This window comes from Phyllobacterium sp. RCAM01083 (assembly GCF_055685835.1).
Window position 1 is genome coordinate 1,752,084 of sequence record NZ_JBVFZN010000005.1, and the last position, 56,333, is coordinate 1,808,416.

A 56,333-nucleotide genomic window follows, 5' to 3' on the forward strand; every position below is an offset into this window, starting at 1 on the left:
CTGGCGCACGCGCTGCCGATGCAGTTGTCGTCGCCGAACCGGAAGCTGTCGAATATGTTCGCGTTTGCGACGCATACGGCAAGGGCTTCTTCTACATCCCCGGAACCGAGACATGCCTGAAAGTCAGCGGTCATGTGCGGTTTGATGCCAAGGGCGGCGATGATGTCTCCAAGGGCGGCAAACTCGGTACCTGGAAACTTCTATCCCGCGCCACCATCCGCTTCGATGCCCGTTCGGACACCGAACTTGGTACATTGCGTTCCTTTGCCGAAACACAGTTCAATTATACGAACGGTGACAACAGCGCGTCGCTTCCCCACGCCTATATCTCGCTCGGCGGTTTCCGCATCGGCCTGACCGATTCGCTCTTTGACACATGGACCGGTTCGGCCGGCAGCGTGCTCAGAGACGGCGTGATCTCCTATGCCGGCGATGGCGACAATCAGGTCAGCTACACCTTCACCGGCGGCAACGGTTTCTCGGCCCTCATCGGCCTGGAACAGGGTGACAAGGATCACGTGATCGTGGACTACGTGCCGCACATCATTGGCGGTGTGAAGTTCGAACAGGCCTGGGGCGGCATCTCCGCTGTTGCCGGCTACGATTCCGTCGTGGAAGAGTTTGGCGGCAAGCTGCGCCTGGATGTAAAGTTCACCGACACTGTCTCCGCCTTCGTTCTGGGCGGCTATCAGTCCGGTTACGGTGACCACGCCAAGGAAAAACGCACCACGTCCTATTACGGCCCGTGGAATGGCGACTGGGCCATCTGGGGCGGTCTGTCCGCCAAGGCTTCGGACAAGGCCACGTTCAACGCGCAGTTGGCCTACGAATCCGAAGGGACCTATGCCGGCGCAATCAACGTCGCCTACGAACTGGTTCCCGGCTTCACCATCACGCCCGAACTCAACTACACCAAGTTCGATGGTGCCCGTAAGGCCAAATCCCTGGCCAGCAATGGAAGCGATGACGCGTTTGGCGGGTTCCTTCGCTTCCAGCGCAACTTCTGATGCCATGACACGCATGACCAGCGCCGGAATTTACCGGCGCTGGATTTTTCCAAATTCATTTTCACCACTCCATTTTCAGCGCCCGTCAACACGGCGCACAGACATTTAGCAGGAAAGGATAGCAAAGCGGTCGCGGACCGAGGAGATTTGGAAATGTCGAGGCAATATCGCTGGGAACGGACTGTTGAGGGTGCTGTGCAAGGCTTCCTCGAACGGGATGGTATTATCCTAAAGTGCTATTCCCCACCCGATTGTGCTTTTCAGAAAGACGATTACAACTCGTTGCATATTTCACTTATGCATATTTTTCTGATTTAGAGCGTGATCCCTATGACAATTTCATCGATGGGTGCCAAACAGGCAGACACGGACTTCCCGGTTCGGTTTCAGTACAACGTCACCTACGCAGCAGCGGACCGTACCGGCAATCGCGTGGTCAGGGATCATTCTCTGGATGAGCTGACAGCGCGCTATATCGGGATTCTCTGGGACGACGGTTCGCACAAGGGCAATGTCAAATCCTTCCTGGGCGAGACCGGTGAGATTCTGGCCGGCAACCGGTTCAGTGTCTTCACCCAGGACATGCTCGATTCGGTGATCGGCACGCTGCGCGAGCGCGGCAACAGCAATGCAACCATCAACCGCAAAATGGCTGCTTTGAGCAAATTGCTTCGGAAAGCTTACAAGATGGGCGATATTTACAGCCTGCCCGAGTTTCGGCGGCAAAAGGAAAGACAGGGCCGGATTCGCTTTCTCGAACTGGAGGAAGAGGCCCGCCTGTTCTCGGCCATTCGCGCCAAATGCGAAGACAGCTACCGCCTGAGCATCTTTCTCGTCGATACGGGGTGCCGGCTCGGCGAGGCGATCGGGTTGAACTGGAACGATCTGCAGGGAAACCGCTCGACCTTCTGGCTGACAAAATCTGGGCGCAGCCGGACGGTGCCTTTGACCCGGCGCGCCCATGACGTCACCCAGATTCCACGCGGGCGCTTGAAGGGTCCGTTTGCCATGCACGATCAGCCGCGCTTCCGTGCCATCTGGAATGAAGCCAAGGCCGAGGTCGGATTGGGGACGGACGATCAGGTCGTGCCGCATATTTTGCGCCATACCTGTGCATCGCGGCTGGTGCGCGGCGGCATCGATATCAGGCGCGTGCAGATCTGGCTCGGCCACCAGACGTTGCAGATGACCATGCGGTACGCGCATCTGGCAACGCATGATCTCGATCCCTGCGTTGTCGTGCTGGAGCAGAATTGACGACCGGCCCGGAAAAGCCGGATATTCGCGGCGGTCCCATGCGGTGGAAAGCTGGAGTGTTCGCAGCCTGCGCCGTGTCCGATCGGCAAACGGCCTCAGAAGCGATAACGGATACCGATCGTATTGGCGTTTGAACCTTCCCCCATATTGCCGAAGGTTTCACCGGCACCGGAGCGGTGATGCAATTGCCACGTCACTTCAAGGTTGGGCGCCCCGCCCCAGCGGAATGAAAGTTCCGGCCCGAGAAAGCCAAGGAAGGAAGCATCGCCATTATAGCGCAGTTCGCGTTCCTTCTCGATCTGGGTCTCGCCGGTCACCGCGCTGAAGCCAGCCGTGAATGCCGGGGAGATCACGACATTGCCGATAACGAGGCCCTGGTGGCGCAGCCGGACGCCGGTCCAGATCTCGCCCGATGTGTCGTCGTCCTCACCGAACCGCAACGCGACGCCGACGACGCCGCCAAGTTGAAATCCTGATCCGAGATTGTAGACATCGCGCCCATAGGTGACGCCGACCAGATAATTCTTGGTGTAATCCACATTGAAAAGATGGATGGCGCTGCCCGCGGTATCGCGTGCAAATGGTCCGCCCAGCAGCGTGACATCATTGCGCGTCGGCGCCTCTCCGGGCTGCAGGAAAGGATCCGTGGTGGCAAAATATATGAAGGGATGAGCCTTGCTGGCGGCCATTGCCTGACCGGAAGAAAACCCGAGCACTGCGGCGCTGACCAGCGCTCCAACACCAACCGAACGCCAAGATTTCATCTCTGCCCTCATGGTTCCTGAATAAGACAAGTCTGGCGCACACGATACAAAAAACGCGGGAAGAAGAAACACAAAATTAAACATAGGCATTTTGTTCTTGAAAATGCGTGGGGCTTGAATGGTTTGGCAGTGTCTGCCGCCCCGGAAAAAGCCTGGACCCCGCGCATGGCGCCGGGTCCAGGCCTTTTTGACTCATCGCTGTGATTCCCTCAGTTTCGCTTCAGGTTGGGATAATCTCCCCCTCAGCTTCTGATGGTATCAAGCGCACGTTGTCACCTTCGGGCAACGTGAGGCTCGGCAATTCATCCCCCGATGATCCCCCCCTGCCGGGCCTCATTTCCGGCTTTGCAACAGCGTCGGTCAAGTATACCCAACCTCGACATGTTCAAAATCACCGTGAATCAGCGCATATATTACGTCTCTCAAAAAAAATCACAAGACAAGAGGGCAAAACAAGATACAGGCAAGAATTGCGTCCCTGTGTCAGTAAAACTGCCAAGAAAAAAATATTCCACACGTCCGATAATACATGGGCTGTGCTGCGCCGCACTGTACCCCTCGGGCATCGGAACGATGCGCAGGCACTGACGCAGCCAGCGGCGGGCCGTCAACGGACAAAGCGGTTTCCGCCGGCGCATCGGCCGAGTGACGGTGCGGCCGCCGGCAGCAAGGCTCCAGGTCTTGATTTCGCCATATCACGTAACATATAAAGTGTCATGAAATCTGTAAACCGGTTATCGGGCACAGTCCCTGTCCGGCGGATGTTCAAACCGATGCCATACCCGCTGGAGGCGCAAGCGCAATGACCCCATTTTCCGATCCGCAGGCCGTGGCGCGCTATGCCGACGGACCGACCCGTTTCGTGCCCGGCTTTGATGCCATGCAGCGCATGACCACGCTTCTGCTGGCCGAACGTGCCCCTGACGATGCCCGGGTGCTGGTTCTTGGCGCTGGTGGCGGGCTGGAATTGAAGATGTTCGCGCAGGCCCATCCGGGCTGGATCTTCGACGGCATCGATCCGTCCGCCGAGATGCTCCATCTGGCCGAACGGACATTGGGGCCGCTGGCCGCGCGGGCGCGGCTGCAGCAGGGCTATATCGGCGATGCGCCTGACGGCCCCTACGATGCGGCGACGTGCCTGCTGACCCAGCATTTCATGGATATGGATGAGCGGCGGCGTACGGCGGCCGAAGTCAGGCGCCGCCTCAAGCCCGGCGCGCCGTTCGTCACCGCCCATCTCAGCTTCCCGCAAGGCGACGGCGCGCGTGCAACCTGGCTATCGCGCTACGCCGCCTTTGCGGTCGCGGCCGGGCTTGATGCTGAAAAGGCTGCGAACATGCAGCGGGCTGTCGACACGAAAACCCACATTCTTGCGCCCGAGCAGGACGAAGCGATCCTGATCGAGGCGGGTTTCGCGCGTGTCGAGCTGTTTTATGCGGCTTTCAGCTTTCGGGGCTGGGTCGCCCAAGCCTGATGCCCGATCCGTATCGTGCATGGCGCGCCAGTCCCGGATCGGATAGGCTGCACCGGGATGCGGGAGAACAAAGGGCGAGGAATGAAGTATCTGACTATAGCTGTTTGTATCGTGCTTGTCGCAGGCGGTGCCTTTTATGCGGCAACGTACAACGCCGTACACAGGGAGCAGAAAGAACAAACGCAGCCAATGCGGGATGCCGAGAACGCATTTTATGACGCCGCCGGAGCAAAAGAGGGAGAAACCGAGAAGGTTCGCACCGTCTGCGAGAATTTTGCACGTGACCCGGCAATGAACGCCGAGCCGGTGAAAAGCTTTCTCAGCAAGTGCCGGCAGTTTGGTTTTCTGTAAAAACCTTCCAGACCTTCTTGTTGCCCCCGCTCCGGCGAAAGCCCGCGGCGTGTCTTCCAAGGTCCCATCCGCATGGAAGAAATGCTTTAGAGAATGAGAAAAACTTTGACGCTCCCCGGACCCAGAACATAAATGAGCGACGGTTAAATTCTCAATGAAGATCAACAGAAACTGGAAACGCCATATTGAGAATTCTACTATTCCTAGCTCTTCTGTTGCTGGCTGGTTGTGATGATCGCCCTGCCGGGTGGTCTGCCATTGTTTACCCGGATCGAACCGACCGAACAAAATTTGTCGTAACGCCGCATTTCACGTCTGTGTCGTACTGCCTGGATTCTGCGAAAGAGAAGATGAACGAAATCCAGGTCAATGGCCGCGGCGATTATCAGTGCGGCTATAATTGCGAGGAATACGGAGATCCTCATAGGAAGAATATCTGCGAGAAATACAGCAGGTAGGTGGCGGTCCTGTCTGGTTACGAGACCGCTGAGCCGCATTCGATGGCCGATCTTGCCAGCATCAGTGATCGACATCCGCGTCTCATGTTTGGGTATGCCAGCAGGCATTCGATTGCGAAGCCGCTTAACAAAGCCATCAAGGATTCGGGCCGCTAAAACTGACCAGCCACGCATTTGGTCGGCTCCAAAAGCCGGAGGCTGCTGCTCGACACCCAGGTCCACGGCGATGCCGGCCGGGAGGTGGTAAACCGGGTGTTTTCCGGCAAAACCCGCAAGAACAAACGGTGATTTGCTTGTGCCAATTTTGTGCCGTTTGTGTCTCACCGTTACCGCTTGGTTCCGTTTTCCACGGCTCGGAACTGCAAAATAGAAAAATCAGAAAACTTACACAAAGGCCTTGCCAACAAAGGGTTTCCTCTTTAGTCAGCGTCCTTGGAGAGGTGGCCGAGTGGTCGAAGGCGCTCCCCTGCTAAGGGAGTAGGCCCGTTAAACGGTCTCGAGGGTTCGAATCCCTTCCTCTCCGCCATTTTCCACCCTTGCCCTCAAAGACCGCCGCTCCGCAGTACAAGCGCTCAGACACCGCCGGTTGCCGCGCATGTCCCGGTCTGTCTGGCACGCCCCTTTCCGTCAGAGCGTTACCGCCCCGATCTGCTGCAAGACACCCAGGCGATCGACCTGCAGCCATGCCCGCGTCAGCTTGCCATCCTGCGCCTGATAGATGGCGATTCCCTGCTGAACCGCGGTCTTGCCGGTGGGCGCGATACCCGACAGCGGCCCCAGATGCGCCGCCTCGAAGCGCCAGCGCACGCATACCCTGTCTCCCGCCGCAAACAGGTCTTCCAGCTCAAACCGCAGGCCAGGAAACGCCGTGATCATCCGTTCGACGGTCTGCCGGAAGCCTTGCGGCCCCTGCTCGCCGCCGGCGCCGACGAAGCCCTCCGACAGATACTCCGGAAGCCGCTCGAGCAGGCGCGGATTGAGACAATCCTCATACAGGCCTTTGACAAGTTCAGACGGGGTCATGCTATACCTCAAATTGACAATGTGTTGTCAATTTTGCATTTTGACAACATGCTGTCAATATGTCGCTGGAAACTCGGGAGATCCGCATGCGCACCCCTCAGGGCGAAGAATTGAGCCGGCTCGTCTGGGACATCTTGCAAACCGCCGCCCGCCTGACTGAGGCCGGCAACCGGCTGAGCGCGCCGTTCGGATTGACCGCCGCGCGCTGGCAGGTCATGGGCGCGATTGTTCAGGAGGCCGCAACCGTGGCGGATGTCGCCCGCCACCTTGCCCAGACGCGCCAGAGCGTGCAGCGCCTGGCCGATGAGCTGGTGCATGACGGGCTTGCCGCCTATGGCCCGAACCCGCGGCACCGCCGCGCCAGCCTGCTCAGCCCGACATCTCAGGGGACTGCGTCCTATGCGGCGCTGATGCAGCGCCAGGCCGAATGGGTGAATGCGCTGTCCGCCGGGATGCGACTTGAGGACATCGCCGCGTCGAGGGATCTGCTGGCCACTCTCGGCGCGGCGCTGGAGAACAGCCGGCCATAGAAAAAGGCGGCTCTCGCGAGCCGCCCTTTCTGCATTCCAATGCTCTGACGGGAATCAGAGACGGAAAACACCCAGCGGATACCAGTAGCCATCGCTGTGACGGCGGTAGCCGCGGCGATATTCACGGTAGCCGCGATGATTCTTCCAGTAACCGGGACGGTAACCGCGGTTGTCGTAGTGCGGGCGGCGGCGATCATCACGGCGATCCCAGCGACGGTCATCGCGGCGATCCCAACGGCGATTGTCGTGGCGGCGGCGCTCAACGTACTGCACCTGCTCGACATTGGATACGACCGGCGCCTTCTGGGCCGATACCGGTGCCGCGTTCGAAGAAACGACCGAAGTCAATCCAACGAGAACCGCCAGCAAGCCAGCGGTAAACAGCGAAACAAGATTTTTCATTAGTCACTCCTATCGATTCATACCGGGGATAGGTGCGCCTTCAAGGATGAACAGAGTATGAACGGTATTGCGTTCACCTCGCCCGCAGCGCGCCTTATCCGGACATCGCCGCAGGCCGGGGACCCCGCAAACCGATGCAGTTGCCCCAGGGATCGCGAACCTGGCACATGGCAAGGCCATCCTGTATCGCCAGCGGCCCGCGATAGAGCGTGGCGCCCAGTTTTTCCACATGCGCCAGAGCCGCGTCAAAATCGTCCACCGCCCAATAGACGACGGAGCCGAAGGGCCCCGACCCCACCTGCGCGTCCGCAGGCACGATTTCAAGGCAGACGGAGCCGACTTGCAGAAACTCGAAATCAAATTCGTCGAGCCGCGTGCGGACAGCTTCAGGAAACGCGCTCTGATACCATGCGAGCCCCGCTTCGACATCGCCGACATGAACCAGAACCGCGGCAATGGGATGGGATGTCGCGTGCATGGGGACCGGTCTCTTCTGCGGGATAGGTTTTCATCGGGATATCCGAGGCGGAATGCTGTGGCAACGGTCCAGCTTCCACTTTAAGCAGCGTTCGTGTTCGCCCCGTCGAGCAAAGCTTTGATGACAACCAGACGTTCGTCGGCGATGTCGCAGACATATTGGATCGCCGATTGCTGCCGCTCATTGCCGATATCGGCGGCGGCGATGTTCCCTTATATTCCGGGCATAGCTTCGATAATTTCCAGGCAGACGGATTCTAAATTCATACCGTTTAAAACCATCTATTTTCGACAGTTCTGGTAAGAATAATCAGGATTTATTATAGGAAAGCATGATCACATCTGCACAATGCCGGGCGGCACGCGCCCTCATCCAATGGTCTCAGCAGCAACTTGCCGATGCGGCGCATGTTGGCATTGTGACGGTGCGGCAATTTGAAGGCGGCGTATGCGAGCCGCGCCACGCAACACTCGATGTCATCAAGCGCGCGCTGGAAGCTCAAGGGGTCATCTTTCAGGCCGAGGGAGAAATGACGCCGGGCGGTCCGGGGGTGAGACTGCCTGCGAAATGATGTACACTGCCTTGTGCCGAACCACCTCTCCTGATTAGTGATCATTACCAAAAATATTGCGACTGAACCCATACCCGCTGAGCTCATTTACGGTCAATTGAACTTAGGTATAATACCAAAGATATTTACTCTGGAAACAACATGGCTATTATCGGAAATCAGATCAGAGCAGCCCGTTCGCTGATTGGCATGGAGCAGATCACCCTCGCCGAGAAGGCGGGCGTGAGCGCCAACACCATACGCAACATGGAGGCCTTCGGAAGCGAAAGAGTGAAAGTCCGCACCGATACCCTGGACGCGGTAACCGATGCGCTCAAGGCCGAGGGCGTGGTGTTCCAGCAGGATGGTGAGACGACCAGCGGTGGGCCGGGTGTCCGGTTACGTTGAAACTGAAGCAACTGCGCAGACTGTAGATTGACGTGGTTGTTGCACAAGCGATAATGCGGCGTAAGAGCATGGTGAGCAATCATGTTTGGGAAGGAATGGAAACGCAGTGATGGATGGTTACGCAACTCCAGTTGTCGGGATCGGCTTTTATACCGCGAGCGACGCTGCACGGCTGTTGAACATTCCTGTACGAAACATTCGGCGATGGCTCGGCGGGTACCACTACTCTTATAATGGTGAGACCTTTCACATGGAGCCATTGTGGAAACCTCAACTGCCGCAATTCGAAGGTCAGATCGAACTGGGATTTCGGGATCTCATCGAGTTAAAATTCGTAAAGGCATTTACCGATGCCGGGCTTGGTTTGAAGACGATTCGTCATTGTTTGGACTATGCAAGAGAATGCGCCCACGCCGAACATCCATTCTCAACGCGCCGATTTCAAACGGACGGTAAAACAATCTTTTTAGACAGTGCAAATCTGGCTGGAGACGGCAGTTTACTTGATCTCAAGAAAAAGCAATACACGATCAAAGCTGTGATCGAGCGTACCTTTAAGGACCTGGATATTGACAACAATGCCGTGCGCAGATGGCGTCCATTCAAAGGCAAACAGTCAATCATCGTAGATCCCGAACTTGTATTTGGACAACCTACAACGGCTGTGTACAACATTCCTACGATTGCGTTGGCCCAAGCTGTTCAAGCGGAGGGCTCCGAGAGAGCCGTGGCAGAACTATACGAAGTACCTCTAACAGTTGTACGAGATGCAGTAGCCTTTGAGGAATCTCTCGCAGCGTGAGGGTCCTGTTTGACCACAATATGTCTCCCCGCCTTCCAAGGAGCCTTCAGGCGTTGTTCGGTGAACAGTATGAGATCGTCGCTTTGCGCGATAAATTTCCACCGAATATCAAGGACTTGGAATTGATAAGAGCTTTGAGTGCGCAGGGCGGATGGGTCCTGATATCGGGTGATCGCAGAATTACCCGCAACAAAGCTGAAAAATCGGTCTTTCAATCATCTCGCATCATCGGAATGTTCTTGTCTCCGGGGCTTTATAAAGCTCCAGTCATAAAACAAGCCGAACGGTTGATTGTGCTCTGGCCGGCGATTGAAACGACTGCGTCGACCATGAAAGGTGGCTCAATGTTTGAACTGCCAATGAAATCGCACAAACTTTCACCGTTGAAGTAACGCTTTAGTTCAACGCTGCCCCCGCCTCCCTTTTAATCTCCGCCGCTGTTGCCTCCAATCCCGCCAGGGCAAAGCGCTGGAAATGGGCGATAATGGCTTCCTGCGCACCGGGCGCCGGTGCGAAGAGATCTGGCAGAACCTGTGACAGCAATTGGCGGTTGCCGAGCAGCAGCATGGCAAAGGGCGAGACCATATTGAGCAAACACCGCCCCACTGCCGGATGGTCGGCGGGCACCCCCAGAATATCGGCAACCAGCCCGGTTACCACCTGCTTCTTCGGCAGCACCTCCTGATTCAACAGCACGGGAAAGGCCTGGGATGGCGCGAGAATCTCGCGGCTCAACACCCGCAACACCCATGTGGATGACGCCGGGGCGGTGATTGCCGCGGCAATCAGTCCGATGAGGATTTTCAGCTTGTCGATGGAAGCCCCCGGTCCGTGCGCCAGCGCCACCAGCCGGTCGTAGGTCAGGAGCCGCCGGTGCGCCTCGACCAGCACCGCCGCATAGAGCCCTTCAATACCGCCATAATAATAATTCACCGCGGCCGAATTGCTCCCGGCCCGCTCGGCGATCTCCTTGCCCGTGGCGCGGTCAAAGCCCTTTTCGGCAAAGATTTCGCCCGCCGCTTCCAGAATCTGGGCCTTGGTCGAAGCGCCATCCTCGCGCCGTCCGGGAAGTTTTCGAGGTGTTTTGCGTATCATGCCCGTACAGTAACCCAGATTTGAAAGGATTAAAAGTTCAAATTGAAATTCAAATTTGACATAATACACACGCGGCCTGTATGATGGCGCATGAGCAAAATTCTTCGCATTCTCATTCCACTGATCCTCATCGCCGCCCTCGCCGGCGGAGCCTGGTGGTACTATCGCCCGTCATCGGCGAACGATGCGCTGACGCTGTACGGCAATATCGACCTGCGGCAGGCATCGCTTGCCTTCAACGGGTCAGAGAGGATTGCCGAGGTGCTGGCGGAAGAAGGCGATGTGGTGGGCAAGGGCCAGGTGCTGGCGCGGCTCGATACCAGCCGCCTCGCCCCGCAGGTGCAGCAGGCGGAGGCAACGGTCGCCGCCCAGCAGGCCGCCCTGCTCCAGCTGAAAAACGGCAGCCGCCCTGAGGAAATCGCCCAGGCGCGCGCCAATCTGGTGTCGGCGCAGGCCGATGCGCTGAACGCCAAGGCGCAATTCGAGCGGCAAAGCGTACTGACCGCCAATGCCACCGCCAGCAAGCAGGACCTTGATACGGCGCGCGCGGCGGCGGCGGTTGCCGATGCCAAGGTGGACGTGGCGCAAAGTGCGCTGGCGCTTGCCATCGCCGGTCCGCGTGTCGAGGAAATCAGCCAGAGCGAAGCGCAGTTGCGCGGCAGCGAGGCGCAACTGGCGCTCATGCGCCAGCAGCTTGCCGATTCGCAGCTTTTTGCGCCGTTTGATGGCGTCGTGCGCTCGCGGCTGATGGAACCGGGCGAGATTGCAGCGCCCAGCAAACCGGTATTTTCGCTGGCAACGCGCGGCATGAAATGGGTGCGCGCCTATGTCTCCGAAACCAATCTCGGCCATCTGCGCCCCGGCATGCGGGCCAGGATCACCACGGACAGTTTTCCCGATCAGCCGCTGGACGGCTGGGTCGGCTTCATCTCGCCGGTGGCGGAGTTCACCCCGAAAACCGTGGAGACGACCGACCTGCGCACCAGCCTCGTCTATGAGGTGCGCGTTTTTGTCGAGGACCACAAGGATGTGCTGCGGCTCGGCATGCCAGCCACCGTCACGTTGCTGCCGGATGGCGCGCCGCATGCGATTGCGCCAATGGCGGACACAAAACCATGACCGGCGCCGCGCCAGCCTCCCCCGTCACGGCGCGGTCCATCCACAAGACGTTCCACCGCGATACCGGCGAAACGGTCAAGGCGCTCGACGATGTCTCGTTTGAGGCGCGCCACGGGACGGTGACCGCCCTTGTCGGGCCCGACGGCGCGGGCAAGACGACAATCCTGCGGCTGATGGCCGGGCTGATGGCGGCCGAGAGCGGCGAACTCAAGGTGCTCGGCATCGATGTCGCGGCCGATCCGCAGGCGGTGCAGAACCGCATCGGCTACATGCCGCAGAAATTCGGCCTCTATGAGGATCTGAGCGTTCAGCAAAATCTCGATCTTTATGCGGACCTGCATGGCATCACCCCGGACCAGCGCCGCGAGATTTATCCGCGGCTGATGGACATGACCAATCTTGGCCGATTTACCGAACGGCTGGCGGGAAAACTGTCCGGCGGCATGAAGCAGAAGCTGGGTCTTGCCTGCACGCTGGTGCGCTCGCCGGAATTGCTGCTGCTCGATGAGCCGACCGTCGGCGTCGATCCGCTGTCGCGGCGGGAATTGTGGCAGATCGTGCTGAAACTGGTGCGCGAAGACGGCCTGACGGTCGTCGTCAGCACCTCCTATCTCGACGAGGCCGAGTTCTGCGACCATGCGGTCGTCATGCATCTGGGCAAGGTGCTGGCGCAGGGCAAGCCCGACGAGATCACCGCCCGCGCGAAAGGCAATGTGTTCATCGCCGCGCCGCAGGACGGCATGAATGCCCGCTCGCTGCAGGCGCGGCTGTTCCGCCATGACGGCGTGGTGGATGCGGTGCCTGAAGCAGGCAAGGTGCGCATCGTCCGGCAACCGGGTTTCAAGGGTAAACTCAGCGTCGACGGAAGGCCGGTGGCGCTGACCGCAACGCCGCCGCGTTTCGAGGACGGCTTCATGGTGCTGTTCAGCGCCGTGGCGGGCGAAGGCCATTCCAGCAGCCTGGAGCTGCAGCGCGCGGCAGACTCGACACGCAAGGACGAGATTTCCGTTGAGGTGCATGACCTCGTGCGCATGTTCGGGGATTTCGCCGCGGTGAACCATGTCAGTTTCCGCGTGAAGCGCGGCGAGATTTATGGGCTGCTCGGCCCGAACGGCGCGGGCAAGAGCACCACATTCCGCATGCTGTGCGGGCTGATTCCCGCAACCAGCGGAACATTGCGGGTTGCCGGTGCGGATTTGCGCACGGCGCGGGCGGAAGCGCGGCAGAATCTGGGCTATGTCGCGCAGAAATTCTCGCTCTACGGTGATCTCTCGGTGGACGAGAACCTGGATTTCTTCGCCAGCGCCTATGGCCTGCGCGGCGCGAAAAAGCGCGAACGCATCGACTGGTCGAAGCAGCAGTTTGAACTCGGTGAACTGGCGACGCTGCCGAGCGGCCAGTTGCCCGGCGGGTTCAAGCAGCGCCTGGCCATGGCCGCCGCGCTGTTGCACGAACCGGACATCCTGTTCCTCGACGAGGCGACGAGCGGCGCCGATCCCCTCGCCCGGCGCGAATTCTGGGGGCGCATTACCGCGCTGTCGGAACAGGGCGTAACGGTCATCGTCACCACGCATTTCATGGAGGAAGCGGAATATTGCGACCGGATCATGATCATGGATGCCGGGCGCAATCTCGCCGAGGGAACGCCCGCCGACATCCGTGGCCATGCCAAACCGCAGGACGGGCGCGAGCCGAACATGGAGGATGCGTTCATCGCCATTGTCGAGGAATCGCGCAGCGCCGCTGAAACAAGGGGCAAGGCCGCATGAGCACACCCGCCCCGATCCAGTATCATGGCAGCCTGCGGCGCATCCTGGCGCTGGTGCGCAAGGAATCCTGGCAGGTGATCCGCGATCCCAGCAGCATCGCCGTCGGCATCGTCATGCCGATGATGCTGCTGATCCTGTTCGGCTACGGCCTGTCCTTCGATCTGAAGAACCTGCCGGTCGCCCTCGTGATGGAAGAGAATTCCGCCGAAGCGCGCGGCGCGGTGTCGGGTTTCGAGCTTTCGGACTATTTCCAGACCCATCCGGTCAAGACCATGGCGGAGGCCGAGCGGCTGCTCAAGGACAAGACCGTCAGCGGCATCGTGCGCATTCCGCCGCAATTTGCCCGAAACGTTGCGCTGGGCAATGGCGATATCCAGATCGTCGTCAACGGCACCGATGCCAATACGGCACGCATTTCGCTGGCCTATGCGCAAGGCGCCGTTGCCACGTGGCTGGCGCGGCAGGCGGCCGAAGGCAGAATCGCCAGCAGCGGTGCTTCGGTCAATATGCAGACGCGGCTCTGGTTCAACGAGGCCAATGAAAGCAGCTATTTCCTCGTGCCGGGGCTGATCGTGCTGGTCATGACACTGATCGGCGCACTCCTGACCGCGCTCGTCATGGCGCGGGAATGGGAGCGCGGCACCTTCGAGGCGCTGTTCGTCACGCCGGTGCGGCCGGTTGAAATCCTGCTCGGCAAGATCATTCCCTATTTCGTTCTCGGCATGCTCGGGCTGGCATTGTCCGTTGTCGGCAGCCAGATCCTGTTCCATGTGCCGCTGCGCGGCTCGCTGTGGATACTCGTCATCGTCTCGATGCTCTATCTGATCGTGGCGCTCGGCATCGGCCTGCTGATTTCATCGGTGACCAAGAGCCAGTTCGTTGCCAGTCAGGTCACCCTCGTCGTCACCTTCCTGCCCGCAATGATGCTGTCCGGCTTCATGTTCGACATCCGCAGCATGCCGCTCGTCATCCAGTTCATCACCTATATTTTCCCCGGCCGCTATTTCGTCAGCGTGCTGCAGACCCTGTTTCTGGCCGGCGATATCTGGGGGGTGATCCTGCCCAACGCCGCGGTGCTTGCGGTGATGGCAACGGTGCTGATGGCCGCTTCCGTGCGGGCAACGCGCAAGAAACTCGGGTGAGGCAGCCATGATCCAGTCGCTCTTCCGCATCATCGCCCTTATCCGCAAGGAATTGCTGGCCATGCTGAAAGACCCCAAGAGCCGCATCGTGCTGGTGGTGCCGCCGATCATGCAATGTCTGGTCTTCGGCTATGCCGCGAGCTACGACCTCAACAACGTGCCCTACGCGCTTCTCGATCACGATCACAGCGCCGCCTCCATGGCGCTGGCCGCACGGTTCGACGGTTCCGCCACGTTTACCCGCATCGCCACGCTGCAGCGGACAGGCGATATCGCCGGTTATATCAACAACGGGCGCGTTCTGCTGGTGCTGGTCATCGACCAGGACTTTGAAAAGAACCTGATGGCCGGAAAGCCTGCCCAATTGCAGGTTATCGCCGACGGGCGCAATTCCAATACGGCCGGCACGGCGCAGGGCTATGTCAGCGCCATCGTGACGGATTTCACCCATCGCTGGCGTGCCGAGAACGGCCAGGCCGCCAATACCGGAATCACGGTGACGACGCGCGCCTGGTACAATCCGAGCCTCGAGACGCGCTGGAACATGATCCCCTCGCTGATCGGCACCATCACCATGATGATGACGATGATGCTAACCGCCATGTCCGTGGCGCGCGAGCGGGAGGCGGGAACGCTCGACCAGTTGCTGGTCACACCCTTCCGCCCCTCCGAAATCATGGTGGGCAAGGCCCTGCCGTCGATGATGGTGGGCACCACGCAGGCAACGCTCATCCTGCTCGTCGCGCAGCTGTGGTTCCAGATCCCCTTCGCCGGGTCCTACCTCATTCTTTATATGGGATTGATCCTGTTTCTGGCAGCAGCGGTCGGCATCGGGCTTTTCCTGTCGTCGCTGGCCGCGAACATGCAGCAGGCGATGATCTTCTCCTTCGTGCTTTTGATGCCGTTCATGCTTCTGTCGGGCCTGACGGCGCCCATCGGCAACATGCCGGATATCCTGCAATATTTCACGCTGATCAATCCGCTGCGCTATGCCATCAGCATCACGCACCAGGTCTATCTGGAAGGCGCGGGGATTCGCCAGCTCCTGCCGGAAATGCTGGCGCTCATCGGCATTTCGGTGGTGACACTGCCGGTTTCATCCTGGCTGTTCCGTCACCGGCTGGTGTGAAAATCCTGCACGACCTGATTGCGTGGTGCGTGGTTCGACAAGCTCACCATGAGGGATGTTGTTGATGACAAAGCCAATCGGATATGTCGCAGAATATGGCTCCTTGCAATCTACTCCCTCCCTCATGGTGAGCTTGTCGAACCACGCACTGAAGGGAATGCAAGTCGTCCGCGATCAGCCCGGCCAGCAGCGCATGGCGATATCAATCAGCCTGTAGAGCTCTTCCCGCGCGGTTCCGCTCGATGCCTGTACCGCGGTACCCTGGGATATGGTCATGATAAACCGGGCGATATCTTCCGCATCGCACTCGGTTTTCAGGTCACCCTCGCGTTTCGCCCGGGCAAAACGCCGCGCCAGCGCCTTCTGGCCCATATTGCGCTTTTCGATGATGGTTTTCTGGATGGCGGCGGCGGCATCGCTGCAGCCCATGGCCGCATTGATTCCCAGACACCCCGAAGGATTGCAGTCGCAGGTCTGCGCATCGGCAAAGCCGTGCAGAATATCCATGGCGACGGTGCGTGCGTCCGGCTGCTCCAGCGCTTTCCAGAAAAACGCCATGTAATTCTGCTCATAGCGCTCGAGCGCCATGCGGAACAGTTCTTCCTTGTTGCCGAAGGCGCCGTAAAGGCTTGGCTTGGTGATACCCATGCCGTCCGTCAGGTCAGTGATGGATGTGCCCTCGTAGCCCTTGCGCCAAAAAAGTTCGAGCGCAGTCTGCAGTGCCTCATCGGCATCAAATTCCCTCGGCCGTCCCATGGACAAGACTCCCTAGAAGAAATATACCGTTCGGTATAAAATCCAATTGACAGCCACCGTACCGCAGCCTTATATCTCGTTTTATACCGATCGGTATCGATCGTCAACGATCCAATTTCGTTTAGCCACTCCCAATGGCGATACAACTTTCAAAGCAGGATGACCACGATGTCAATCAGCACTTACAAAAGATCACTCTATGTCGGCGGCTTTATTGTGGCGCTGGCAGCCGTGGGTTCGACCCAACTGTTCGATCTTGGCAAGAGCCATGCCGAAACCAGCAAGCAGGCCGCGCCCGTGGCAACGCCCGTTTCCGTCGCTGTCGTCCAGCCAAAACTCATCACCCGGTGGAGCGAGTTCTCCGGCCGCCTCGAAGCCATCGACCATGTCGACCTTCGTTCGCGCGTCGCCGGGGCCATCCAGTCCGTCGCCTTCAAGGAAGGTGCACTGGTCAAGCAGGGCGACCTTCTCGTCAAGATCGATCCGGCTCCCTATGAAGCCGAGGTCGCACGGGCAAAGGCCGCCGTCAGCGCCGCCGAATCGAAACTGTCCCTCGCCAAGAACGAACTGGAACGCGGCAAGCGCCTGATCGATTCGCGCACGGTGTCCCAGAGCGACTACGACCAGCGCTTCAATGTGCAGAGCGGCGCACAGGCCGATCTTGAAGCGGCACAGGCCGGGCTCAAGACCGCCATGCTCAACCTCGATTACACGGAAATCCGTGCGCCCATCAGCGGCCGCGTCGGCCGCATCGAAATCACAGCCGGCAATCTGATCGCCTCCGGTCCCAGCTCGCCGCTGCTGACCACCATCGTCTCGATCAGCCCGATCTATGCCAGCTTCGAGGCCAATGAAAACACCGTGGCCCAGGCCCTCGCCGACCTGCCGCAGGGTCTCAACAGCCGCGATTTCTCCGACCGCATCCCCGTCGTGATGGACGTTTACGGCCAGAGCGACGTGAAGGGCAAGCTGCAGCTGATCAACAACAGCGTCGATGTCGCCAGCGGCACGGTCAAGGTGCGGGCGGTGTTCGACAATACGGACGGCAAGTTCATGCCGGGCCAGTTTGCCAAGCTGCGCATGGGCACGGCCAACGAAAAGCAGGAACTGCTTGTCGATGAAAAGGCCGTCGGCACCGACCAGAGCAAGAAATTCGTCATGGTGGTCAACGACAAGAACATCGTCGAATACCGCGAGATTTCGCTCGGGGCACCGGCGGAAGGCCTGCGTATCGTCACCAGCGGCCTGCAGCCGGAGGAAAAGATCGTCGTCAACGGCCTGCAGCGCATTCGTCCCGGTTCGCTCGTCGCTCCTGAAATGGTCGCCATGGGCGCTGCAGCACACAATTTGCAGGCCTTGGCCACCGATCCAGCCAAGACACAACAGTAATCGCATCAAAGCCCCGCAACGGGCAGGCGGATAGTGATATGAATATCTCCAATTTCTTCATCGACCGCCCGGTCTTCGCGGGCGTTCTGTCTTTCGTGATTTTCCTTGGCGGTCTGATCGCCCTGACGGCCATGCCCGTTTCGGAATATCCGGATGTCGTGCCGCCATCCATCGTGGTGCGCGCGCAATATCCGGGTGCCAACCCGAAGGTCATTGCCGAAACCGTGGCAACGCCGATCGAGGAACAGATCAACGGCGTCGAAGGCATGCTCTACATGGGCAGCCAGGCAACCACCGACGGCCAGATGACCCTGACCGTGACCTTCGCCATCGGCACCGACCCCGACAAGGCGCAGCAGCTGGTACAGAACCGTGTGTCGCAGGCGGAACCCCGCCTGCCGCAGGAGGTGCGCAGCCTCGGCATCACCACGGTGAAGAGTTCGCCTGATCTGATGCTGGTAGTCAATCTCATTTCGCCCAACAACCGCTATGACATCACCTATCTGCGCAACTACGCGCTGATCAACATCAAGGACCGGCTCGCCCGCATCAACGGTGTCGGCGACGTGCAGCTGTTCGGTTCGGGCGATTATTCCATGCGCGTGTGGCTCGATCCGCAGAAGACGGCGGAGCTCGGCCTTTCGGCAACGGATGTTCTCAATGAAATCCGCGCGCAGAACGTCCAGGCCGCCGCCGGCGTCATCGGCGCCTCGCCCAGCCCCAACGGCGTTGACCTGCAATTGTCGGTGAACGCGCAGGGCCGCCTGCAGACCGAGGAAGAATTCGGCCAGATCATCGTCAAGACCGCCGCCAACGGCGCGATCACGCATCTGCGCGATATCGCCCGCATCGAGCTTGGCGCTGCCCAGTATTCGCTGCGCTCCCTGCTCGACAACAAGCCGGCCGTCGCCATCCCCGTTTTCCAGGCACCGGGCTCCAACGCCATCCAGATCGCCGATCAGGTGCGTGCCGTCATGGACGAGATGAAGCTGACCATGCCGGAAGGCGTCAGCTACGAGATCGTTTATGATACGACGCAGTTCGTTCGTGCCTCCATTGAAGCCGTCGTGCACACGCTGTTGGAAGCCGTGGTGCTCGTCGTTCTCGTGGTCATTCTGTTCCTGCAGACATGGCGCGCCTCGATCATCCCGCTGATTGCGGTTCCGATCTCGATCATCGGTACGTTCGCCGTCATGCACCTCTTCGGCTTCTCGGTGAATGCGCTGAGCCTGTTCGGCCTCGTGCTCGCCATCGGCATCGTGGTGGACGACGCGATCGTGGTGGTGGAAAACGTCGAACGCAACATCGAAAACGGTCTGGCGCCACGTGCGGCAACCGTTCAGGCGATGCGCGAAGTGTCGGGTCCGATTATCGCCATTGCATTGGTGCTGGTGGCGGTTTTCGTGCCGCTTGCCTTCATCAGCGGCCTGACCGGGCAGTTCTACCGCCAGTTCGCGCTGACCATTGCCATCTCGACCGTCATCTCCGCCTTCAACTCGCTGACCCTGTCCCCGGCCCTCGCCGCCCTGCTCCTCAAGGGCCATGACGAGCCGAAGGATGCGTTGACGCGGTTCATGGACAAGACGCTGGGCTGGCTGTTCCGCGGCTTCAACGCCGTGTTCACCCGCGGCGCCAATGGCTACAGCCGGGGCGTCACCGCCGTCATTTCGCGCAAGACCGTGATGATGGGCATCTATATTCTGCTGATCGGTGCGACGGCCTTCATGTTCAAAAGTGTTCCCGGCGGGTTCGTGCCGCCGCAGGACAAGCAGTATCTCGTCGGCTTCACCCAGCTGCCGGATGGTGCAACGCTTGACCGCACGGAGGCCGTCGTTCGCCGCATCGGTGACATCGCCCTGAAGATTCCGGGCGTGCAGAGCACCATTGCGTTCCCCGGCCTGTCGATCAACGGTTTCACCAACAGCTCCAATGCCGGCATCGTCTTCGTCTCGCTCAAGCCATTCGAGGAGCGCAAGACGCCTGACTTAAGTGCCGGAGCGATTGCCAAGGCGCTGAACATGCAGTTGTTCGGCATCAAGGAATCGTTCAGCGCCGTGTTCCCGCCGCCGCCCGTGCAGGGCCTCGGCGCCATCGGCGGCTTCAAGTTCCAGATCGAGGACCGCAACGGTCTTGGTTATCAGGCGCTGAACGATGCCACCAAGGCATTCCTTGCCAAGGCGGCAGCTGCTCCGGAACTCATCGGCCTGTTCTCCAGCTATCAGATCAACGTGCCCCAGCTCTACGCCGATGTGGACCGTGCCAAGGCACGCCAGCTCAATGTCTCGCTGCCGGAAATCTTCAACACGCTGCAGATCTATCTGGGCTCTGTCTATGTCAACGACTTCAACAAGTTCGGCCGTACCTATTCGGTCCGCATGCAGGCTGATTCCGGCTTCCGGGCGAAGGCGGAAGACATTGGCGACCTGAAGGTCCGCTCGGGTTCGGGTGAAATGATCCCGCTATCGGCCCTGCTCAAGGTGGAATCGAGTGCCGGACCCGACCGCGCCATGCGTTACAACGGCTTCCTTGCTGCCGATGTGAACGGCAACGCGGCGCCGGGCTTCTCCTCGGGGCAGGCGCGTGCTGCCGTCGAACGCATCGCCGCCGAGACCTTCCCGGCCGGCATCGGCTATGAATGGACGGAGCTTACCTATCAGGAGATCATCGCCGGCAATTCCGCCTACCTGATCTTCCCGCTGTCGATCCTGCTGGTGTTCCTGGTGCTGTCGGCCCAGTACGAAAGCCTGTCCCTGCCGCTATCGATCATCATGATCGTTCCGCTCGGTTTGCTCGCCGCCCTCTTCGGCGTCTGGCTGACCGCCGGTGACAACAACGTCTTCACGCAGATCGGGCTGATCGTGCTTGTCGGTCTCTCCGCCAAGAATGCCATCCTGATCGTGGAGTTCGCACGGGAACTGGAGTTTGCGGGATCAACGCCGTTCAAGGCGGTGATCGAAGCCAGCCGCCTGCGGCTGCGCCCGATCCTGATGACCTCGCTTGCCTTCATCATGGGCGTGGTTCCGCTCGTCACTTCGACGGGCGCCGGTTCGGAAATGCGCAGCGCCATGGGCGTGGCCGTGTTCTCAGGCATGATCGGCGTGACGCTGTTCGGCCTGTTCATGACACCGGTCTTCTACGTGCTCGTTCGCGCCATGACCGGCAACCGCCCGCTCAAGCATGCGAGTCAGGGAAGCCACTTCGACGGCGAATCAAGCCACAATTCGGCCACGGTTCATCCCGCTCCGGCTCCGGCCGAGTAGAAAAAACACGCGCGGTGCGCAGGTTTTCCCGCCTGTGCACCGCGCGAATCAAGTCACTGAAACCACATTGTTTTCTTCGGCATTGACAGGCAAAAGGCCCACCGGACGGGCCGTTCACAAAGACGTTTGGGGCCTGAACGTGCTTTTTGGGGTGACAAAAAGTTTCAAGCTGTTACAGTTGCGTGACCAAGCCGACTATCGGCACTGACGAGCATGACCGGGTTTCGCGTTCCGCGGAGGTCGTTTAAATCAGGAGCAGACTTTGACAAGCGTTGCACCAGCCAATGACAACAGAAAGATCAGCGACGGGTTCTTCCCTCTGGTCTTGTTCCTTGTGGTCACCGAAATCGCGGCAACCGTGCTGCTGACTTTGCCAAATTGGTATTGAAACCCAAACAGGCGGAAGCCAGCATGTCGATCCTGCCCCTGCTGGCAGGAATGATCATTATCGTGATGCTTGCCGGCGTCCTCATCGTCTGACCGGACTTTACTTTCCAGAACATTTTTGCCTCTCCGGCAATTCCTCCATCCAATCAATCAATTGGGATAACACGGGCGGATGCTCTGTGATAATCTCGGCCTGTTGAACTGATTTGGTCGCCGTCTCGCGCAGGAGAACGGCGGCATGGAGAGCCCAATGAAACGTGCAACCTGTTCGGTGTTGCTTCTCATTCTGTTCGTTGCCGGATGCCAGACCATCACCCCGGAGGAGCGGCGCGCCATCGATGGCCGGACCTGTTCGTCCTATGGTTTCAAGCGGGGCACCGACGCCTTTGCCCGCTGCCTGCTCGACCTTGAACTGGACCGCCGTGCCACAAGCCGGGCTCAATTCGATGACATGCGATTCAATTCTCCGCCCCTGATTATCTATGGGGGCCGCCATTACCGCTGGTAAGTTATAAACAGGGGACAGCGATGTCCCTTGACGGGTTTTGAAACTTCACGAAAAGGTCGTGAACTCTTTTGGCACCCGTCAAAACACAGACGAATCAAGAAGGATAATATTGATGCGAAGCCTGTTTTTTGCCGTAGCGGTGGCTGCGGGACTTTTTGCTGCTGAAAGCCAGGCGCAAGGTATGCCCAATGCCGCTGCCCCCAGTGTCAATGCTCCCGGTGCCAATGCGCAAGCCACACGCGTTCGCCCTGAACAGGATGCCATGTCCGCGCGCATCCGGAAGAACCGGCCGGCCAAACGGACCTATGCGCGCGAAGAAAGCCGGCGGCAGCTGACCGCGGAATATAATCGCCGCGCCCGGGTTTTCGGCCGGGCCAGCGCCGACCGCTGGCTGGCGACCCAGCGCCCCTGACCTATCCCTGCCATTGCTTCCTGTACATCTGCCGGTGACCCGTCGGCGGATTTTTTGCTGTTGCGGGCCCGTCTTGACAAAGACCATTGGTTCGCACGACTATTGCCGGGCTGCGTAGGGCGCATCGACGTGTGGTCGAAAGGGCAATGCCCGCCTGCGTCAAATGACAACAGATGCGCCAATGCCGAACCTCGAAAACCTCAGAAAGCAAGCCAAGCAGTATCTGCGCTGGCATCGTGAACGGTACCATCCCGTTGCCGCCGAAATCCGGGCCGCTCTGCCGCGGTTCCGGCATCTCGATGACAAGGACGTGCTGGATGCGCCGTTCAGGCTCAGCGACGCGCAGGAACTTGTGGCACGCCAGCGGGGTTTCGAAGGGTGGCAGGCGCTCCTATCAGGAGCCCAGACCATGAGCACACCCAGCCATCAAACTGCGCCGAGCGCCGTCCTCAGTTCCATTGCTGCCCAGCTTTTCGTCGCCGATATCCAGCGATCATGCGACTTCTATACCGGCAAACTCGGCTTTGCCGTTGATTTCCTCTATGGAGAGCCGCCCTTCTACGGACAGCTCATCCGCGACCGGGCCATGCTTGCCTTGCGGCTGGTCTGCGAGCCCGTCTTTGCCGGCGATATCCGCAGCCGGGAGCATCTGCTTTCCGCCTCAATCGCCGTCGACAGCGCGGCTGAGATCAAGCAGCTTTTCCTCGACTTCCAGGCGGCGGGCGTGTCCTTTCACCAGACACTGAGGAAGGAGCCTTGGGGGGCGCGAAACTTCATCGTACTCGATCCGGACGGCAATCTTATTCTGTTTGCCGGACCGGCAGACTGAGCCGCCGGATTGCGTGCTCCACACATCCCGGCATTTTCACGGCTTGTTGTCTTGTCACTGCCGGATTCCTGTGGATGTAAGGAGCCATGTGATCAGGGAAAACAGCGGCGTGATCAAGTTTCCATGGAATGACCGGGCAGGAAAGCCATCGGCCATCAAAATCGCAGCCCTCATTGCTGCCTTCATCCCTCTGGTGTTCATCACCACGGGCTACAAGGTCAATATTCTCGGACCGCGGCCGATCACGGAAGCCATTCACCAGACCGGTGACTGGGCGATCCGCTTCTTCCTGATCTCGCTCGCCATAACGCCGCTGCGCCACATCACCCGCTGGAACAGGCTTATCCTGATCCGGCGCATCCTCGGCCTTACCGCCCTCGCCTATGCCGCCCTGCACTTCTCGCTCTACATCGCCGACCAGAACGGCAATCTGCTGCGGGTGGCCAGCGAGATCTGGCTGCGCATCTATCTGCTGATCGGTTTCACCGCATTGCTTGGCCTGGTTGCGCTCGGCGTGACCTCCACCGATGGCATGATCCGGCGCATGGGCAGGAACTGGAACCGGCTGCACGCGCTCGCCTATCCGCTGGCGACGCTCGGCGTCCTGCACTTTTTCATGCAATCCAAGGCCGATGTCACGCAGGCAACGCTGATGGCGGGTTTTCTCATCGCGCTGCTGCTCTACCGCTTCGCCCATGCGCGCGGCTTTGCCCTGTCTTCGCCGTGGACGCTGCTTGCCATTGCCGTGCTGGCGACGCTGGGAACCGCCCTTGCCGAATATGCCTGGTTCGCGCTCGCCACGCGAATTCCGCCGATGCGGGTGCTGCTGGCCAACCTCTCCTTCGCCTATTCGATCCGCCCGATGTGGTGGGTCCTGGCGGCGGCGCTGCTTCCGGCCCTGTGGGTTGGCATAAAGCCGGCGGTCAACCGGCAAGGCCGCAAACTCAATCCTGTTACACCGAAATAAGAGACAGGTTTTGCTTTTCACCGCCGGAAAAAATGCTATCGCTGTGGCCATGGAACCGCAGCTTACCCCCCTGATTGAATCGCTCCCCTCCACCGTGCCCTTCGTCGGACCGGAAACACTGGAACGCCAACGCAACCGGCCGTTTCGCGCCCGGCTTGGCGCCAATGAGAACGGGTTTGGACCGGCACCATCGGTGATCGCAGCCATGCGCGACGCCGCGCCGGAGGTGTGGAAATATTGCGATCCGGAGAATTTCGACCTGAAGGCGGCGCTCGCCGCGCATCTCGCCGTCACGCCGCGCAATGTCGTGGTCGGCGAAGGCGTCGATACCCTGCTGGGGCTGACCGTTCGCCAATATGTGCGCGAGGGAACGCCGGTTGTCACCTCGCTGGGCGCCTATCCCACCTTCAATTTTCATGTGGCCGGGTTCGGCGGGCGGCTTGTCACTGTTCCCTACCGGGACGACCGGGAAGACCTCGATGCCCTGCTGGACGCAGTCGTCCGCGAAAAGGCGCCACTGGTCTATTTCTCCAATCCCGACAACCCCATGGGGACATGGCACGAGGCAGCGGCGATCGAAGCCTTCATCGCCGCCCTGCCCGAAACCACACTGCTGATCCTCGACGAAGCCTATGGCGAGACTGCCCCGGCCTCCGCCCTGCCCGCCATCGACGTCTCGCGGCCCAACGTGCTGCGCATGCGCACTTTTTCCAAGGCCTATGGCCTCGCCGGCATGCGCTGCGGCTATGCCATTGGCGCGGAAAGCCAGATCACCGCCTTTGACAAGATCCGCAACCATTTCGGCATGAACCGCATGGTGCAGATCGCTGCGCTGGCCGCCCTTGCCGACCAACCCTATCTCAATAAGGTGGTGGCGCGGATCATAGCCGGGCGCGACCGCATCGCGGCAATCGCCGCCAGGAACGGCCTTGCCGCTATCCCTTCCGCCACCAATTTCGTCACCATCGACTGCGGGCGCGATGGGGCCTACGCCGCCAGCGTGCTGAGTGGTCTCATCGAGCGCGACATTTTCGTCCGCAAGCCCATGGCCCCGGTGCTTGACCGCTGCATTCGTGTCAGTGTCGGACTGGACGAGGAATTGGACCTGTTCGAGGAAAAGCTCGCCGAGACGCTGGCTGCATTGAAATAGATCCGGGAAATAAATCCGGGAAACAGATCTGAAAAGCGGACCGGGAAAGCAGACCACAGCTGCACCGACATAGACTGGAACCGAACATGGCATTGAATGGCGACACCCACCTTGGTGATACCAACAGCGGTACCCCCGCCGATACACGCGGGCACAACCTTAATCGGACATTCGCCGGCCTTGGCGGCCTGATCGGCGCCGCTGGCATCGCCGCCTATGCAGCGGCCGCGCACAGCGCCAGTCCGCATATGGCAACGATTGCGCCCATCCTGTTCATCCATGCTCCGGCGTTCCTCGCCCTTGCGGTGCTGGCGAAAATCAGCCGCGCGGCCTATGGCGGCGGCCTCGCGCTGTTGCTCGGCCTCCTCCTGTTCATCGGCGATCTTGCCTCCCGCGATATCACCGGTGACCGCCTGTTCCCCGGCGCCGCGCCTGCAGGCGGTACTCTGCTCATCCTCGGCTGGCTGCTCGTTGCCGCCACAGCCTTCCGCACATTCGATTTCAGGAAATAGTTGTCGCGCTATAGAGAGATATGACGCCCTGTCGTCTGACGACCGGTGAGATCAGCTTATTCCCTTCAGCTTGTTGTTGCACAGCTTGTAGTAACCACCGCCTTTCTCGATCCAGCGCATGCCGCCCAGCGTATTGTTGTCCTTGTTGATGTGATAGTGCTCCAGACAGGTGTGCATGCGCGCCTTGGCCGGTTTTTCCGCCGCAAATTTGCTGGAAACGGCGCTCGGAAACACGAGTGATTTCGGCACCACGGCCGTCGGGGCGGCCTTTGGTGCAATCTCCGGTTTTGCCTCAGGTGACCCAGTTTCCGCCGCCGCAGACGCCGCTTTCGCGCATTCCTGCTTGCGGAATTCGTTCCAGCCCGTTGTGCTGCCTGCCGCTTGCGCAGCTTTGTACCTGGCACTGCACTCCTTCATTGAAACGGCCTGCGCCGGCACACCCCATGCCAGCAGAACAATTGCAGCGGCCAGCGCAGGCAACAGATGTTTGAATTCTCGACCAACCATGCTTTTCAACTCTCAGTCTTATGAAAAACGCTATTCAATCAAAGGCATATTGAAGACTGGCAATAAACTGAATCTACCCGATTTTGCGCTGCGGCACCATCGGACGCCTCTCATCACTTCGTCTGAGAGCCTTCGTCTCCCAGTTGTGCAAACCAGTATCGAGGGTTGAATTTGCCTCTTGAATGAATTGAACGTTCGTTTTATTAATACCCCATGGCGAGAACAATTGGCTCAGACGGCGAGAAGACCCAGGCAGCGATTCATGTCGCGGCAAGGCGGCTGATTGCCAAGGTCGGCTACGAGGCCATGTCGATGCGCCAGCTAGCGGAAAAGGTCGGCGTGCAGGCGGCGGCCCTCTACCGCTATCACCCGACCAAGCAGGAGCTGCTGTTCGCGGTGATGCGCGACCACATGGACCGGCTGCTGGCGGCCTGGCGGACCGAGAGCCAGACCCTGACCACGCCGCTCGAACGGCTTGCCGCCTTTATCCGCTTTCACATCCGCTATCATGTGGAGCGGCGGGACGATGTGCACATTGCCAATATGGAACTGCGCAGCCTGCAGGGCGACAAGCTGGCCATTTTGGTGGCATTGCGGGCGGTCTACGAGAACGAGCTGCGGCTGATCCTCGAGGCGGGCAGCGCATCCGGTCAATTCGATATCGATGACATTCCGCTGACGACCCGTGCCATCATTGCGATGACCACCGGCGTGAATGTCTGGTTTCGCCCCGACGACAGGCTTACTGTCACGCAGATTGCGGAAAAATACGTCACTATGGGATTGCGCCTTGTGGGCGCCAAGAATGTCACGACAAAGGACATGGGAGAGTAGCATGTATCAGTCAGGTCTGCGATTTGGACTTTCAGATGATCTCGAAGCGCTGCGCGAGACGGTGCACCGGTTCGCGCAGGAACGCATCGCACCGCTTGCCGCCGAAACGGACCAGTCCAACCAGTTCCCCATGCATCTCTGGCAGGAAATGGGCGCGCTCGGCCTGCTCGGCATGACGGCAAACCCGGATTTCGGCGGCTCGGGCCTCGGCTACCTCGCCCATGCCATTGCCGTGGAGGAGATTTCCCGGGCATCGGCGTCCGTCGGCCTGTCCTACGGCGCGCACTCCAATCTTTGCGTCAACCAGATCAACCGCTGGGGCACGGACGCGCAGAAGGCGAAATATCTGCCGAAGCTGTGTTCGGGCGAGCATGTGGGCTCACTCGCCATGTCCGAGCCCGGTGCCGGCTCCGACGTCGTGTCGATGAAGCTGCGCGCCGACAAGAAGAATGACCGGTACGTATTGAACGGCAACAAGATGTGGATCACCAATGGTCCCGATGCCGATACGCTGGTGGTCTACGCCAAGACCGATCCCGCCGCCGGGTCGCGCGGCGTGACGGCGTTTCTGGTCGAGAAGGGTTTCAAGGGTTTCAGCACGGCGCAAAAGCTCAACAAGCTGGGCATGCGCGGCTCCAACACCTGCGAACTGGTATTCGAGGATTGCGAGATCCCGTTCGAGAACGTGCTCGGCGAAGAGGGCAAGGGCGTGCGCATCCTCATGTCCGGCCTCGACTATGAACGGGTCGTGCTTGCCGGCGGCCCGCTCGGCATCATGGCTGCTTGCCTCGACGTGGTGGTGCCCTATGTGCATGAGCGCAAGCAGTTCGGCCAGCCGATCGGCGAATTCCAGCTGATGCAGGGCAAGCTTGCCGATATGTACACGACGATGAACGCCTCGCGTGCCTATGTCTACGCGGTGGCTGCCGCCTGCGACCGCGGCGAGACCACGCGCAAGGATGCCGCCGGCTGCATTCTCTATGCGGCGGAAAAGGCCACCTGGTGCGCTCTGGAGGCCATCCAGGCGCTGGGCGGCAATGGCTACATCAATGATTACCCGACGGGACGCCTGCTGCGCGACGCCAAACTGTACGAGATCGGCGCAGGCACCAGCGAAATCCGCCGCATGCTGATCGGGCGCGAAATGTTCGGGGAGAGCGCCTGAATGGCATGAATTCTATTTTATGTCATTCTTTGGTAGAATTGCCATGTTTTATGAATGATGGCAGGTTTCTTCCATTGTTACGTGAGGAGTCCAAAATGGTTTCCGACAAAAGCACGAAAGGCTTCGAAGAGGAGCCACATACATTCGACCATATGTCCGCTTCGCCTTCAACGATTGAGTCAAAGACCATGAGTGCAACGGTCGGCGAAGGCGGACGACTCGTGATCCCGGCGGAGCTGCGCAAACTCATGGAGCTTTCACCGGGCGAAGGTGTCGCGCTGCGTGTCGTGGACGGTGTCCTGCACGTTGTATCAGCGACGATGGCTCTCAAACGGGTGCAAGCCATCGCAAGCAAACTCAGGAAGCCCGGCGTAAGCCTCGTCGACGAATTCATTGCAGACAGGCTGGCCGAACAGCGTGCCTCGGATGAACGATTTGACCGCCTGCATCGGGAAGCGATGGAGCGTGCGAACGAAACGTCTCCCGATAAGGAGCCCCGTCGCTAGTATGAAAGTGGTGGTGGACGCGTCGATTGTTCTGGCGATTTTCCTCAAGGAGCCGCGCGTCGAACACGCCGTTGGCCGGATAAAGGGCGCCTTGTGTTCAACCGTGAATCTGACCGAAATCTTGACACGTTGTGCGGATGGAAACGTTCCTGCGCGCGCGGCCTTCGATTTCCTTGGCTCGCATGGCATTACCTTCGCCGACCATGACGAAGACCTCGCCCTGGCTGCGTCAAAACTCCGCCCCGCAACCCGCCACAAGGGTCTTTCTCTCGGCGACCGCGCCTGCCTTGCTCTTGCCATAAGGGAAGGCGCCACTGCCATTACCACCGACCGCGCCTGGGCCGACCTTGATGTCGGCTGCCACATCGAAGTGATCCGATAGGAGAATACATGAGCATACTTCAGTCCCAGATCACCACCACATCCGAAACCTTTGCCGCCAACACGGAGCGCATGCGCGCCCTTGTCGATGACATCAAGGCCAAGGCTGCGCTGGTGAGCAAGGGCGGGACCGACGAAGCACGCAAGCGCCACACCGCGCGCAACAAGCTGCTGCCGCGCGACCGGCTGGTGCAGTTGCTTGATCCCGGTTCGCCCTTTCTGGAAATCGGCCAGTTTGCCGCCTGGGACATGTATGGCGACAATATCGCATCGGCGGGGCTGATCGCCGGTATCGGACGCGTTGCCGGCAAGGAGGTGATGATTGTCGTCAACGACGCCACGGTCAAGGGCGGCACCTATTATCCGCTGACCGTGAAGAAGCATCTGCGCGCGCAGGAAATCGCGCTGCAGAACAACCTCCCCTGCATCTATCTCGTCGATTCCGGCGGCGCGAACCTGCCGAACCAGGACGAGGTTTTCCCGGACCGCGAGCATTTCGGGCGCATCTTCTACAACCAGGCGAACATGTCAGCGGCGGGTATTCCGCAGATCGCGGTGGTCATGGGCTCCTGTACGGCGGGCGGCGCCTATGTGCCGGCCATGTCGGAAGAAACCATCATGGTCAAAGGCCAGGCGACCATCTTTCTCGCAGGCCCGCCACTGGTGAAGGCCGCGACCGGCGAGGACGTGACGGCGGAAGACCTTGGCGGCGCCGAGGTGCACACGCGCGAGTCCGGCGTTGCCGATCACTATGCCATGGACGATGCCCATGCCCTTGCCATCGCCCGGCGCATCGTCGGAAACCTGAATCGAAAGAAGGTGATAGGGCTCGACCTTCGCAAAGTGAGTCCGCCTCTTTACGATCCGCATGAACTCTACGGCGTCGTGCCCACGGACCTGCGCCAGCCCTACGACGTGCGCGAAGTCATCGCCCGCGTGGTCGACGGTTCCGAATTCGACGAGTTCAAGCAGAATTACGGCACCAGCCTCGTCACCGGCTTTGCCCATCTCTACGGCATGCCGGTCGGCATCATCGCCAACAATGGCGTGCTGTTTTCCGAAAGCGCGCTGAAGGGCACGCACTTCATCGAGCTGTGCACCCAGCGCGGCATTCCGCTCGTCTTCCTGCAGAACATCACCGGCTTCATGGTCGGCCGTTCCTATGAAGCGGGCGGCATCGCCAAGGATGGCGCCAAGCTGGTGACGGCGGTTGCCACGGCGCGCGTGCCCAAGGTGACGATGATCATCGGCGGATCCTTCGGCGCGGGCAATTACGGCATGTGCGGCCGCGCCTTCTCGCCGCGCTTTCTGTGGATGTGGCCCAATGCCCGCATTTCCGTCATGGGCGGCGAACAGGCGGCAACGGTGCTGGCGCTGGTCAAGCGCGAGGGGATCGAACGCAAGGGCGGTGACTGGCCCGCTGCCGACGAGGCAGCCTTCCGCGCGCCGATCCTGGAAAAATACGAGCGCGAGGGCCACCCGCTCTATTCCTCGGCGCGCCTGTGGGACGACGGCATCATCGACCCGGCCAAAACCCGCGAGGTTCTCGCCCTTTCACTTTCCGCAGCCCTGAATGCACCCGTGGAGGATACCACATTCGGTATCTTCAGGATGTAAGGAGAAAAACCATGACAACAATGTTCTCCAGAATCCTCATTGCCAATCGCGGCGAAATTGCCTGCCGGGTCATCCGCACCGCGCAGAAGATGGGTATCGGCACCGTTGCCGTCTATTCCGACGCCGATGCCGATGCGCTGCATGTGGCAATGGCCGACGAGGCCGTGCATATCGGCGGCTCTTCGGTCTCGGAAAGCTATCTGCGCGCCGACCGCATCATTCAGGCGGCCATCGATACGGGCGCCGAAGCCATTCATCCCGGCTACGGGTTCCTGTCGGAAAACCCCGGCTTTGTCGATGCCGTGGTCAAGGCCGGACTGGTGTTCATCGGCCCCTCGGCCGATTCCATCCGCGCCATGGGCCTGAAGGACGCCGCCAAGCGGCTGATGGAAAAGGCGGGCGTGCCTGTCGTTCCCGGCTATCACGGTGAAGCGCAGGAACTGGTCGTGCTCGCCTCCAAGGCGCGCGAGATCGGCTATCCCGTGCTGATCAAGGCACGCGCCGGCGGTGGCGGCAAGGGCATGCGCAAGGTCGACAGCCCCGACGATTTCGCCGAAGCGCTAGGCAGCGCGCGGCGCGAAGCCAAGAGCGCCTTCGGCGATGACCGGGTGCTGGTGGAAAAATATGTCTCCAAGCCACGCCATATCGAAGTGCAGGTGTTCGGCGACAATCACGGCAATGCCGTGCATCTCTATGAACGCGACTGTTCGCTGCAGCGCCGCCACCAGAAGGTGATCGAGGAAGCCCCTGCTCCCGACATCACGCCGGAGATGCGCGCGGCGATGACCGACGCCGCCGTGAAGGCGGCCAAGGCCATCAACTATTCCGGCGCGGGCACGATCGAATTCATCGTCGATGCCAGCCAGGGCCTGCGGCCGGACGGCTTCTGGTTCATGGAAATGAACACGCGCCTGCAGGTCGAGCATCCCGTGACCGAAATGATCACCGGGCTTGACCTGGTGGAATGGCAATTGCGCGTGGCGGCGGGCGAACCCCTGCCGCTGACCCAGGCGCAAATCCCGCTGAATGGCCATGCCGTGGAAGCGCGGCTTTATGCGGAAGACCCGGCCAAGGGCTTTCTGCCAGCCATCGGCACGTTGCATCACCTCGCCTTTCCCGCTGCCGTCAGGGAAGGCACGGTGCGGATTGAGACCGGCGTGCGCCCGGGCGACACCATTTCCCCCTATTACGATCCGATGATTGCCAAGATCGTCGTTCACGCCAAAGACCGCGCGACCGCGCTGCAAGCCATGGAAGACGCCCTTCTGCACACGGAGATTGCCGGAACGGTCACCAATGCAGCATTCCTCGCCGCATTGGTGCGGCATCCGGGTTTTGCCGCCGGTGATGTCGATACCGGCCTGATCGACCGGGATCTTCACAGCCTGGTCGTTCCCGTGGCCATGCCGGCGGGCGCAAAGGAGCTGGCCGTGCTCTATGCGAGCGGCCTTCTGACAAAGGTCACCTCCGACGATCCCTGGACGGCACTGCGCGGCTACAGCCATCTGGCGCCGTCGCAATACCCGGTCACGCTGGGCGAGCCCGGCCATACGCTCCGCTATGGCATTACGGTTCTGGATGACGATCGGTTCGAGATCGCCGCAGCCGACGCCACCCTTGACCTGCGGGTGCGGCGCGATGGCAGCGGTTGGCACATCACCGGCAAAGGCATTAACCTGCGGGCGAAGACCGCGGCAATACCGCAAGGCATTGCGGTCATCGCCAGAGGCGTGGTGGCAATTTTTGCCGTGCCGGATCCCCTGCAGCAGGCCGACGAGGCCGGGGGTGCGGGCGACCGGCTTACCGCGCCGATGCCGGGTCTGGTGAAATCCGTCCGGGTCTCTGCCGGCGATCTCGTCAGGAAGGGGCAGGTTCTTCTGGTGCTGGAGGCCATGAAGATGGAACATTCCATCACCGCTCCGCATGACGGAAAAATTGCCGAGATCGTCAACGAAGGGGCTCAGGTCAAGGAGAAGACGGCCCTTGTGCGCTTCGAAGAGGCGGAAGTCGCCGCGTTGACCAAGATTTGAAGCAGAAATGACAAACAGTCGTGCTAGTCGTATATCTGCGACGAGCACCACTTGCCTACTCAAGTCGTAAGAATTTCCCATTCACAGCAGAGGAGATCGACCCATGGCTACCAAATCATTGCAGACGATCAAACGCGCGCCCACCGCAACGCCCACCGATCTCGGCGCGGACGCGACCCGCGACATCGCAGCAGCCGTCAATGCGCTGCTCGCCGATACCTTCGCGCTCTACATGAAAACGAAAAACTTCCATTGGCATATGAGCGGGCCGCATTTTCGCGATTATCACCTGATGCTGGACGAACAGGGCGCCCAGATTTTTGACATGACCGACGTTCTGGCAGAGCGCGTGCGCAAGATCGGCGGCACAACATTGCGCTCCATCGGGCAGATTTCCGCCCAGCAGCGCCTGCTCGACAACGACGCCAATTTCGTGACGCCGGAGGACATGCTGGCCGAACTGCGCGACGACACGAAGAGCTTTATCGGTTATCTGCGGCAGGTGCATGAGCTTTGCAGCGAATATCATGACAGTGCCACCACGAGCATCATCGAGAATTACATCGATGAATCCGAGCGCCGTCACTGGTTCCTGTTCGAAGCAACCCGCACCGGTCCTGCCAGCGTCTGATGTGCTGACAACGGTTTCATCGACAGAGCGGCATGAACAGCGCCTTTATCGGCAACACGGGTTCATGCCGTTCAATCCTTTTAATCGTTCGCCTTGGTCATTTTCGCGCGTTTGTCGCGGTTCTGCGTATCGGCAATCAGGGCTTCCACGGCGGAAATGTTCAACGCCAGAGTGGCTATCCGTTTCAAGGTATTATTGTCAGGAAAAGCATTGGTCTTTGCAGTCAAAATTATCAACTCTTTTTGAGCACGGCTCAACCTTGACAATAATGCCCCAAGCTCGTCCTGCATAACTTCCCCGTCTTCTTTAAGAATCAAAAATTCCATAAACCGTTTACTTAGCTGATATCCCGGTGTTCGCAACCCCTAAGAGTTGCGAAAGTCTCACTAAAAAACCACATTAAATCGAATTAACTATCATAAATCTAATGATAGGTTTAATCATAGCCTCTCACAGAAATTCATAACAAAAAGACAAAACAACATAAAAAAATGAGCATTGTTATCAAATCAATTCTAATCTGATAAAGATATATCTTATTTAAAACTTTATATTACACATCATTTAGAAGAAAATATTTGCATTACTGTGACAATCCAAAGCATCTGCTCCAGATTCTCCTGAATGTGCAGCCCCTTGAAATCAGGCCCGCAACTCAGACCTGCCGGGTCGCAGCGACGTTCCCATGAGAACAATGGCCCCTTAGCATGATGCCGTCTAACGGCTAGGTTGCAATCACAACAATAATCTCGTTCTGATTGCGTCAATAATGTGGAATTGCCGAAGAAGAGTGTTCAGCGTCGAACCGGCAGTGGTGTCAACGGTACGGCTGGTTCGAGTGCCGCAGGAGTACCCGCAGCCGCTTCAGGCGATAACAGCAGGCGATCCCGGCTACGTCCTGGCGCGTGATACCGGCATCGCGCAGCAAATGTTCACCCGGCTTGCGCGACAGTACCGCGAGTTGGCGAGCCTCGCGATCAGCGATCTGCAATCCCTTCCAAAGATTTGAAAACAAGCAGAAAACAGACATGGAGCTGGTCTCGAATGGCGAATAGTCACCATGCTTGACGCATGCATTGACATACATCAAACGAATAGAAATTATGCCTGTCATTCGAAATTTTAATTGCAGGGAACACCATGAACCCGCCACTCGACAGCGATCTGCTCCGTACGTTCCTGGCCGTGGCAACGGCCGGCAATGTCACCCGCGCGGCGGAAAGGATCGGGCGCACGCAATCGGCCGTGAGTGTCCAGATCAAGCGGCTCGAGGAGGTTCTGGGAGAAAGCGTTTTTGCCCGCGGCTCGCGCGGCGTTGCGCTGACCGCCCAGGGCGAAGCACTGCTCGTCAACGCGCAGCGCATCGTCGCGCTGCTGGATGAAACCATGGCGACGATCCGGGCCAAGCCGCTTGGCGGCCCCGTACGGATCGGCCTTCCCGAAGAATATGGCTACACGATCCTGCCGCGCGCCCTCGCCGCCTTTGCCAGCCAGCATCCGCAGGTGGAGGTAACGGTCAAATGCGGATATTCGGCACAGCAGCTGGCCGCACTGGATGCGGACGAGCTTGATCTTGCCGTCATATTCAACTGGGAGCCGCCGGCAACCGGCGAGGTTCTGTTTGTCGACCCGACCGTCTGGGTCACCTCGGAGGTGCATTGCGTGCATGAAATCACGCCGGTTCCCATCGCGATCTACGAGCGCTCGGACTGGTGCAGGAAATTCGCCATGGGATCGCTGGAACGCAACAGGATCGATTACCGCGTGGCCTATAGCTGCGATACGGGCGGAGGCTTGAAAATAGCGGCGGTTTCTGGCCTTGCCATCGCCCCGCTCGCGCGCAGCAACATTCCGCCGGGCTGCCGCGAACTGACGGAAGCAGAGGGATTTCCAGTCATTGATTCATCGAATGTCGTGCTGCGGCGCAATCCGCGGATGATGAGTCCCGCAATTGACGGCATGGCCAAGGTGATCCGCGATGCGTTCCAGCCAATGGGCTGAGCCATTGCTGTCTCGTGCCGGTGTGGCTTGAGCGCTCATGCGTGGTTCGACAAGCTCACCATGAGGGAGGGTGAGGATTGCAGAGAGTTAAGTTCTGCAACGTTTGTGAACAACCTTGCACCAAACCACTTCCCTCATGGTGAGCTTGTCGAACCACGCACCAAGCATCTGCAGTTCAGTGCGTGGTCATCCATTCGCGGGCTTCGCGCATGGCCGTTGCCAGATCGGCCTTGGACATGGTTTTCACCAGTTCGGCGCGCAGTTCCGCAGCCCGGTCGCTGCCTTTGATTGCCGCAATGTTGAACCATTTGTGCGCGGCGACATGATCAACGGCACAGTCACGGCCCGTGGCATACATGATGCCCATTTCAAAGAGGATGTCCGTTTCTGCGGTGCCGCCGACATGTCCGGCATCGATATTCTGAAGATCAAAGCGTGCCATTTTACCGAGTCCCTGTTTAAACCGATAAGCCCTGTTAGACTTCTGAGAACCGCCTGATTTGTTTGTTTTGGCGTGCTCTTTCGATGTTTTCGAGAATGCCACACAGCCCTCAAATTGCTGTTAAGGGGCATGATTAACTGGAGCCAAACAAAACAAAAACAACTGGTAAACTTCGGAATTCATTAAATATATCGCCCCAGCAATTGCAGGCATTTGGATCAAATTCGCCTAAAATGCCATTATCCGATTTCAAGCCTTTGCTAACCAAGGCACAGCTTCTTTTTGTCGAGCTTGGAGCCATTCGCACTGGAATCTCCTCTCCGTTCCGCAACGCCCGCCTGCAAAAAACCCCGGCTGCGAGCGCATAAGGCTTCCTTTCAGGGATTTTTTGAATTACGTTTACGTAAGGGACATGCAAATGGATGCGGAGAGACCCCATTTGCCGCACAACCCTTATCGGGAGGAACATATGAATCGCAAACTCTTATTGGCATGCGCCGGCGTTGTATTGATGGCAGGTCCGGCACTGGCCGAGGAACCGATCGTCGGCACGTGGAAGCGGCCGACCGGCACGCTCATCCAGTATTCGTCCTGCGGCGCCGACAAGTATTGCGGCACCGTCTTGACCGGCGAGTACAAGGGCAAATCCATCGGCGAGATGTCCGGCAAGGGCGGGTCCTACAAGGGACAGGTCAACAAGCTCGACGAGGGCAAGACCTATAATGGCAAGGCCAGCGTCAGCGGCAACACATTGTCCCTGTCCGGTTGCGTGCTGGGCGGGCTCATCTGCAAGAGCGAAAGCCTGACACGCCAGTAATTTTCAGACGGCATGCCAAACCCCGTGAAAGCGTAGAGCTTTCGCGGGGTTTTTGTTTGCTTGCATCAGATATGGCCGGCCCGGCCGGGTAGTGCCGTCTTGCGATGCGCTTACCGCTGCCCGTACCGTGCGCCGAAACCCCAAGGCGTGCACCGCTTGCCTTCTCCAGGTCTTTGAACGCGGCTTCGATACCCCGCCCCTTCGCTGCGCCCGCCGGTCTGATCGACTGCAACAGGGCCGGAACAACCGGCATGGACCCAACACGTGCAGCGCGGCGTGTAATATGACCCGACATGTCTCATCTGCGTCTCCGGCATCGTGAATCGCAAGGCGGTCCTTGCCGGAGCGGAAACTGATGCGGGATGTGGCGCTTTCCAAGGAAAATGTGTGACGCAAAAAAGTAAGCGCCGGCAATGTTGACGTTGGCAAAATCAGAGTGTAATAAACCAAAAGGTTATTTAACCTATGAGTTAGGTATGATCGGTTCGGAATGGGAAGGAAGAGGAACCATGACCGCAGCGCTGGCCCGCAGGGACAATGATCGCGAACTGACAATCGTCCGGATCGTCGATGCGCCGGTGGCGCTCGTTTTCAAGGTCTGGTCACAGCCGGAGCATGTCGTGCGCTGGTGGGGCCCGAAGAATTTCACCTGCCCGAACTGCCAGATCGATTTCAGGGAGGGCGGCGCCTATCGCTCGTCCATCCGCTCTCCCGATGGCGAGGACGCCTGGATGGTCGGCCGTTACACGCGGATCGTCGAGCCGGAGCGGATCGTCTTCACCTTTGCCTGGGAGGATAGCGATGGCCTGCGCGGGCCGCAGACATTGGTAACCGTCACCATGAGCGCGCAGGGACAGCGCACGCGGCTCGTCTTCCATCAGGCACCGTTCGATTCCGCCGACGACCGGGATTCGCATGAGAATGGCTGGACCGAATGCATGGAACGGCTGGAGGCCTATGTCGAGCCGCTGGGCCGCCTTCACTGAGGAGCGTATGCCCCCGCTTATGGACTGATTATCGCTTGAACCAATATCAAGGAGGAAACGATGAACACCCATGCACACCCTGACGACCGCAAGGTTGTTTCCCGCGCCGAGTGGGAGAAGGCCAGAAAGGCCTTTCTGCTGAAGGAAAAGGCCTTCACCAAACAGCGCGACGCCCTGAACCGCGAGCGCCGTGCACTTCCGATGGTGCAGATCGACAAGGATTATGTGTTCGAGGGGCCGAAGGGCAAGCTCGGCCTGTCCGATTTGTTCGAGGGGCGCCGCCAGTTGATCGTCTATCATTTCATGCTGGGACCGGGCGACGGCGAAGGCTGCCCCGGCTGCTCCTTCCTTGCCGACAGTATCGGCAATCTGGCACATCTGCACGCCCGCGACACCACGCTGGTGGCCGTCTCACGCGCACCCCTCGCTGAAATCGAAGCTTACAGAAGACGCATGGGCTGGACATTCCCGTGGGTGTCGTCGCATGGCAGCGATTTCAACTATGATTTCCATGTCACGCTGGACGAGACGGTCACCCCGCCCGTCTACAATTACACCACGGCCGAGGAATATGAGCGCAAGGGCATGCCCTGGTTCATGCGCGGCGAACAGCCGGGAACCAGCGTCTTCCTGCGCGACGGCGATACGGTCTACCACACCTATTCGAGCTATGGACGCGGCGGCGACCTGCAGCTTGGCACCTACAACTATCTCGACCTGACGCCGCGCGGCCGGCAGGAGGGCTGGGATGGCACGCCCGATCTTGGCGGTCTCGGCAAGAACTGGGTCAAGCGCCATGACGAATACGCCGGCACGACCAAATCCGCCGACGATAGCTGCTGTCACTGATTTCGATCCCCCAGCGGAGATATCCGATGAAAAAAACCTATCATGGCAGCTGTCATTGCCAGGCCGTGCGTTTCGAATGCACGATCGATCTCGATGCCGGTACGAGCAAATGCAATTGCTCGTTCTGTGCCAAGCTGCGGTTCTGGAAAGCCTTTACCGGTGGTGATGCGGTACAGATCCTCGCAGGCGCTGACAATCTCACGCAATACCAGTTCGGCAGCAAGACCATCACGCATTCCTTCTGCAGAACCTGCGGCGTCAAGCCGTTCGGACAGGGCAATCTGGAGGTGATGGGCGGGCCGTTCTATGCCGTCAACCTGTCCGTTCTCGATGACCTTTCGCTGGAAGAACTGCTGGCAGCCCCCGTGCAATATCAGGATGGCTTGCATGACAACTGGGGGGAGGCGCCGGAGGAAATCCGGCACCTGTAGAAGGATGATCCTGCTCCCGACGATGGCTCGCCTGTCAGCGCGCCCGTTGGCCGAACAGGATTTTCTGCGCTTCCTTGTCGTCGGCGAGATTGCGGCGCGCTTCCTTGCCCAGATCCCTGCCCCGCTGAACGGCAGGGCGGGCGCTTATGGCTTCAAACCAGCGCTTGAGATTGGGAAAATCATTGAGATCCTGCCCCTGATTGGCGTAGGAGACAACCCAGCCGAATGACGCCATATCGGCGATGGAATAGTCGTCGGCAAGATAGTCCCGGCCTTCCAGACGCCGGTTCATCACGCCGTAAAGACGGTTGACCTCGTTGGTGTAGCGGTTGATGCCGTATTCGATCTTTTCCGGAGCATATTGCCGGAAATGATGCGCCTGCCCGGCCATGGGCCCGAGGCCGCCCACCTGCCAGAACAGCCACTCCTCCACGGCGACGCGCTTGCGCTCGTCCTGCGGATAGAACTTGCCGAACTTGCGGCCGAGATATTGCAGGATGGCACCGGATTCGAACACGGAGATCGGTTCGCCGCCGGGCCCTTCCGGATCGATGATCGCGGGCATGCGATTGTTGGGCGCGATCTTGAGGAATGACGGTTCGAATTGTTCGCCCTTGCCGATATTGACCAGCTTGAGATCGTAGGGAACCCCGAGCTCTTCCAGCATGATGGAAATTTTCCAGCCGTTGGGTGTCGGCCAGTAGTAGAGTTCAATCGGCTTGGTCTGCGTCGTCATGTCGGTCTCCTGGGAGCTTGATCTATCCGGTCAAACATAAGTGCCCGATGCCCGATCGCAATAGCCGGCGGCCGATTTCCGGCCGGCTTTGGCGGGCGGCCTGAACCGAATTGAAATTTCAGGCTTTTTGCCATCTCCCAACTGACATCCGATTTCACTATATTAGGAGCATGAACAATCGAATCGGAACAAAGAAACCCGTCGCCATCAGCATGCCGCCCCATGTTGAACCCGAAGAATTTACCGACGCGAAAGCCGCCGTGCAGGCGCTGATCGCCCTTTACGAGCGGAACACGCAGTTTCTGCGCGATGGCTTCGACAAGGTCGCCAAGGGCAAAGTGGAAAACAACACGCATTTTCGTGCCTTCTATCCGGAAGTGCGCCTGTCCACGTCAAGCTATGCGCAGATCGACTCCCGCCTCGCCTTCGGCCATGTGTCGGCACCCGGCCAGTATTCGGCCAACATCACCCGGCCCGATCTTTTCGAAAGCTACCTGGAAGAACAGATCAGACTGCTGATCCGCAATCATGGCGGGCCGGTTACGGTGCAGGAATCCACGACACCGATCCCCATCCACTTTGCCTTCCTTGAAGGCACCTATGTGGAATCCTCGGTTGCCGATGCGTTCCAGCGCCCGCTGCGCGATCTCTTCGATGTCCCCGATCTCAACGCCACGGATGACCGGATCGTCAATGGCGAATATGAGACCGACGATATTGACGGGATCATGCCGCTGTCGCCGTTCACGGCGCAGCGCGTGGATTATTCCCTGCATCGCCTGTCGCACTATACCGCGACCCGTCCCGTGCATTTCCAGAACTATGTCCTCTTCACCAACTATCAGTTCTACATCGATGAGTTCTGCGCCCTGGCGCGGCGGCTGATGGCCGAGGGTGGCGGCGGCTACGAGCGGTTCATCGAACCGGGCAACCTGATCACCGAAGCCGGTGACGACGCGCCGACGTCCGGCGTGCCGATTGGACGGCTGCCGCAGATGCCTGCCTATCATCTGGCGAAGAAAGACAATGCCGGCATCACCATGGTCAATATCGGCGTCGGCCCCTCCAACGCCAAGACCATCACGGACCACATCGCGGTTCTACGCCCGCATGCGTGGCTGATGCTCGGCCACTGCGCCGGACTGCGCAACACACAGGCGCTCGGCGACTATGTGCTGGCCCATGCCTATGTGCGCGAGGATCACGTGCTCGATGACGACCTGCCGGTCTGGGTGCCGATCCCGGCGCTGGCCGAAGTGCAGGTGGCGCTCGAACAGGCGGTCGCCGAAGTCACGGGACTTGAGGGCTACGACCTGAAGCGCATCATGCGCACGGGCACGGTTGCCACCATCGACAACCGCAACTGGGAACTGCGCGACCAGCGCGGACCGGTGAAGCGCCTGTCGCAATCGCGCGCCATTGCGCTCGACATGGAGTCGGCGACCATTGCCGCCAACGGCTTCCGCTTCCGCGTGCCCTATGGAACGCTGCTGTGTGTTTCCGACAAGCCGCTACATGGCGAATTGAAGCTGCCGGGCATGGCAACGGAGTTCTACAAGCGTCAGGTCGCCCAGCATCTGCAGATCGGCATCCGTGCGCTGGAGAAACTGGCGGAAATGCCGCCGGAAAAACTGCACTCGCGCAAGTTGCGCAGCTTCTTCGAGATGGCCTTCCAGTAGCAGAGACGAGCTTTTCTCGGCGGATGGCCTGACGATTTGGCGATTGTTGCTTGGAAACAAGGGCGAAATGCCGTATTCTTCTGGAGTGGAGATGGGCTTTCGCCCACCTCCTTTTTCTAGATAGTGAATTGAACCCGGAGCGTGACTTGCCAGCCAGTCCGGGTTCTTTTCACGTCTAGTGTGATGCTCAGTGGCAGATACCACATCGCGTCACCTCCAGTTTTGAGAGCAAGGCCATTGCCATGGTCGGGCGGCCCATCCTCCCGATACACCGGCTGGCTCGGTGCGTGCTGCTTCACTCTCAAACGCCTGAGTGACAGGCACCTTTGCAAATCCCGCGAAAACAGCAACGCATGCAGGGTTGAATGCTGAGAAGCTCTGCATTTCACGGTTGTTTCAGCCGACGATTTGAGCCAATCCGCAGTCTGCCCGGGGAAAATCGGCTTGGAATTTGGGATAGAATGCCGTATCCTTCTGGAGTGGAGATGGGCTTTCGCCCACCTCCTTTTTCTAGATAGTGAATTGAACCCGGATGACCAGCGACCAGCTAGTCCGGGTTCTTTTCACTTCCAGCGTGATGCTCAGCGGCAGATACCACATCGCGTCACCTCCAGTTTTGAGAGCAAGGCCATTGCCATGGTCGGGAGGCCTATCGTCCCGATGCACCGGCTGGCTCGGTGCGTGCTGCTTCACTCTCAAACGCCTAAGTGATGGGCACCTTTGCAAATCCCGCGAAGACAGCAACGCATGCAGAGTTGAATATTGAAGACGGTGTGCATTTGGAGGTTGCGGCGATGGCGCATCGCTGAATGAGCGGAGAAAGCGATCTGATATTCCGCATCTTGATTGCGTCGCAATTGACCGTTTAATGCGTGACCATGACCACAACGACAAAATCATCCTGGGTGAAGCTCGCGGCCGTGCTTGTACCGGTCCTGCTGTCGGTACCGCTGGTGCTCGGATTTTTCGGTTCCGTGCATCCGGTTTTCGATGCATTCGCGCACTTCCGCATGCACCTCGCCGCGCTCATGATCCTCACGGCACTGCCAGCCCTTTTCATGGGGTTGTGGCGGGAAAGCCTGATGACCATCATTCTGGCGGTCATGGCCCTGTCGACCGTGCTGGCCCCTGCTCCCGCGCCCGCATCAGCCGGGACGCCGCAAGCCGCCACGCCATCCGGCCAGCCGCAATACACGCTGCTGCAGTTGAACCTTCGCTTTGACAATGCCGACCAGACGGAGGTCATCCGTCTGATTGCGCAGCAGAGCCCCGACGTCATCACCCTGCAGGAGGTTTCGGACAGCTGGCGGGCGAAGCTCGCGGCGATCGAAGCGCGGTATCCCTACAATCTCTACTGTCCCAGCAGTAAACGCATCGGTGGTGTGGCGATCCTCTCCCGCCGCCCCTTTGCGCTGGGCACGACGCCGCAATGCATCGGCAACGCCCTTGCCGGCCTCGCCCGGATTGATTTCGGCGGCCGCACCGCACTGGTTGCCGCTCTGCACCTGGACTGGCCCTGGCCGTTTGCGCAACCTGATAATGTTGAGGAAATGCGTGCCTATTTCGAACGGCTGCAGGGACCGATGATTGTTGCCGGTGACTTCAATGCGGCGCCATGGAGCCAAACCGTTCGCCAGATCGCGGCGGCAAGCAAAACCATGCCGGCGGATGGATTGCGCCCGAGCTGGCTGATCAACGGCACGCTGGCAAAAGCGGCCAGATGGATCGGCCTGCCGCTTGATCATATCCTCGTCTCAAGCCGAATCTCGGGCGCAAGCGTCGAAACGCTCGCGCCCGTCGGCTCGGATCACCTGCCGCTGCTCCTGCGGTTTGCAATCGATGCGGCAGCCGATGACGGTCCGGATCTGCAGACCGTGATGCTGACGCAGTGATTATTCGAATACCGGCCTCAGGAAACTGCGTTCGTAGCTGACGATGCTGCGATTGTGTTTTTCCATTTCAAACACCGCCTGGCATTCGGGGTCTTTTGCCATGCGCTGCCGGTATGTTTCATAGTCAGCAAGACTGGGAAAGCTGAACATCGCATAGGCGATGTTGCTTGCCCCTTCGCTCGGCAGGAAATAGCCGTGATGGTTTCCGCCCAGGCGAGTGACGAGCGCGATCCAACGGCGGCCATAGTCCTCGAATTCGGCAAGCTTGTAGGGATCGATGACATATTTGAGATAGCAGGTGATCACGGGCAAACTCCGGGACAGGTCAGTTGATCGACAAAAGACGCGAGCTTTTACCCACGTCTCAATCGGAAAAAAGCCCGGATCAACCGGGCTTTTCATCACATGCTGGTATAGACCGGCCCCTCGCCGCCCTGCGGCGGCACCCAGTTGATGTTCTGGTTCGGGTCCTTGATATCGCAGGTCTTGCAGTGAACGCAGTTCTGGGCGTTGATCACGAATTTCGGTCCGGTGCTTTCCTCGACCCATTCATAAACGCCCGCCGGGCAATAACGCGTCGATGGCCCCGCAAAGACATCGTGTTCCGAGGATTTCTGCAGCGCCGCATCCTTGACAATGAGGTGGACCGGTTCGTTTTCCTCGTGGTTGGTGTTCGACAGGAACACCGAGGACAGGCGGTCGAAGGTCAAGACGCCATCGGGCTTGGGATAGGCGATCGGCTTGTGCTTGGCCGCCGGTTCCAGCGATGCCGCGTCGGACTTGCCATGCTTCCATGTGCCGAAGGGCGACCAGCCGCCGAAAATCGTGTTCAGCCACATGTCGATGCCGCCAAGCACCACACCGCCGACGGTGCCGAGTTTCGACCACATCGGCTTGACGTTGCGCACCCGCTTCAGGTCCTTGCCGATCTCGCTGGTGCGCCAGGCGTTTTCGTAGGAGATGAGTTCGTCATTGGCCCGTCCCGCAGCCAGTGCCGCCGCGGCATGTTCCGCCGCCAGCATGCCCGAGAGCATGGCATTGTGCGATCCCTTGATGCGCGGCACGTTGACGAAACCGGCGGAGCAACCGATCAGCACGCCACCGGGGAAGGACAGTTTCGGCACCGACTGCCAGCCGCCTTCGGTAATGGCGCGCGCACCATAGCCAAGGCGCTTGCCGCCCTCGAACGTGCCGCGAATGGCGGGATGCGTCTTGAAGCGCTGGAATTCCTCGAACGGCGACAGATAGGGGTTCTTATAGTTGAGGTGCATGACGAAGCCGACGGCCACCGTATTGTCCTCGAGGTGATAGAGGAACGAACCGCCGCCCGTCTTCAGGTCGAGCGGCCAGCCGAAGGAATGCTGCACCAGGCCCAGCTTGTGCTTGGCCGGATCGATCTGCCAGAGCTCTTTCAGGCCGATACCGAACTTGGCCGGTTCCTTGCCTTCATCAAGCTTGAACTTGCTGATGAGCTGTTTGGCGAGCGAGCCCCGCGCACCCTCGGCAATGAGTGTATATTTGCCAAGCAGCGCCATGCCGCGCGTATAGGCCGGACCGTGTGAACCGTCCTTTTCGATGCCCATGTCGCCGGTGGCCACACCAATGACCGCACCGCTATCGTCATAGAGAACTTCGGAACCGGCGAATCCGGGATAAATCTCGACGCCCAGCTCTTCCGCCTTGGTGCCGAGCCAGCGGCAGACATTGCCCAGCGAAACAATGAAATTGCCGTGATTGTTCATCAGCGGCGGCATGGCAAAGTTCGGCAGGCGGACGGAGCCTGCCGGCCCCAGAACCAGAAAGTGATCCGTTGTCACGGGTGTCTTGAAGGGGTGTCCCTCCTCGTCCCGCCAGCCGGGCAAGAGCTTGTCGACGCCGATGGGATCGACCACCGCGCCGGAAAGAATATGGGCACCGACCTCGCCGCCCTTTTCCAGCACGACGACCGACAGTTCAGGATTGATCTGCTTGAGCCTGATCGCCGCTGACAGGCCCGATGGGCCGCCGCCGACAATCACGACATCAAACTCCATGCTCTCCCGCTCTGGAAGTTCGTTTGTCTCGCTCATGAAGTCCTCCTGAATGCTATGCCCCGCAAACACTTCGCCTGTGTTTTTCCCATTTGTAACGCAACAATAGCCGTATGACAGAGGCTAGCATCCATTCAAGATGCGGCCAATTGCCCTCATCCTACGACCATTTCCACAATTTATAATTTACCTTAACGTAAACGTCAATATTTTAGCCCCGTGTACGGCGGAATTTCCAAGGCGCGGGAACAGGATAACTGCCGTGACATCAAGGGCGTTTGCCGGTGTTTCTCAGGCGAGATTGCAAGGCCATTGTGCGTGGTTCGACATGCTCACCATGATGGAGAGTGAGAGTTGCAGGGAGCCACATTCTGCGACACCGCAGATGCGCCCTGCAATCAAACCACCTTCCTCATGGTGAGCGTGTCGAACCACGCACCGCGCGCTATGCCATCCGCAGGCAGGTCAACCCAGTTGCGCCTTTGCGCATTTCGTTCATACTCGCCTCCATTGACATGTCTCGCATAAAAAAACTGCTGGTGGATCGGGGATAACCAACAAGCGGGGACGGGATGAGATCACTCTGGATGATCTGGACAATGGGCAGTGTTCTGGCTGTCACCATGATTTTTACCCATTCTGCGGCGCAGGAGCAGAAGAAATGGACGGTTGGGCCCTATAGTTTTTCCGATGAAATGGGCGGGTTCAGCATCCGTTCGGTCAGCGGGACCGGCACAACCGAAGATCCGATCGTCATCACCGAAGAGCTGAATGATATCGTTCCGGTCACGCTCGTCATTCGCAACGCCGGCGTGGGGAAGCCAGGATTCGTGCCGCAGGGTTTTGGCCTGCTGTTCCATCTGCAGATCCGGGCCATCAATGGCAGCGGCCGCCCGTGGCAGGAGTTTTTCTTTGAATTGCAATCGGTGCTTGGGGAGCCGAGCGATTATAGTGACGGGCTGTCCTTCTGCCAGCCGTGCGACAAGACAGGAATGATGCATTCCAATGTTTTTGCCACCTATGAAGATAACCCAGAACCCTATGACCGCCTGACCTTTCAAGACGGCAAGGTTGATCCAAAGGCAAACGCGATCATGGATTTTCCGATTGGCGACTTTACGCCCAAGCGCATCTTTTATCTGGTGCAGGAGCCGCGCATTCCCTCCACCTGACCTTGCAATCACGCGCGCAATTTGCGACTTGAAGGAGAGACCCGCTCCAATCCGGGTTCAAGGATCAGCCATTGCCCGACCTGCGTGAACTCTTGCACTTTTATGCCGAAGCCGGTGCCGACACACCGCTTGAGGACGCGCCGGTCGACCGCTTTGCCGCAGTGGAGCCCGCACGCAAGCCTGTTCAGCCGCCCGCAGCGACGCGCCAAGCAGTACCGCAGGCCGAGCGGCCGCGGCCGGAGCCGCAACCGGTGGCAGCGCCGGCATTGAACAAGACCTCCGTCCCCGACGACACCAAGATTGCACTGGCGCGGCAGCTCGCCTCGAGCGCCACCACACTTGAACAGTTGCGCGAGCAGCTTGCATCCTTCGATGGCTGCAATCTGAAATTCACTGCCAAGAACCTGGTCTTTGCCGACGGCAATCCGCACGCCCCCATCATGTTCGTCGGTGAGGCACCGGGACGCGAAGAGGATCTGGAAGGCGTGCCGTTCATCGGCCGTTCCGGGCAGTTGCTCGACCGGATGCTCGGCGCCATCGGCCTTGACCGCACCGGCGTCTACATCGCCAACACCATTCCCTGGCGCCCGCCGGGCAACCGCACGCCGACGCCGCTGGAAACCGAGATCTGCCGCCCCTTCTTCGAACGGCAGATCGAACTTGCCGGCCCCAAACTGCTGGTAGCCCTCGGCGGCCCCGCCGCCAAGGCGTTGACCCATGCGCCGGAAGGTATTTTGCGGCTGCGCGGCAACTGGAAAACCCACCGCACGGCGGCGGGGATCGACATCCCGGTCATGCCGACGCTGCATCCGGCCTATCTCCTGCGCAATTCAGCCCAGAAGCGCTTTGCCTGGCGTGATTTCATTGCCGCCAAAATACAGTTGCGCGCCCTCACGCAATAATTCATATGCCATGGCGCAAAACTGGAATGACAGTGTCGTAATTTCCGGCTCTGAAGCCCGGTGAAACCTGTACTTTCCGGTGCAGAAACGCAGGGTCCCCATATGTTTCGCCAGCTCTTGCCGATTGCGGCACTGTTGACCAGCACCTTCCTGATGCTGACCGCCGGCGGTTTGGCAGGCATTCTGCTGCCCTTGCGCGCGGGAATAGAGGGCTGGTCGCCGACCACGGTCGGCTGGCTTGGCACGGGCTATGCCCTCGCCTTCACCGGCGGCTGCATTGTCGTTCCGCGTCTGGTGCGCCGCGTCGGTCATGTCCGTGTCTTTGCCGTCCTCCTGACCCTGCTCAGCATGTCGATGCTGCTGCACGGGCTCATCATCGACCCGTGGGCCTGGACCCTGTTCCGGGCGCTTGCCGGTTTCTCGCTGGCCGGCAGCTACATGGTGATTGAAAGCTGGCTGAACGAGCGCGTGACCAACGCCTCACGCGGCATGGTGTTTTCAATCTACATGATCGTGTCGATGATCGGCCTGCTGGTCGGGCAATACATCCTGCCGTTCGGCAATCCGGCGACACAGGCGCTGTTCATGATCGGTGCGCTGATCTATGCCGCAGCCCTCGTGCCAACCGGGCTTTCCAATGCCCAGTCGCCGCGCCCGCTGACCGAGGTTTCGCTCGACCTGCCCGGCCTCTACCGCAAATCGCCCGCTGCGATGATCGGTTCGCTGATTGCCGGTATCATAGCGGGCGCGTGGAATTTCCTCTCGGCGATCTATGGCCGCGAAATCGGCCTTTCCACCTTCGACATCGCCACGATGATTGCCAGCGCCATGATCGGCGGCGCCATCTTCCAGTATCCCATCGGGCGCATCTCCGACTTTGTCGACCGGCGCTATGTGATGGTGGTGGCCGGTATTGTCGGCGTCCTGTTGTCCGTGACGATGATCATCGTGCAGCCTGTTACCCCTTGGGTCATCTATTCCCTGATGTTCGCCTTCGGCACGGTGCTGTTTCCGATCTATTCGCTCAACGTCGCCCATGCCAATGATTTTGCCGAGCCGAGCGAATTCGTCAAAGTCTCAAGCGGCCTGCTGATCGTCTACGGCATCGGCAGCATGATCGGCCCGCAGATTGCCGGGCGGCTGATGGATGTCACCGGCCCCGCCGGATTCTTCATGACCATGGCGGGCTGCTATGCAGCCTACGGTTCCTACGCCTTCTGGCGCAGCCTGCGCCGGGCCCGGCAGGTGCCGTCGGAGCGGCCGGACTTCGTCTACCGCGCGCCGGACAGGCCGCAGACACCGGAAACGCTGCAGCTCAACCCGGCGATCAGCGCGGCCAAGGACGACTAGGGGTCAGCCCTGCGGCGTCGAGGCCTTGCGCGCCCGTGCCCGGGCAAGCCCGAGCTGGCGCTCGCGATAGATGATGAAGATGCCGGCGCTGATGACGATGACCGCACCCGTCATCATTTCGCTGGACGGAATATCGCCGAACAGCATGTAGCCGATGACCAGGCCGAGCAGCATCGACGTATATTCAAACGGCGCGATGGTCGACATGTCGGCATGCCGGTAGCTCTCGGTCAGAAGGATTTGTGCCACGCCGCCGGCAATGCCGGCCATGACCAGGAGTGTCGCCTGCATCGGCGTGGGCCAGACCCAGCCGAAAGGCAGGCTGACCAGCGCGATGACGCTCGAGGCAATCGAGAAGTAGACGACGATGGTCGGGGTGCGCTCGGTCTGGACCAGCCGCCGCACCAGCAGCATGGCGATGGCCGCAAGCCCTGCCCCGCAAAGGGTGGCCAGCGCGCCGATTGCCTCTTCGCCGCCGAATTCGCTTTGACCGGTGAAGAACGTCATGCGCGGCCAGAGAATGATCAGCACGCCGATGAGCCCGACAAACACAGCGCTCCAGCGGTAAAGCCGCACGGTCTCGCGCAGGAACACCGCGCTGCACAATACGGTCAGCAGGGGCGTGGCATAGCTGAGGGCAATCGCTTCCGGCAAAGGCAGCTTGGTAAGGCCGTAGAAACTGGCGCTCATGGCGCTGACGCCGACAAACCCGCGCCAGAAGTGGCTGAAGGGTTCATTGGTCTTGAACGCGACGTTCAGCTGGCCCTGCCACGCGATGAACACGACAACCGGAAAGATGGCGAAGAAGGAGCGGAAGAACACCAGCTGCCCCGCGGGGATGCCGTCCGATGCTTTCAGCAGGCTCGACATGCAGACGAAGACGCAGACCGAAGCGACCTTGAGGCCAATTCCGAGCATGACATTGGTGCTGCGCACCTTATCCGTGAGGGGCGGTCCACCGTCTTTCTGGTGAACGATAGTTGTCACGACTGGTATTCCTTGAGGGAGCGAATGGAGAGAAACAGAATTGATATATCTGTATAGGTTACTTTGACGAATCCTTCCAGATACCAATGCGATCACGTTGCATGTTTCAAGCACATACGGAAGTGAACAAAAGCAACAGCATACGCGGAAAAAACCGGCTGCTTTGTTGTATGCCGGGGCAAACACGGCTACGGTCCGGCACCACAAAAAGGACAGTTTCCCAATGCGTACCGATACCGGCCAGATCTTTCATCTTGAAGATTACAAGCCAACCGATTTTCTTATTCCTGAAACCCACCTTGAATTCTCGCTCCATCCCGAGCGCACCATCGTCAAGTCGACACTGCATATCGAACGCCGGCCGGGCGTTGCCGCCGATGCACCGCTTGTCCTTGACGGCGACGAACTGAAACTCATCGATATCAGCATCGACGGCGTCGCATTGGGCGACAATGCCTATGTCGCAACGCCCGATCGCCTTGAAATCAGCGCCCTGCCCGAGAGCGGCACGTTCAAGCTGCAGATCACCACGGAAGTCAATCCGACCACCAACCGCCAGTTGACCGGCCTCTACCGGTCCAGCGGCGTCTACTGCACCCAGTGCGAAGCGGAAGGATTCCGCCGCATCACCTATTTCTATGATCGCCCTGACCTTCTGTCGGTCTATACGGTCCGCGTTGAAGCCGATGCCGTGGAAGCGCCGCTGCTTCTGGCCAATGGCAATCCGGGCGAAAAGGGTGCTCTGGCCGATGGAAGACATTTTGCCGTCTGGCACGATCCGCACCCCAAGCCCGCCTACCTCTTCGCACTTGTGGCCGGCGATCTCGGTGTCATCACCGACAGGTTCACCACCGCCTCGGGCCGTCCCGTTGATCTCGGCATCTATGTCGAGCACGGCAAGGAGCCGCGCGCGCTCTATGCCATGGACGCGCTGAAGCGCTCGATGAAGTGGGACGAGGATGTTTTCGGCCGCGAATATGATCTCGACGTCTTCAACGTCGTTGCCGTATCCGACTTCAACATGGGCGCGATGGAGAACAAGGGGCTCAACGTCTTCAACGACAAATATGTGCTTGCCGACCACGAGACCGCGACCGACGTCGATTATGCCGGCATCGAAGCGGTGATCGCCCACGAATACTTCCACAACTGGACGGGCAACCGCATCACCTGCCGCGACTGGTTCCAGCTGTGCCTGAAGGAAGGCCTGACGGTTTTCCGCGATCACGAGTTTTCCGCCGACATGCGCTCGCGCGCCGTCAAGCGCATCGCCGAGGTCAAGGGTCTCAAAGCCCACCAGTTCCCGGAAGATGCCGGCCCCCTCGCCCATCCCGTGCGCCCGCGCCAGTTCCGCGAGATCAACAATTTCTACACGGCAACCGTCTATGAAAAGGGCTCGGAAGTCGTGCGCATGATCCGCACCATTCTCGGCGCCGACCTCTTCCGCAAGGGGATGGATCTGTATTTCGAGCGCCATGACGGCGATGCGGCGACAATCGAGGACTTCATCAAGGTGTTCGAGGAGGCCTCCGGCGAGGATTTGAGCCAGTTTGCCCTCTGGTACGACCAGGCCGGTACACCCAATCTCGCCATCACCTATGATTACGATCAGGCGACGCAGACCTTCGAGATCGAGATCGAACAGTCGCTGAAGGCAACCCCCGGACAATCGTCGAAGAAGCCCATGCACATTCCTGTGCAATTTGCCCTGCTGGGCGCCAAAGGGCGCGAGCTGAGGCCAAAATCCGTCAAGGGCGGAACGGTCAAGGGCGATGTCATCCACCTGTTCAAGCGCAAGGAACGGCTGAGCTTTTCCGGCATCACCGAACGGCCGGTGCCCTCCCTCTTGCGCGGGTTCTCCGCTCCAGTCACCATGACCAGTGAACTCACGCGCTCCGATCTGACGTTCCTTGCCCGCCACGACGGCGACGCCGTCAACCGCTGGCAGGCACTGACGCAGCTGCTGACGGCGAAACTGACCAGCAACGCCAAGCGCGTGCGCGGCGGCAAGTCCGCCACCATTGAAAGCTCGTCGATCAAGCTTCTCGGCGAAATCGCCTTCAACAGCAATCTGGACGAGGCCTTCCGGGCGCTGTGCCTTGGCCTGCCGTCGGAAAGCGATATCGCCCGGGAACTCGGCAGCAATATCGACCCCGACGCCATTCTGGGCAGCCGCGAGGCGTTCATTCTTGCCGTCGCCGAAGCGCATGCCGCCAAATTCGATCAGCTGTATGACGATCTCGACCACAGCGGCCCGTTCAAGCCCGATGCGACAAGCGCCGGACGGCGTGCCTTGCGCAATGTGCTGCTCGATTATCTCAGCGCTGCCGACGGCAGCCCGAAACGCGCGGCGGCCCAGTTCAGCCATGCGGACAACATGACGGACCGCGTCGCGGCACTGGCGGTGCTCGTGCAGCGGTTCGGCGACAGCACCCAGACGAAGAATGCGCTCAAGGCATTCGAGGATCGCTTCGGCAATGATGCCCTCGTCATGGACAAATGGTTCATCGTCCAGGCGACCCAGCCGGGCGAAGGCGCCCTGGCCAGGGTGCGCTATCTGATGACTCACAAGCTGTTCTCGCTCGACAACCCCAACCGGACACGCGGCCTGATCGGCGCCTTCTCCAGCGGCAACCAGACCGGGTTCAACCGTGCCGATGGCGAGGGTTACAGGTTCTTCGCCGAGACCATCCTGACCGTCGACAAGAAGAACCCGCAGCTTGCGGCGCGGCTCCTGACAGCCATGCGTTCCTGGCGCTCGTTCGAGGCGGTGCGGCGCGAGCATGCGCGCGAGGCCCTGGCCTCCATCGCCGTGGTCAAGGACCTCTCCGCCGACGTCAGCGACATCGTTCAAAGGACGCTTGCCTGAGCCTGTTTCACACCGGTTTTGCCTGAAGATTCGGCTGTCTCTTCCCCGTTTTGATGCCCCGGCCGGTTATCCACCGGCCGGGGCATAGTTTTACCCCTCGCCGGCCTTTTCCGGACGTGGAGTCTTTTCAAAGGCTTAGTCGAATCGGCTGCAAAACTGATTCATGGCTGCCACAATGATTGCTAAATATTTAACAAAAGGACTGGACACACCGAATCAGTTTTGATTCACTACAGGTGCTTCGGATGTGCGGCGTGGCGAAGCAAATCACTGATTATACAGGCAATTGAGGGGGCCATTCGATGGCAAATGCGGACGCGTATCGCGCGCCGACGGGGAAGGATTATGCCGGAAAGCGGGAGACTGCGCGGGGGCGCACCCGTCTTTCCGGTCATATCAAACTTCTCGCTGACCCTGCCTACGGCAAGCTGCTGGCTGCCGAGCCTTACCTGCGCCGTGCCATTCCGCCGCTGATCATTATTTTCCTCATCATCCTCGCAACGGCCCGCGCGATGTCGCTCCTGTCCTGGCGCGACGATACGGAGCGGACGGCCCGGGCCACGCTGGCGCTGGCCGCGAACCACATGGCGAGCATCATCGACAACCGGATGAAGGCCGGCCAGAAACTCGACAGCGGCGAGCTGCAGAACATCATCGCCGAGATGCGTTCCAACGACCTCATCCCGCACGGCATGTGGATCGCCATTGCCTCGGGTGAATCGAAGATCGTCGCCTCGTCGGATGGCGGCGACCGCTGGCGCGACAAGAATCTGGAAAGTTTTGTCACCGACGGCCAGCCGCTGTTCCTGTTCGGCGAGCGTGCCGGGGTGATGGAAGTGCGCATGAACGGCACGACGGGCCTTGCCGCGTTCAGCCGGACCGGCAGCGGCGGTTATTCCGTCTTCGTCATGCACCCGGTCGATGCGATCTTTGCCGAATGGCGGCGGATGATATCCGTCAATGTCACCCTGTTCGCCGGAACCGCCGCGATCATGCTGGTGGTCCTCTATGCCTATTTCAGCCAGTCGGCCCGGGCGCAGGATGCCGATGCGCTCTACCAGCACACCCAGGCGCGGGTGGATACGGCGCTGGCGCGCGGACGCTGCGGGCTGTGGGATTGGGACATGGCGCGCGGCCGGGTCTACTGGTCGCGGTCCATGTATGAAATGCTCGGCTATGAAGCCTATGACGCGATCCTGTCGCTGGGGGATATTTCATCCATCATCCACGAGGACGACGACAAGCTGTACGGTCTGGCCGCACAGGTGGCAGCGGGCGAGATCAGCCAGATCGACCGGGTGTTCCGCATGCGCCACGCCGAGGGCCACTGGGTCTGGATGCGGGTACGCGCACAGGTTGCCGATGCCACCGTCGGCGACACGCATCTCGTCGGCGTCGCCGTCGATGTCAGCGAACAGCACCGTTTTGCCCAGCAGACCGCACAGGCCGACCAGCGCATCCGCGAAGCCATCGAGAGCATTTCCGAAACCTTCGTTCTCTGGGATGCGGACAATCGCCTCGTCATGTCCAACAGCAAGTTCAACGAATATTCCGGCCTCGCCAATGAATGCCTGCTTCCCGGCATCGGCAGGGATGAACTGGAGCCGCGCATCCGCGCCGTTGCGTTCGAAAAGCGCATGGCCAATGAACATGGCCGTGCCGGTGCCCTGACCTTCGAACGGCAGCTGGCCGACGGCCGCTGGCTGCAGGTCAATGAACGGCGCACGCAGGATGGCGGTCTGGTGTCGGTGGGCACGGACATTACCCAGTTGAAGGTGCACGAAGAGCGGCTGGTCGACAGCGAGCGCCGCCTGATGGCGACCATTCACGACCTCAGCCTTGCGCGCAAATCCGAAGTCGAGCGCACGCTCGAACTCACCGAACTCAACAGCAAATATGCGGTGGAGAAGGAACGCGCCGAGGCCGCCAACCGGGCGAAATCGGAATTTCTCGCCAACATGTCGCACGAATTGCGCACGCCGCTCAACGCCATCATCGGCTTTTCCGAAATCATGCATTCCGGCACGTTCGGGCCGCTCGGTTCCGACCGCTACGAGGAATATGTGCAGGATATCCATACCAGCGGCAATTACCTGCTCAATGTGATCAATGACATTCTCGACATGTCGAAGATCGAGGCCGGTCACTTCTCGCTCGACCGGGAAGAGATCGACCTTTGCCCGCTGATCAACGAGACGGTGCGCGTCGTCTCGCTGCAGGCGCTGAACAAGGACGTGAAGGTGGAAACAAAAATCGCCGACAGCGTCACGCTCAATGCCGACCGGCGGGCGATCAAGCAGATCCTGATCAACCTTCTGTCAAACGCGGTGAAATTCACCGATACGGGCGGACGCATCTCGGTGCGGGCACGCAAGGTATCTGGTGCGCTGGTGTTCACCATTGAGGATACGGGCTGCGGCATTCCGAAATCGGCGCTGAAGAAGATCGGCCAGCCATTCGAACAGGTGGAAAACCAGTTCACCAAGACGCATACGGGTTCGGGCCTCGGGCTCGCGATTTCCCGCTCGCTGACCGAGCTGCATGGCGGCGCGCTGAAAATCCGCTCGACCGAGGGCGTCGGCACCATCGTGTCCGTGCGCATCCCCACCCGGACCATCGGCCCGGTGCGGGAGGAATGGCGGGTTTAGAACGCTCTATCGGATTAATGCGTTTCCATCTTGATGCGTGATTTGACCGGCTTGCCCGAACGCAGCGGAATTTCCGCGTGGGTGCCGTCGGGAAAATCAGCCACAATCTTGAAGGTGCCCCCAAGACCCAGCACATATTTCTCGAGCGTCTTCAACTGCACATTTTCCGTATGATTTTCGATCCGGGAGATTTCGCCCTGTTGCAGGCCGGTTGCTTCCGCGAGCGCAACCTGCGTCACATCGAGCGCCTTGCGAACTTCGGCAAGGTGCATGGCTTCGATGATGGCGTTCGCCCCGGCGTGAATTTTATCCTGACGTGCCTCCGGCAGGGACTTGATCCGATCCGTTGCGGACTGAAATTCCGATTTCCTGAATTTTGTCATTGCCTCATTCCTCGGCTTCCAGCCACTCATCAAAACGCTTGTCCGCTTCCTTGATGAGGAGCTTGTAAAATCTCTTCTGGCTCACACCTTCCTTGTTGCCGCCGATCAGAATCACTGCCTGCCGTTCGGCATCGAAGGCAAAAGCAAAGCGCCATACGCCTTTGATCGAGAAGCGGATTTCCTTCATGTTCGGGTGTTTCGAACCATAAAGCGTATCGACCAGCGGCCGCCCCAAGTGCGGCCCTACCTTCGCAAGAGCGATGAGCACTTCGTCCAGCTTGTCTGCGACATCCGGATCGAGCAATTTTTGCTCTTTGGAAAAATCCGGATGCTCAAGAACTGTCCAACTCGTGGCTGAATATAGGCTGAAGCTTATATCAGTTCAAGCAGATATTTTCCGATCAGTTTTTCCGTTGGGCGTCACGCAGCACTGCGTTGAATGTCTTACGAACCGATTTGGCCGTGTCTTCCAGATGGGTTTCCACCCGCCCGAGATCGGGAAGATCGCAGGCGCGGCACAGGAGATCGCCGAGGCCGGGCGGAAAATCCTCGCGCCGGGT

Annotated in this window: 58 protein-coding genes and 1 tRNA gene (2 of these 59 cut by a window edge); 42 read left to right on the top strand and 17 right to left on the bottom strand. The window is 59.6% G+C overall.

The features are described 5' to 3' along the window. Both ACZ25R_RS15410 and ACZ25R_RS15415 read left to right on the top strand, forming a co-directional pair. A protein-coding gene (locus tag ACZ25R_RS15410; RefSeq protein ID WP_472461451.1) for a porin crosses the window boundary here: on the top strand, positions 1-1,007 show its 3' portion. It extends 52 nt beyond the left edge of the window; 1,007 of the gene's 1,059 nt are visible here — the last part of the coding sequence; its start codon lies beyond the left edge, outside the window; its stop codon occupies positions 1,005-1,007. A 330-nt stretch (positions 1,008-1,337) separates the two neighbouring features. Then, positions 1,338-2,264 (top strand): tyrosine-type recombinase/integrase, encoded by a 927-nt coding sequence (locus ACZ25R_RS15415; protein WP_464659698.1) that lies wholly within the window; start codon positions 1,338-1,340, stop codon positions 2,262-2,264. Positions 2,265-2,359: 95 nt separating this feature from the next. On the opposite strand, the gene ACZ25R_RS15420 is transcribed toward ACZ25R_RS15415, so the two are convergent. Beyond that, positions 2,360-3,028: a hypothetical protein gene (locus tag ACZ25R_RS15420; RefSeq protein WP_346306530.1), complete on the bottom strand. Its 669-nt coding sequence runs from the start codon at positions 3,026-3,028 to the stop codon at positions 2,360-2,362. A gap of 802 nt (positions 3,029-3,830) precedes the next feature. Between ACZ25R_RS15420 and ACZ25R_RS15425 the strand changes: the two genes are divergently transcribed. Continuing rightward, positions 3,831-4,502: a class I SAM-dependent methyltransferase gene (locus ACZ25R_RS15425; RefSeq protein ID WP_472461452.1), complete on the top strand. Its 672-nt coding sequence runs from the start codon at positions 3,831-3,833 to the stop codon at positions 4,500-4,502. A gap of 81 nt (positions 4,503-4,583) precedes the next feature. Further along, positions 4,584-4,853: a hypothetical protein gene (locus ACZ25R_RS15430; protein WP_472461453.1), complete on the top strand. Its 270-nt coding sequence runs from the start codon at positions 4,584-4,586 to the stop codon at positions 4,851-4,853. A 203-nt stretch (positions 4,854-5,056) separates the two neighbouring features. On the opposite strand, the gene ACZ25R_RS15435 is transcribed toward ACZ25R_RS15430, so the two are convergent. Continuing rightward, positions 5,057-5,635, bottom strand: coding sequence for a hypothetical protein (locus ACZ25R_RS15435; RefSeq protein ID WP_472461454.1), 579 nt, complete (start codon positions 5,633-5,635; stop codon positions 5,057-5,059). Between the two features lie 110 nt (positions 5,636-5,745). Between ACZ25R_RS15435 and ACZ25R_RS15440 the strand changes: the two genes are divergently transcribed. Then, positions 5,746-5,837 (top strand) — tRNA-Ser (locus tag ACZ25R_RS15440). A gap of 101 nt (positions 5,838-5,938) precedes the next feature. On the opposite strand, the gene ACZ25R_RS15445 is transcribed toward ACZ25R_RS15440, so the two are convergent. Next, positions 5,939-6,334 (bottom strand): ester cyclase, encoded by a 396-nt coding sequence (locus tag ACZ25R_RS15445; RefSeq protein WP_223611320.1) that lies wholly within the window; start codon positions 6,332-6,334, stop codon positions 5,939-5,941. A gap of 86 nt (positions 6,335-6,420) precedes the next feature. On the opposite strand from ACZ25R_RS15445, the gene ACZ25R_RS15450 reads away from it, so the two are divergent. Next, positions 6,421-6,864, top strand: a complete 444-nt coding sequence (locus tag ACZ25R_RS15450; protein WP_472461455.1) for a MarR family winged helix-turn-helix transcriptional regulator — start codon at positions 6,421-6,423, stop codon at positions 6,862-6,864. Between the two features lie 54 nt (positions 6,865-6,918). Here the strand turns inward: ACZ25R_RS15450 and ACZ25R_RS15455 are convergent, their stop codons facing one another. Next, positions 6,919-7,266 (bottom strand): hypothetical protein, encoded by a 348-nt coding sequence (locus tag ACZ25R_RS15455; RefSeq protein ID WP_472461456.1) that lies wholly within the window; start codon positions 7,264-7,266, stop codon positions 6,919-6,921. Positions 7,267-7,360: 94 nt separating this feature from the next. After that, on the bottom strand, positions 7,361-7,744 hold the full coding sequence (locus tag ACZ25R_RS15460) for a VOC family protein (protein ID WP_472461457.1): 384 nt from the start codon (positions 7,742-7,744) through the stop codon (positions 7,361-7,363). Between the two features lie 331 nt (positions 7,745-8,075). Between ACZ25R_RS15460 and ACZ25R_RS15465 the strand changes: the two genes are divergently transcribed. From ACZ25R_RS15465 to ACZ25R_RS15480, 4 genes are all read left to right on the top strand, one after another. Further along, positions 8,076-8,315 (top strand): helix-turn-helix domain-containing protein, encoded by a 240-nt coding sequence (locus tag ACZ25R_RS15465; RefSeq protein WP_472461458.1) that lies wholly within the window; start codon positions 8,076-8,078, stop codon positions 8,313-8,315. 141 nt (positions 8,316-8,456) lie between these two features. Then, positions 8,457-8,702, top strand: a complete 246-nt coding sequence (locus ACZ25R_RS15470) for a helix-turn-helix domain-containing protein (RefSeq protein WP_472461459.1) — start codon at positions 8,457-8,459, stop codon at positions 8,700-8,702. A 109-nt stretch (positions 8,703-8,811) separates the two neighbouring features. Next, positions 8,812-9,504, top strand: coding sequence for a hypothetical protein (locus ACZ25R_RS15475; protein ID WP_472461460.1), 693 nt, complete (start codon positions 8,812-8,814; stop codon positions 9,502-9,504). Next, on the top strand, positions 9,501-9,896 hold the full coding sequence (locus ACZ25R_RS15480) for a PIN-like domain-containing protein (protein ID WP_472461461.1): 396 nt from the start codon (positions 9,501-9,503) through the stop codon (positions 9,894-9,896). Before ACZ25R_RS15475 ends, ACZ25R_RS15480 begins: the two co-directional genes overlap by 4 nt. 4 nt (positions 9,897-9,900) lie before the next feature. Here the strand turns inward: ACZ25R_RS15480 and ACZ25R_RS15485 are convergent, their stop codons facing one another. Then, complete coding sequence (locus tag ACZ25R_RS15485) at positions 9,901-10,599, bottom strand: CerR family C-terminal domain-containing protein (protein ID WP_472461462.1); 699 nt, start codon at positions 10,597-10,599, stop codon at positions 9,901-9,903. A gap of 90 nt (positions 10,600-10,689) precedes the next feature. On the opposite strand from ACZ25R_RS15485, the gene ACZ25R_RS15490 reads away from it, so the two are divergent. The 4 genes from ACZ25R_RS15490 to ACZ25R_RS15505 are packed head-to-tail and all read left to right on the top strand — an operon-like array spanning position 10,690 to position 15,758. Next, positions 10,690-11,718, top strand: a complete 1,029-nt coding sequence (locus ACZ25R_RS15490) for an HlyD family secretion protein (RefSeq protein WP_472461463.1) — start codon at positions 10,690-10,692, stop codon at positions 11,716-11,718. Beyond that, on the top strand, positions 11,715-13,487 hold the full coding sequence (locus ACZ25R_RS15495) for an ATP-binding cassette domain-containing protein (RefSeq protein WP_472461464.1): 1,773 nt from the start codon (positions 11,715-11,717) through the stop codon (positions 13,485-13,487). Before ACZ25R_RS15490 ends, ACZ25R_RS15495 begins: the two co-directional genes overlap by 4 nt. Beyond that, positions 13,484-14,629, top strand: a complete 1,146-nt coding sequence (locus ACZ25R_RS15500; protein ID WP_472461465.1) for an ABC transporter permease — start codon at positions 13,484-13,486, stop codon at positions 14,627-14,629. Before ACZ25R_RS15495 ends, ACZ25R_RS15500 begins: the two co-directional genes overlap by 4 nt. Positions 14,630-14,636: 7 nt before the next feature. Next, positions 14,637-15,758 carry an ABC transporter permease gene (locus ACZ25R_RS15505; protein WP_472461466.1) on the top strand — a complete coding sequence of 374 codons (1,122 nt, stop codon included), beginning with the start codon at positions 14,637-14,639 and terminating at the stop codon, positions 15,756-15,758. A 174-nt stretch (positions 15,759-15,932) separates the two neighbouring features. Here the strand turns inward: ACZ25R_RS15505 and ACZ25R_RS15510 are convergent, their stop codons facing one another. Beyond that, positions 15,933-16,514, bottom strand: coding sequence for a TetR/AcrR family transcriptional regulator (locus tag ACZ25R_RS15510; protein ID WP_105735974.1), 582 nt, complete (start codon positions 16,512-16,514; stop codon positions 15,933-15,935). Positions 16,515-16,682: 168 nt separating this feature from the next. On the opposite strand from ACZ25R_RS15510, the gene ACZ25R_RS15515 reads away from it, so the two are divergent. The 8 genes from ACZ25R_RS15515 (at position 16,683) to ACZ25R_RS15550 (ending at position 25,928) form a co-directional block, all read left to right on the top strand. After that, positions 16,683-17,903, top strand: coding sequence for an efflux RND transporter periplasmic adaptor subunit (locus ACZ25R_RS15515; RefSeq protein WP_464663103.1), 1,221 nt, complete (start codon positions 16,683-16,685; stop codon positions 17,901-17,903). A gap of 38 nt (positions 17,904-17,941) precedes the next feature. Continuing rightward, the gene (locus tag ACZ25R_RS15520) at positions 17,942-21,163 is read left to right on the top strand and encodes an efflux RND transporter permease subunit (protein WP_472461467.1); all 3,222 of its coding nucleotides are present in this window, start codon (positions 17,942-17,944) and stop codon (positions 21,161-21,163) included. Positions 21,164-21,800: 637 nt separating this feature from the next. Beyond that, on the top strand, positions 21,801-22,058 hold the full coding sequence (locus ACZ25R_RS15525) for a hypothetical protein (RefSeq protein WP_223611335.1): 258 nt from the start codon (positions 21,801-21,803) through the stop codon (positions 22,056-22,058). Between the two features lie 112 nt (positions 22,059-22,170). Next, positions 22,171-22,470, top strand: a complete 300-nt coding sequence (locus tag ACZ25R_RS15530; protein WP_346304928.1) for a hypothetical protein — start codon at positions 22,171-22,173, stop codon at positions 22,468-22,470. 181 nt (positions 22,471-22,651) lie between these two features. Next, positions 22,652-23,299, top strand: coding sequence for a VOC family protein (locus ACZ25R_RS15535; RefSeq protein WP_472461468.1), 648 nt, complete (start codon positions 22,652-22,654; stop codon positions 23,297-23,299). 109 nt (positions 23,300-23,408) lie between these two features. Beyond that, positions 23,409-24,266: a protein-methionine-sulfoxide reductase heme-binding subunit MsrQ gene (locus tag ACZ25R_RS15540; RefSeq protein WP_472461469.1), complete on the top strand. Its 858-nt coding sequence runs from the start codon at positions 23,409-23,411 to the stop codon at positions 24,264-24,266. Between the two features lie 49 nt (positions 24,267-24,315). Then, complete coding sequence (locus ACZ25R_RS15545) at positions 24,316-25,416, top strand: pyridoxal phosphate-dependent aminotransferase (protein WP_472461470.1); 1,101 nt, start codon at positions 24,316-24,318, stop codon at positions 25,414-25,416. Positions 25,417-25,502: 86 nt separating this feature from the next. Then, positions 25,503-25,928, top strand: coding sequence for a DUF423 domain-containing protein (locus ACZ25R_RS15550; RefSeq protein ID WP_472461471.1), 426 nt, complete (start codon positions 25,503-25,505; stop codon positions 25,926-25,928). A 51-nt stretch (positions 25,929-25,979) separates the two neighbouring features. On the opposite strand, the gene ACZ25R_RS15555 is transcribed toward ACZ25R_RS15550, so the two are convergent. Continuing rightward, complete coding sequence (locus ACZ25R_RS15555; protein WP_472461472.1) at positions 25,980-26,435, bottom strand: hypothetical protein; 456 nt, start codon at positions 26,433-26,435, stop codon at positions 25,980-25,982. 213 nt (positions 26,436-26,648) lie between these two features. Between ACZ25R_RS15555 and ACZ25R_RS15560 the strand changes: the two genes are divergently transcribed. From ACZ25R_RS15560 to ACZ25R_RS15590, 7 genes are all read left to right on the top strand, one after another. Further along, entirely contained in the window at positions 26,649-27,269 is a 621-nt protein-coding gene (locus tag ACZ25R_RS15560; RefSeq protein WP_472461473.1) for a TetR/AcrR family transcriptional regulator, read from the top strand. A gap of 16 nt (positions 27,270-27,285) precedes the next feature. After that, positions 27,286-28,434, top strand: coding sequence for an isovaleryl-CoA dehydrogenase (locus ACZ25R_RS15565; protein WP_472462497.1), 1,149 nt, complete (start codon positions 27,286-27,288; stop codon positions 28,432-28,434). A 95-nt stretch (positions 28,435-28,529) separates the two neighbouring features. Beyond that, on the top strand, positions 28,530-28,940 hold the full coding sequence (locus ACZ25R_RS15570) for an AbrB/MazE/SpoVT family DNA-binding domain-containing protein (protein WP_472461474.1): 411 nt from the start codon (positions 28,530-28,532) through the stop codon (positions 28,938-28,940). 1 nt (position 28,941) lies between these two features. Then, positions 28,942-29,322: a type II toxin-antitoxin system VapC family toxin gene (locus tag ACZ25R_RS15575; RefSeq protein ID WP_472461475.1), complete on the top strand. Its 381-nt coding sequence runs from the start codon at positions 28,942-28,944 to the stop codon at positions 29,320-29,322. A gap of 8 nt (positions 29,323-29,330) precedes the next feature. Next, entirely contained in the window at positions 29,331-30,938 is a 1,608-nt protein-coding gene (locus ACZ25R_RS15580; protein WP_472461476.1) for a carboxyl transferase domain-containing protein, read from the top strand. Between the two features lie 20 nt (positions 30,939-30,958). Beyond that, complete coding sequence (locus tag ACZ25R_RS15585) at positions 30,959-32,968, top strand: acetyl/propionyl/methylcrotonyl-CoA carboxylase subunit alpha (protein ID WP_472462498.1); 2,010 nt, start codon at positions 30,959-30,961, stop codon at positions 32,966-32,968. Between the two features lie 103 nt (positions 32,969-33,071). After that, complete coding sequence (locus ACZ25R_RS15590) at positions 33,072-33,599, top strand: Dps family protein (protein ID WP_346304939.1); 528 nt, start codon at positions 33,072-33,074, stop codon at positions 33,597-33,599. Positions 33,600-33,679: 80 nt separating this feature from the next. Here ACZ25R_RS15590 and ACZ25R_RS15595 read toward each other — a convergent pair whose 3' ends face one another. Then, complete coding sequence (locus ACZ25R_RS15595; RefSeq protein WP_464663093.1) at positions 33,680-33,925, bottom strand: hypothetical protein; 246 nt, start codon at positions 33,923-33,925, stop codon at positions 33,680-33,682. Positions 33,926-34,389: 464 nt separating this feature from the next. Here ACZ25R_RS15595 and ACZ25R_RS15600 point away from each other — a divergent pair, with 464 nt between their 5' ends. Together ACZ25R_RS15600 and ACZ25R_RS15605 are read left to right on the top strand one after the other, a co-directional pair. Continuing rightward, the gene (locus ACZ25R_RS15600) at positions 34,390-34,608 is read left to right on the top strand and encodes a hypothetical protein (protein WP_472461477.1); all 219 of its coding nucleotides are present in this window, start codon (positions 34,390-34,392) and stop codon (positions 34,606-34,608) included. A 131-nt stretch (positions 34,609-34,739) separates the two neighbouring features. Continuing rightward, complete coding sequence (locus tag ACZ25R_RS15605; RefSeq protein WP_223611349.1) at positions 34,740-35,600, top strand: LysR family transcriptional regulator; 861 nt, start codon at positions 34,740-34,742, stop codon at positions 35,598-35,600. Between the two features lie 175 nt (positions 35,601-35,775). Here the strand turns inward: ACZ25R_RS15605 and ACZ25R_RS15610 are convergent, their stop codons facing one another. Further along, positions 35,776-36,042: an SEL1-like repeat protein gene (locus ACZ25R_RS15610; protein ID WP_223611350.1), complete on the bottom strand. Its 267-nt coding sequence runs from the start codon at positions 36,040-36,042 to the stop codon at positions 35,776-35,778. 469 nt (positions 36,043-36,511) lie between these two features. Here ACZ25R_RS15610 and ACZ25R_RS15615 point away from each other — a divergent pair, with 469 nt between their 5' ends. The 4 genes from ACZ25R_RS15615 (at position 36,512) to ACZ25R_RS15630 (ending at position 39,125) form a co-directional block, all read left to right on the top strand. Continuing rightward, complete coding sequence (locus ACZ25R_RS15615) at positions 36,512-36,859, top strand: DUF2147 domain-containing protein (RefSeq protein WP_223611351.1); 348 nt, start codon at positions 36,512-36,514, stop codon at positions 36,857-36,859. Between the two features lie 509 nt (positions 36,860-37,368). Further along, entirely contained in the window at positions 37,369-37,845 is a 477-nt protein-coding gene (locus tag ACZ25R_RS15620; protein ID WP_463011469.1) for an SRPBCC family protein, read from the top strand. A 60-nt stretch (positions 37,846-37,905) separates the two neighbouring features. After that, positions 37,906-38,694: a DUF899 domain-containing protein gene (locus tag ACZ25R_RS15625; RefSeq protein ID WP_472461478.1), complete on the top strand. Its 789-nt coding sequence runs from the start codon at positions 37,906-37,908 to the stop codon at positions 38,692-38,694. 26 nt (positions 38,695-38,720) lie between these two features. Further along, a complete protein-coding gene (locus ACZ25R_RS15630) occupies positions 38,721-39,125 on the top strand; it encodes a GFA family protein (protein WP_472461479.1) in 405 nt (134 codons plus the stop codon). 34 nt (positions 39,126-39,159) lie between these two features. Here ACZ25R_RS15630 and ACZ25R_RS15635 read toward each other — a convergent pair whose 3' ends face one another. Next, positions 39,160-39,861 carry a glutathione S-transferase N-terminal domain-containing protein gene (locus tag ACZ25R_RS15635; RefSeq protein WP_472461480.1) on the bottom strand — a complete coding sequence of 234 codons (702 nt, stop codon included), beginning with the start codon at positions 39,859-39,861 and terminating at the stop codon, positions 39,160-39,162. Between the two features lie 170 nt (positions 39,862-40,031). On the opposite strand from ACZ25R_RS15635, the gene ACZ25R_RS15640 reads away from it, so the two are divergent. Beyond that, the gene (locus ACZ25R_RS15640; protein ID WP_346305340.1) at positions 40,032-41,540 is read left to right on the top strand and encodes an AMP nucleosidase; all 1,509 of its coding nucleotides are present in this window, start codon (positions 40,032-40,034) and stop codon (positions 41,538-41,540) included. Between the two features lie 878 nt (positions 41,541-42,418). Further along, positions 42,419-43,432, top strand: a complete 1,014-nt coding sequence (locus tag ACZ25R_RS15645) for an endonuclease/exonuclease/phosphatase family protein (protein ID WP_472461481.1) — start codon at positions 42,419-42,421, stop codon at positions 43,430-43,432. On the opposite strand, the gene ACZ25R_RS15650 is transcribed toward ACZ25R_RS15645, so the two are convergent. After that, entirely contained in the window at positions 43,433-43,738 is a 306-nt protein-coding gene (locus ACZ25R_RS15650; RefSeq protein WP_223611358.1) for an NIPSNAP family protein, read from the bottom strand. 95 nt (positions 43,739-43,833) lie between these two features. Further along, positions 43,834-45,501 (bottom strand): electron transfer flavoprotein-ubiquinone oxidoreductase, encoded by a 1,668-nt coding sequence (locus tag ACZ25R_RS15655; protein ID WP_472461482.1) that lies wholly within the window; start codon positions 45,499-45,501, stop codon positions 43,834-43,836. Positions 45,502-46,034: 533 nt separating this feature from the next. On the opposite strand from ACZ25R_RS15655, the gene ACZ25R_RS15660 reads away from it, so the two are divergent. From ACZ25R_RS15660 to ACZ25R_RS15670, 3 genes are all read left to right on the top strand, one after another. Beyond that, positions 46,035-46,634, top strand: coding sequence for a hypothetical protein (locus tag ACZ25R_RS15660; protein WP_472461483.1), 600 nt, complete (start codon positions 46,035-46,037; stop codon positions 46,632-46,634). A 71-nt stretch (positions 46,635-46,705) separates the two neighbouring features. Beyond that, a complete protein-coding gene (locus ACZ25R_RS15665) occupies positions 46,706-47,536 on the top strand; it encodes a uracil-DNA glycosylase (protein ID WP_472461484.1) in 831 nt (276 codons plus the stop codon). Between the two features lie 102 nt (positions 47,537-47,638). Further along, on the top strand, positions 47,639-48,886 hold the full coding sequence (locus ACZ25R_RS15670; RefSeq protein ID WP_472461485.1) for an MFS transporter: 1,248 nt from the start codon (positions 47,639-47,641) through the stop codon (positions 48,884-48,886). Positions 48,887-48,889: 3 nt separating this feature from the next. Here the strand turns inward: ACZ25R_RS15670 and ACZ25R_RS15675 are convergent, their stop codons facing one another. After that, the gene (locus ACZ25R_RS15675) at positions 48,890-49,804 is read right to left on the bottom strand and encodes a DMT family transporter (RefSeq protein WP_464663223.1); all 915 of its coding nucleotides are present in this window, start codon (positions 49,802-49,804) and stop codon (positions 48,890-48,892) included. A gap of 292 nt (positions 49,805-50,096) precedes the next feature. On the opposite strand from ACZ25R_RS15675, the gene pepN reads away from it, so the two are divergent. Together pepN and ACZ25R_RS15685 are read left to right on the top strand one after the other, a co-directional pair. Then, complete coding sequence (pepN, locus tag ACZ25R_RS15680; protein WP_472461486.1) at positions 50,097-52,742, top strand: aminopeptidase N; 2,646 nt, start codon at positions 50,097-50,099, stop codon at positions 52,740-52,742. Positions 52,743-53,044: 302 nt separating this feature from the next. After that, the gene (locus ACZ25R_RS15685) at positions 53,045-55,390 is read left to right on the top strand and encodes a PAS domain-containing sensor histidine kinase (RefSeq protein WP_464663078.1); all 2,346 of its coding nucleotides are present in this window, start codon (positions 53,045-53,047) and stop codon (positions 55,388-55,390) included. Positions 55,391-55,404: 14 nt separating this feature from the next. Here ACZ25R_RS15685 and ACZ25R_RS15690 read toward each other — a convergent pair whose 3' ends face one another. From ACZ25R_RS15690 to ACZ25R_RS15700, 3 genes are all read right to left on the bottom strand, one after another. Then, positions 55,405-55,773 (bottom strand): helix-turn-helix domain-containing protein, encoded by a 369-nt coding sequence (locus ACZ25R_RS15690; RefSeq protein ID WP_472461487.1) that lies wholly within the window; start codon positions 55,771-55,773, stop codon positions 55,405-55,407. A 4-nt stretch (positions 55,774-55,777) separates the two neighbouring features. Next, positions 55,778-56,077, bottom strand: coding sequence for a type II toxin-antitoxin system RelE/ParE family toxin (locus ACZ25R_RS15695; protein ID WP_472461488.1), 300 nt, complete (start codon positions 56,075-56,077; stop codon positions 55,778-55,780). Between the two features lie 97 nt (positions 56,078-56,174). Further along, positions 56,175-56,333, bottom strand: the end of a protein-coding gene (locus ACZ25R_RS15700; protein WP_472461489.1) for a bifunctional [glutamine synthetase] adenylyltransferase/[glutamine synthetase]-adenylyl-L-tyrosine phosphorylase. Its footprint extends 2,814 nt past the window's final position; 159 of the gene's 2,973 nt are visible here — the last part of the coding sequence; the start codon falls outside the window, past its right edge — the gene reads right to left on this strand; the stop codon is at positions 56,175-56,177.

Coding starts and splice junctions, on each gene's coding strand:
- ACZ25R_RS15690 (WP_472461487.1), bottom strand. CDS start 55,773: ATGACAAAATTCAGGAAATCGGAATTTCAGTCCGCAACGGATCGGATC.
- ACZ25R_RS15605 (WP_223611349.1), top strand. CDS start 34,740: ATGAACCCGCCACTCGACAGCGATCTGCTCCGTACGTTCCTGGCCGTG.
- ACZ25R_RS15640 (WP_346305340.1), top strand. CDS start 40,032: ATGAACAATCGAATCGGAACAAAGAAACCCGTCGCCATCAGCATGCCG.
- ACZ25R_RS15590 (WP_346304939.1), top strand. CDS start 33,072: ATGGCTACCAAATCATTGCAGACGATCAAACGCGCGCCCACCGCAACG.
- ACZ25R_RS15570 (WP_472461474.1), top strand. CDS start 28,530: ATGGTTTCCGACAAAAGCACGAAAGGCTTCGAAGAGGAGCCACATACA.
- ACZ25R_RS15485 (WP_472461462.1), bottom strand. CDS start 10,599: ATGATACGCAAAACACCTCGAAAACTTCCCGGACGGCGCGAGGATGGC.
- ACZ25R_RS15455 (WP_472461456.1), bottom strand. CDS start 7,266: ATGAAAAATCTTGTTTCGCTGTTTACCGCTGGCTTGCTGGCGGTTCTC.
- ACZ25R_RS15505 (WP_472461466.1), top strand. CDS start 14,637: ATGATCCAGTCGCTCTTCCGCATCATCGCCCTTATCCGCAAGGAATTG.
- ACZ25R_RS15475 (WP_472461460.1), top strand. CDS start 8,812: ATGGATGGTTACGCAACTCCAGTTGTCGGGATCGGCTTTTATACCGCG.
- ACZ25R_RS15550 (WP_472461471.1), top strand. CDS start 25,503: ATGGCATTGAATGGCGACACCCACCTTGGTGATACCAACAGCGGTACC.
- ACZ25R_RS15420 (WP_346306530.1), bottom strand. CDS start 3,028: ATGAAATCTTGGCGTTCGGTTGGTGTTGGAGCGCTGGTCAGCGCCGCA.
- ACZ25R_RS15575 (WP_472461475.1), top strand. CDS start 28,942: ATGAAAGTGGTGGTGGACGCGTCGATTGTTCTGGCGATTTTCCTCAAG.
- ACZ25R_RS15585 (WP_472462498.1), top strand. CDS start 30,959: ATGTTCTCCAGAATCCTCATTGCCAATCGCGGCGAAATTGCCTGCCGG.
- ACZ25R_RS15675 (WP_464663223.1), bottom strand. CDS start 49,804: ATGCTCGGAATTGGCCTCAAGGTCGCTTCGGTCTGCGTCTTCGTCTGC.
- ACZ25R_RS15685 (WP_464663078.1), top strand. CDS start 53,045: ATGGCAAATGCGGACGCGTATCGCGCGCCGACGGGGAAGGATTATGCC.
- ACZ25R_RS15645 (WP_472461481.1), top strand. CDS start 42,419: ATGACCACAACGACAAAATCATCCTGGGTGAAGCTCGCGGCCGTGCTT.
- ACZ25R_RS15595 (WP_464663093.1), bottom strand. CDS start 33,925: ATGGAATTTTTGATTCTTAAAGAAGACGGGGAAGTTATGCAGGACGAG.
- ACZ25R_RS15465 (WP_472461458.1), top strand. CDS start 8,076: ATGATCACATCTGCACAATGCCGGGCGGCACGCGCCCTCATCCAATGG.
- ACZ25R_RS15470 (WP_472461459.1), top strand. CDS start 8,457: ATGGCTATTATCGGAAATCAGATCAGAGCAGCCCGTTCGCTGATTGGC.
- ACZ25R_RS15520 (WP_472461467.1), top strand. CDS start 17,942: ATGAATATCTCCAATTTCTTCATCGACCGCCCGGTCTTCGCGGGCGTT.
- ACZ25R_RS15555 (WP_472461472.1), bottom strand. CDS start 26,435: ATGGTTGGTCGAGAATTCAAACATCTGTTGCCTGCGCTGGCCGCTGCA.
- ACZ25R_RS15655 (WP_472461482.1), bottom strand. CDS start 45,501: ATGAGCGAGACAAACGAACTTCCAGAGCGGGAGAGCATGGAGTTTGAT.
- ACZ25R_RS15620 (WP_463011469.1), top strand. CDS start 37,369: ATGACCGCAGCGCTGGCCCGCAGGGACAATGATCGCGAACTGACAATC.
- ACZ25R_RS15670 (WP_472461485.1), top strand. CDS start 47,639: ATGTTTCGCCAGCTCTTGCCGATTGCGGCACTGTTGACCAGCACCTTC.
- pepN (WP_472461486.1), top strand. CDS start 50,097: ATGCGTACCGATACCGGCCAGATCTTTCATCTTGAAGATTACAAGCCA.
- ACZ25R_RS15525 (WP_223611335.1), top strand. CDS start 21,801: ATGAAACGTGCAACCTGTTCGGTGTTGCTTCTCATTCTGTTCGTTGCC.
- ACZ25R_RS15425 (WP_472461452.1), top strand. CDS start 3,831: ATGACCCCATTTTCCGATCCGCAGGCCGTGGCGCGCTATGCCGACGGA.
- ACZ25R_RS15450 (WP_472461455.1), top strand. CDS start 6,421: ATGCGCACCCCTCAGGGCGAAGAATTGAGCCGGCTCGTCTGGGACATC.
- ACZ25R_RS15560 (WP_472461473.1), top strand. CDS start 26,649: ATGGCGAGAACAATTGGCTCAGACGGCGAGAAGACCCAGGCAGCGATT.
- ACZ25R_RS15530 (WP_346304928.1), top strand. CDS start 22,171: ATGCGAAGCCTGTTTTTTGCCGTAGCGGTGGCTGCGGGACTTTTTGCT.
- ACZ25R_RS15660 (WP_472461483.1), top strand. CDS start 46,035: ATGAGATCACTCTGGATGATCTGGACAATGGGCAGTGTTCTGGCTGTC.
- ACZ25R_RS15535 (WP_472461468.1), top strand. CDS start 22,652: ATGCCGAACCTCGAAAACCTCAGAAAGCAAGCCAAGCAGTATCTGCGC.
- ACZ25R_RS15580 (WP_472461476.1), top strand. CDS start 29,331: ATGAGCATACTTCAGTCCCAGATCACCACCACATCCGAAACCTTTGCC.
- ACZ25R_RS15625 (WP_472461478.1), top strand. CDS start 37,906: ATGAACACCCATGCACACCCTGACGACCGCAAGGTTGTTTCCCGCGCC.
- ACZ25R_RS15635 (WP_472461480.1), bottom strand. CDS start 39,861: ATGACGACGCAGACCAAGCCGATTGAACTCTACTACTGGCCGACACCC.
- ACZ25R_RS15545 (WP_472461470.1), top strand. CDS start 24,316: ATGGAACCGCAGCTTACCCCCCTGATTGAATCGCTCCCCTCCACCGTG.
- ACZ25R_RS15510 (WP_105735974.1), bottom strand. CDS start 16,514: ATGGGACGGCCGAGGGAATTTGATGCCGATGAGGCACTGCAGACTGCG.
- ACZ25R_RS15490 (WP_472461463.1), top strand. CDS start 10,690: ATGAGCAAAATTCTTCGCATTCTCATTCCACTGATCCTCATCGCCGCC.
- ACZ25R_RS15630 (WP_472461479.1), top strand. CDS start 38,721: ATGAAAAAAACCTATCATGGCAGCTGTCATTGCCAGGCCGTGCGTTTC.
- ACZ25R_RS15515 (WP_464663103.1), top strand. CDS start 16,683: ATGTCAATCAGCACTTACAAAAGATCACTCTATGTCGGCGGCTTTATT.
- ACZ25R_RS15610 (WP_223611350.1), bottom strand. CDS start 36,042: ATGGCACGCTTTGATCTTCAGAATATCGATGCCGGACATGTCGGCGGC.
- ACZ25R_RS15415 (WP_464659698.1), top strand. CDS start 1,338: ATGACAATTTCATCGATGGGTGCCAAACAGGCAGACACGGACTTCCCG.
- ACZ25R_RS15460 (WP_472461457.1), bottom strand. CDS start 7,744: ATGCACGCGACATCCCATCCCATTGCCGCGGTTCTGGTTCATGTCGGC.
- ACZ25R_RS15445 (WP_223611320.1), bottom strand. CDS start 6,334: ATGACCCCGTCTGAACTTGTCAAAGGCCTGTATGAGGATTGTCTCAAT.
- ACZ25R_RS15495 (WP_472461464.1), top strand. CDS start 11,715: ATGACCGGCGCCGCGCCAGCCTCCCCCGTCACGGCGCGGTCCATCCAC.
- ACZ25R_RS15500 (WP_472461465.1), top strand. CDS start 13,484: ATGAGCACACCCGCCCCGATCCAGTATCATGGCAGCCTGCGGCGCATC.
- ACZ25R_RS15615 (WP_223611351.1), top strand. CDS start 36,512: ATGAATCGCAAACTCTTATTGGCATGCGCCGGCGTTGTATTGATGGCA.
- ACZ25R_RS15430 (WP_472461453.1), top strand. CDS start 4,584: ATGAAGTATCTGACTATAGCTGTTTGTATCGTGCTTGTCGCAGGCGGT.